General features: G+C 63.4%; 50 protein-coding genes (2 of these 50 cut by a window edge). 16 read left to right on the top strand and 34 right to left on the bottom strand.

The window, feature by feature from the left end; genetic code table 11:
- The 3 genes in view from KW842_RS17655 to KW842_RS17645 are tightly spaced (at most 32 nt apart) and all read right to left on the bottom strand, a layout consistent with a single transcriptional unit that may run on beyond the window.
- On the bottom strand, positions 1-1340 hold the 5' portion of the coding sequence (locus KW842_RS17655) for a TonB-dependent siderophore receptor (protein WP_229223769.1). It extends 1048 nt beyond the left edge of the window; the window shows 1340 of its 2388 coding nt (coding positions 1-1340); the start codon lies at positions 1338-1340; its stop codon lies beyond the left edge, outside the window.
- A gap of 26 nt (positions 1341-1366) precedes the next feature.
- Positions 1367-1828, bottom strand: a complete 462-nt coding sequence (locus KW842_RS17650) for a Rid family hydrolase (protein ID WP_218305418.1) — start codon at positions 1826-1828, stop codon at positions 1367-1369.
- A gap of 32 nt (positions 1829-1860) precedes the next feature.
- Positions 1861-3426: a flavin monoamine oxidase family protein gene (locus KW842_RS17645; protein ID WP_229223768.1), complete on the bottom strand. Its 1566-nt coding sequence runs from the start codon at positions 3424-3426 to the stop codon at positions 1861-1863.
- A gap of 209 nt (positions 3427-3635) precedes the next feature.
- Between KW842_RS17645 and KW842_RS17640 the strand changes: the two genes are divergently transcribed.
- Together KW842_RS17640 and KW842_RS17635 are read left to right on the top strand one after the other, a co-directional pair.
- On the top strand, positions 3636-4574 hold the full coding sequence (locus KW842_RS17640; RefSeq protein ID WP_218305417.1) for an aliphatic sulfonate ABC transporter substrate-binding protein: 939 nt from the start codon (positions 3636-3638) through the stop codon (positions 4572-4574).
- 61 nt (positions 4575-4635) lie between these two features.
- The gene (locus tag KW842_RS17635; protein WP_218305416.1) at positions 4636-4842 is read left to right on the top strand and encodes a hypothetical protein; all 207 of its coding nucleotides are present in this window, start codon (positions 4636-4638) and stop codon (positions 4840-4842) included.
- On the opposite strand, the gene KW842_RS17630 is transcribed toward KW842_RS17635, so the two are convergent.
- The 6 genes from KW842_RS17630 to KW842_RS17605 form a co-directional block, all read right to left on the bottom strand.
- The gene (locus KW842_RS17630) at positions 4839-5582 is read right to left on the bottom strand and encodes a Crp/Fnr family transcriptional regulator (RefSeq protein WP_218305415.1); all 744 of its coding nucleotides are present in this window, start codon (positions 5580-5582) and stop codon (positions 4839-4841) included. The two genes, KW842_RS17635 and KW842_RS17630, sit on opposite strands and share 4 nt — an antisense overlap.
- Before the next feature lie 143 nt (positions 5583-5725).
- A complete protein-coding gene (locus tag KW842_RS17625) occupies positions 5726-5971 on the bottom strand; it encodes a hypothetical protein (RefSeq protein ID WP_218305414.1) in 246 nt (81 codons plus the stop codon).
- Between the two features lie 77 nt (positions 5972-6048).
- Positions 6049-6927: an alpha/beta hydrolase gene (locus KW842_RS17620; protein WP_229223767.1), complete on the bottom strand. Its 879-nt coding sequence runs from the start codon at positions 6925-6927 to the stop codon at positions 6049-6051.
- Positions 6917-9946, bottom strand: a complete 3030-nt coding sequence (locus KW842_RS17615; RefSeq protein WP_218305413.1) for a glycosyl hydrolase family 28-related protein — start codon at positions 9944-9946, stop codon at positions 6917-6919. The genes KW842_RS17620 and KW842_RS17615 overlap by 11 nt, the downstream gene beginning before the upstream one ends.
- A 4-nt stretch (positions 9947-9950) precedes the next feature.
- Positions 9951-11312: a gluconate:H+ symporter gene (locus KW842_RS17610; protein ID WP_218305412.1), complete on the bottom strand. Its 1362-nt coding sequence runs from the start codon at positions 11310-11312 to the stop codon at positions 9951-9953.
- Between the two features lie 27 nt (positions 11313-11339).
- On the bottom strand, positions 11340-11837 hold the full coding sequence (locus KW842_RS17605; RefSeq protein WP_229223766.1) for a gluconokinase: 498 nt from the start codon (positions 11835-11837) through the stop codon (positions 11340-11342).
- 256 nt (positions 11838-12093) lie between these two features.
- On the opposite strand from KW842_RS17605, the gene KW842_RS17600 reads away from it, so the two are divergent.
- On the top strand, positions 12094-13380 hold the full coding sequence (locus KW842_RS17600; protein ID WP_218305411.1) for an MFS transporter: 1287 nt from the start codon (positions 12094-12096) through the stop codon (positions 13378-13380).
- On the opposite strand, the gene KW842_RS17595 is transcribed toward KW842_RS17600, so the two are convergent.
- Both KW842_RS17595 and KW842_RS17590 read right to left on the bottom strand, forming a co-directional pair.
- Positions 13298-14662, bottom strand: a complete 1365-nt coding sequence (locus tag KW842_RS17595) for an MFS transporter (RefSeq protein ID WP_218305410.1) — start codon at positions 14660-14662, stop codon at positions 13298-13300. The two genes, KW842_RS17600 and KW842_RS17595, sit on opposite strands and share 83 nt — an antisense overlap.
- Positions 14659-15042, bottom strand: a complete 384-nt coding sequence (locus KW842_RS17590; RefSeq protein WP_307729847.1) for a cupin domain-containing protein — start codon at positions 15040-15042, stop codon at positions 14659-14661. The genes KW842_RS17595 and KW842_RS17590 overlap by 4 nt, the downstream gene beginning before the upstream one ends.
- Positions 15043-15139: 97 nt before the next feature.
- Here KW842_RS17590 and KW842_RS17585 point away from each other — a divergent pair, with 97 nt between their 5' ends.
- The gene (locus KW842_RS17585; protein WP_218305408.1) at positions 15140-16027 is read left to right on the top strand and encodes a LysR family transcriptional regulator; all 888 of its coding nucleotides are present in this window, start codon (positions 15140-15142) and stop codon (positions 16025-16027) included.
- On the opposite strand, the gene KW842_RS17580 is transcribed toward KW842_RS17585, so the two are convergent.
- Positions 16024-16734 carry a siderophore-interacting protein gene (locus KW842_RS17580; RefSeq protein ID WP_218305407.1) on the bottom strand — a complete coding sequence of 237 codons (711 nt, stop codon included), beginning with the start codon at positions 16732-16734 and terminating at the stop codon, positions 16024-16026. The genes KW842_RS17585 and KW842_RS17580 overlap by 4 nt on opposite strands.
- A gap of 32 nt (positions 16735-16766) precedes the next feature.
- Here KW842_RS17580 and KW842_RS17575 point away from each other — a divergent pair, with 32 nt between their 5' ends.
- Positions 16767-17225 (top strand): MarR family winged helix-turn-helix transcriptional regulator, encoded by a 459-nt coding sequence (locus KW842_RS17575; RefSeq protein WP_229223765.1) that lies wholly within the window; start codon positions 16767-16769, stop codon positions 17223-17225.
- Positions 17226-17272: 47 nt separating this feature from the next.
- On the opposite strand, the gene KW842_RS17570 is transcribed toward KW842_RS17575, so the two are convergent.
- Positions 17273-19033 carry a glycoside hydrolase family 2 protein gene (locus KW842_RS17570; RefSeq protein WP_218305406.1) on the bottom strand — a complete coding sequence of 587 codons (1761 nt, stop codon included), beginning with the start codon at positions 19031-19033 and terminating at the stop codon, positions 17273-17275.
- Positions 19034-19278: 245 nt separating this feature from the next.
- Between KW842_RS17570 and KW842_RS17565 the strand changes: the two genes are divergently transcribed.
- The 6 genes from KW842_RS17565 (at position 19279) to cphA (ending at position 30195) form a co-directional block, all read left to right on the top strand.
- Positions 19279-23067, top strand: a complete 3789-nt coding sequence (locus KW842_RS17565) for an NAD(P)-binding protein (RefSeq protein WP_229223764.1) — start codon at positions 19279-19281, stop codon at positions 23065-23067.
- Between the two features lie 9 nt (positions 23068-23076).
- Positions 23077-24147 carry a UDP-glucose 4-epimerase GalE gene (galE, locus tag KW842_RS17560; protein WP_218305405.1) on the top strand — a complete coding sequence of 357 codons (1071 nt, stop codon included), beginning with the start codon at positions 23077-23079 and terminating at the stop codon, positions 24145-24147.
- Between the two features lie 145 nt (positions 24148-24292).
- On the top strand, positions 24293-25195 hold the full coding sequence (locus KW842_RS17555; RefSeq protein ID WP_218305404.1) for a manganese catalase family protein: 903 nt from the start codon (positions 24293-24295) through the stop codon (positions 25193-25195).
- Positions 25196-25303: 108 nt separating this feature from the next.
- Positions 25304-26707: an iron-containing redox enzyme family protein gene (locus KW842_RS17550; protein WP_218305403.1), complete on the top strand. Its 1404-nt coding sequence runs from the start codon at positions 25304-25306 to the stop codon at positions 26705-26707.
- Positions 26708-26732: 25 nt separating this feature from the next.
- The gene (locus KW842_RS17545) at positions 26733-27557 is read left to right on the top strand and encodes a cyanophycinase (protein WP_218305402.1); all 825 of its coding nucleotides are present in this window, start codon (positions 26733-26735) and stop codon (positions 27555-27557) included.
- Complete coding sequence (gene cphA, locus KW842_RS17540) at positions 27544-30195, top strand: cyanophycin synthetase (protein ID WP_218305401.1); 2652 nt, start codon at positions 27544-27546, stop codon at positions 30193-30195. The genes KW842_RS17545 and cphA overlap by 14 nt, the downstream gene beginning before the upstream one ends.
- A gap of 13 nt (positions 30196-30208) precedes the next feature.
- Here the strand turns inward: cphA and KW842_RS17535 are convergent, their stop codons facing one another.
- The 5 genes from KW842_RS17535 to KW842_RS17515 form a co-directional block, all read right to left on the bottom strand.
- Entirely contained in the window at positions 30209-32269 is a 2061-nt protein-coding gene (locus tag KW842_RS17535) for a Mur ligase family protein (RefSeq protein WP_229223779.1), read from the bottom strand.
- A 2-nt stretch (positions 32270-32271) separates the two neighbouring features.
- Positions 32272-33234: a class I SAM-dependent methyltransferase gene (locus KW842_RS17530; protein ID WP_373925202.1), complete on the bottom strand. Its 963-nt coding sequence runs from the start codon at positions 33232-33234 to the stop codon at positions 32272-32274.
- Between the two features lie 70 nt (positions 33235-33304).
- The gene (locus tag KW842_RS17525) at positions 33305-34819 is read right to left on the bottom strand and encodes a PAS domain-containing sensor histidine kinase (protein ID WP_218305399.1); all 1515 of its coding nucleotides are present in this window, start codon (positions 34817-34819) and stop codon (positions 33305-33307) included.
- Positions 34820-34911: 92 nt separating this feature from the next.
- The gene (locus KW842_RS17520; protein WP_218305398.1) at positions 34912-37230 is read right to left on the bottom strand and encodes a glycoside hydrolase family 31 protein; all 2319 of its coding nucleotides are present in this window, start codon (positions 37228-37230) and stop codon (positions 34912-34914) included.
- Positions 37231-37317: 87 nt separating this feature from the next.
- Complete coding sequence (locus KW842_RS17515; protein WP_218305397.1) at positions 37318-37926, bottom strand: cation transporter; 609 nt, start codon at positions 37924-37926, stop codon at positions 37318-37320.
- Positions 37927-37986: 60 nt separating this feature from the next.
- On the opposite strand from KW842_RS17515, the gene cadR reads away from it, so the two are divergent.
- Complete coding sequence (gene cadR / locus KW842_RS17510; RefSeq protein WP_218305396.1) at positions 37987-38394, top strand: Cd(II)/Pb(II)-responsive transcriptional regulator; 408 nt, start codon at positions 37987-37989, stop codon at positions 38392-38394.
- An 86-nt stretch (positions 38395-38480) separates the two neighbouring features.
- Positions 38481-39596 carry a mechanosensitive ion channel family protein gene (locus KW842_RS17505; protein ID WP_218305395.1) on the top strand — a complete coding sequence of 372 codons (1116 nt, stop codon included), beginning with the start codon at positions 38481-38483 and terminating at the stop codon, positions 39594-39596.
- On the opposite strand, the gene KW842_RS17500 is transcribed toward KW842_RS17505, so the two are convergent.
- The 3 genes from KW842_RS17500 to KW842_RS17490 all read right to left on the bottom strand — a co-directional run bounded on the left by KW842_RS17500 (position 39593) and on the right by KW842_RS17490 (position 42007).
- On the bottom strand, positions 39593-40099 hold the full coding sequence (locus KW842_RS17500) for a hypothetical protein (protein ID WP_218305394.1): 507 nt from the start codon (positions 40097-40099) through the stop codon (positions 39593-39595). The two genes, KW842_RS17505 and KW842_RS17500, sit on opposite strands and share 4 nt — an antisense overlap.
- 132 nt (positions 40100-40231) lie before the next feature.
- Complete coding sequence (locus KW842_RS17495) at positions 40232-40741, bottom strand: sigma-70 family RNA polymerase sigma factor (protein WP_218305393.1); 510 nt, start codon at positions 40739-40741, stop codon at positions 40232-40234.
- A 75-nt stretch (positions 40742-40816) separates the two neighbouring features.
- Positions 40817-42007 carry an NnrS family protein gene (locus KW842_RS17490; RefSeq protein WP_218305392.1) on the bottom strand — a complete coding sequence of 397 codons (1191 nt, stop codon included), beginning with the start codon at positions 42005-42007 and terminating at the stop codon, positions 40817-40819.
- A 170-nt stretch (positions 42008-42177) separates the two neighbouring features.
- Here KW842_RS17490 and KW842_RS17485 point away from each other — a divergent pair, with 170 nt between their 5' ends.
- Positions 42178-42435 carry a heavy-metal-associated domain-containing protein gene (locus KW842_RS17485; RefSeq protein WP_218305391.1) on the top strand — a complete coding sequence of 86 codons (258 nt, stop codon included), beginning with the start codon at positions 42178-42180 and terminating at the stop codon, positions 42433-42435.
- Positions 42436-42456: 21 nt separating this feature from the next.
- Here the strand turns inward: KW842_RS17485 and KW842_RS17480 are convergent, their stop codons facing one another.
- The 9 genes from KW842_RS17480 to KW842_RS17440 form a co-directional block, all read right to left on the bottom strand.
- Positions 42457-43113: a response regulator gene (locus KW842_RS17480; protein WP_218305390.1), complete on the bottom strand. Its 657-nt coding sequence runs from the start codon at positions 43111-43113 to the stop codon at positions 42457-42459.
- 12 nt (positions 43114-43125) lie between these two features.
- Positions 43126-45072, bottom strand: a complete 1947-nt coding sequence (locus KW842_RS17475; RefSeq protein ID WP_218305389.1) for a type IV pili methyl-accepting chemotaxis transducer N-terminal domain-containing protein — start codon at positions 45070-45072, stop codon at positions 43126-43128.
- A 42-nt stretch (positions 45073-45114) separates the two neighbouring features.
- A complete protein-coding gene (moaA, locus tag KW842_RS17470) occupies positions 45115-46089 on the bottom strand; it encodes a GTP 3',8-cyclase MoaA (protein WP_218305388.1) in 975 nt (324 codons plus the stop codon).
- Positions 46089-46835, bottom strand: a complete 747-nt coding sequence (locus KW842_RS17465; RefSeq protein WP_218305387.1) for a peptidylprolyl isomerase — start codon at positions 46833-46835, stop codon at positions 46089-46091. The genes moaA and KW842_RS17465 overlap by 1 nt, the downstream gene beginning before the upstream one ends.
- A 10-nt stretch (positions 46836-46845) precedes the next feature.
- Complete coding sequence (gene narI, locus KW842_RS17460) at positions 46846-47529, bottom strand: respiratory nitrate reductase subunit gamma (protein ID WP_218305386.1); 684 nt, start codon at positions 47527-47529, stop codon at positions 46846-46848.
- Between the two features lie 10 nt (positions 47530-47539).
- Complete coding sequence (gene narJ, locus KW842_RS17455) at positions 47540-48211, bottom strand: nitrate reductase molybdenum cofactor assembly chaperone (RefSeq protein ID WP_218305385.1); 672 nt, start codon at positions 48209-48211, stop codon at positions 47540-47542.
- A complete protein-coding gene (narH, locus tag KW842_RS17450; RefSeq protein ID WP_218305384.1) occupies positions 48204-49772 on the bottom strand; it encodes a nitrate reductase subunit beta in 1569 nt (522 codons plus the stop codon). Before narH ends, narJ begins: the two co-directional genes overlap by 8 nt.
- Positions 49769-53467 (bottom strand): nitrate reductase subunit alpha, encoded by a 3699-nt coding sequence (locus KW842_RS17445; RefSeq protein WP_218305383.1) that lies wholly within the window; start codon positions 53465-53467, stop codon positions 49769-49771. The genes narH and KW842_RS17445 overlap by 4 nt, the downstream gene beginning before the upstream one ends.
- 113 nt (positions 53468-53580) lie before the next feature.
- A complete protein-coding gene (locus tag KW842_RS17440; protein WP_218305382.1) occupies positions 53581-53931 on the bottom strand; it encodes a nitrous oxide reductase accessory protein NosL in 351 nt (116 codons plus the stop codon).
- Between the two features lie 199 nt (positions 53932-54130).
- On the opposite strand from KW842_RS17440, the gene KW842_RS17435 reads away from it, so the two are divergent.
- Positions 54131-54517: a hypothetical protein gene (locus KW842_RS17435; protein ID WP_218305381.1), complete on the top strand. Its 387-nt coding sequence runs from the start codon at positions 54131-54133 to the stop codon at positions 54515-54517.
- 11 nt (positions 54518-54528) lie between these two features.
- Entirely contained in the window at positions 54529-54795 is a 267-nt protein-coding gene (locus tag KW842_RS17430) for a DUF3079 domain-containing protein (RefSeq protein WP_218305380.1), read from the top strand.
- Here KW842_RS17430 and KW842_RS17425 read toward each other — a convergent pair.
- The 4 genes in view from KW842_RS17425 to KW842_RS17410 are tightly spaced (at most 13 nt apart) and all read right to left on the bottom strand, a layout consistent with a single transcriptional unit that may run on beyond the window.
- Positions 54686-55342 (bottom strand): carbonic anhydrase, encoded by a 657-nt coding sequence (locus tag KW842_RS17425; protein ID WP_218305379.1) that lies wholly within the window; start codon positions 55340-55342, stop codon positions 54686-54688. The genes KW842_RS17430 and KW842_RS17425 overlap by 110 nt on opposite strands.
- The gene (locus tag KW842_RS17420; RefSeq protein WP_218305378.1) at positions 55329-56012 is read right to left on the bottom strand and encodes a Crp/Fnr family transcriptional regulator; all 684 of its coding nucleotides are present in this window, start codon (positions 56010-56012) and stop codon (positions 55329-55331) included. The genes KW842_RS17425 and KW842_RS17420 overlap by 14 nt, the downstream gene beginning before the upstream one ends.
- A 7-nt stretch (positions 56013-56019) precedes the next feature.
- Positions 56020-57432, bottom strand: a complete 1413-nt coding sequence (gene hemN / locus KW842_RS17415; RefSeq protein WP_218305377.1) for an oxygen-independent coproporphyrinogen III oxidase — start codon at positions 57430-57432, stop codon at positions 56020-56022.
- A 13-nt stretch (positions 57433-57445) separates the two neighbouring features.
- Positions 57446-57671, bottom strand: partial view of a NarK family nitrate/nitrite MFS transporter gene (locus KW842_RS17410; RefSeq protein ID WP_218305376.1) — the 3' portion only. It continues 1160 nt past the right edge of the window; 226 of the gene's 1386 nt are visible here — the last part of the coding sequence; its start codon lies off the right edge, out of view; its stop codon occupies positions 57446-57448.

Below are 57671 nucleotides of genomic sequence, written 5' to 3'. Positions count from 1 at the left end.
GCGCCGATATTACGCGCATGCTTGCCGGCGCTGACCGGCGACAATCCCGGCAGGGCCTGCGCGCCGCTGCCATAGTAGGAAGCGGGATCGCCAGCGCCGATTTCATATGTCTCGCGGCGGCACTCGGCGCCTAGCGCCACGCTCAGCGCGGCCGGCAGCGCGCCGGTATCGAAGGAGCGCGCCACATCGCCATTGACGCCCTGCTGGGTGTTCTGGAATTGCGACAAGTGGAAGCTGGTCGGTGTGGCGCCGGTGGCGGCGTACAGATCGGTATTGGCGGAATCGGTCATGCCGATCTTGACGTTGTCGGTGCCGTAGGTGGCGCTGAGGTCCCAGCGCCAGCCTGCCAGGTCGGTACCGCGCACGCCGACGGTAATCCCGCCATCTGTCTCATTGCTGGTTTCCACCGGCGTAAAGCCGTTCGGATGGACTTGCGGCAGGCGCGATGGCAGGCGGTAGTTCTGGTAGCTGCCGCCGGCGCGGTGCGCCACCGTCGCAAAGGCGTACAGTTCCACATCCTTGTTGACCGAGATACCTGCGTTGGCGCCGAACGACTCTCGGCGGATATAGGGATCGCCCAGCGTCTTGTTGGCATAGGTGCCGGTGCGTTCGTCCGGGCCGCTGCGGAAACTGTGTTCATGGCGACGGTATTCTGCGCTCAGGTGCAGGAAGCCGTCTTCACCCAGCGTGATGCCGGCGTCGCCGGCGCCGCCCAGCGTAAAGCCATCGTGCTTATAGTATTCGCCACTAGTCAGCGTGACGCTGCCGCCGCTGCTGCTGTTTTTCAGGATGATGTTGATCACGCCGGCAATCGCGTCCGAGCCGTATTGGGCGGCCGCACCGTCACGCAGCACTTCGATATGGTCTACTGCGCTGACCGGTATCAGGTCGATATCAACCGGCGTGGCGCCCTGCTGCGAACCAGGATCGGCGGTGATATTGGCCGAGGTGTGGCGGCGCTTGCCGTTCACCAGCAGCAGCACGTGATTGGGACTCAGACCGCGCAGCGTCAGCGCGCTGGTCAGATTCGCCGCATCGCCGGTTTGCGCCAGCCGGCTGACCGACGGCAGCAGCTTGACCAGCGCATCGCGCAGATCGGTCTGGCCGGTGCGCTGCAAGTCCTTGGCGCTGATCACATCGATCGGGCTCAGGCTCTCGGTGGCAGAGCGCTGGGTGTCGCGGGTGCCGGTGACCACCACGTCCTGGATCGCGCCGGCAGCAGCCGGGGTGATGGCGGGTCCGGCGGCATCATCGGCGCTGGCTGGGCTGGCGAGGTACAGCAGGGAGATGGCGAGCGCCAACGGCAGGCGGCGCGGTCGTATCGTATGTGCTTGTTTCATTCGGGCTGACTCCAGTGAGGTTGGGTTTATTTTTTAACGCGGGCGGCAATCAGGTCGATCTCGACCAGCGCACCAGGCAGCGGCAGCGCGACCACTTGCAGCGCGGTGCGCGCCGGCTTATTGGGCTGTTCAGCGGCGCCGAAAAACTGGCCGAAGGAAGCGTTCAGTCCTTTGAAATCCAGCTTGTTGTCAAGTTTGGGATCGCCGACCAGGAACACCCGCAGCGACACCACATCGGCAAAGCTCAGGCCTTCATTGGCCAAGGCAGCTTTCAGGCGCGTCAGCACCGAATGGCTTTGCGCCTGCGTGTCGCCGTCCACCGTTTCTGGCAGCACGCCGCTGAAGTAGACGGTTTCCGCGCCGGCCGGCACGCTGACCGCCACGGAGATCGGAAAATTCGAATTGGGTATCGGCGTGCGCTTGATCTGTTGCGCGTTGGCGATGGAAGCGGTGAACAGCAGGCTGGCGAACAGCAAAAAGGTTTTCATGGTCTATCCTTTCGTTTGTGGGTAAGCGGAAGTTAAGCTGCAATGCGGCGGGCGATGGCGGCAACGGCGTGATGGCCGGACAGGGCCGCGCCCTCTTGCCATGCGCCGATCTGGCTCAGGTATTCGCCGGCGAAGTGCACCCGGCCTTCGGGCTGGTTGAGGCGCGTGTATTCTTTTTCGGCCGGCGTGGCCCAGTGCACCCAGGAGCCGAGGCTGTACGGCACTTTGTGCCAGGCCACGCTGACGGGATTCTTCAGCTCCGCGCCGCGCCCCGGATGGACGCGGTCAATCACGCCGCGCGAGGATGCGAACTGCGCGCTCAAAGGCTGGGCGGTGAAATCGCGGGCGTTCTGGCCGATGTTGTAGCAGCCGACCAGCACACCGTCCTTTTTGTGGAAGCCGCCGCTGGGATACCAGATCAAGGACGTCTCGTGCTTGACCACCGAAATGCCGCCATAGATCTGCGCTTCGGTCTCCCAGAAACGGCGCGACTGCCAGGCGATCTTGCTGGCGGTGTCGTAGTGGATGTTGGCGATGGCCTGCTGCACGTCCGGCGCAAAGTTGTTTTCCACCTGTGCCAGCACCGGCAGCGGGAAGGTGACGATGGCGTAATCCGCCGACAGCGTCTGCTGCTTGCCGCTGGCGCGGTCGCGCACCACCACCTGCACACCCTGGTCCTGGTTGCGGATGGATTTCACTTCCGTGTTCAGACGCGACACGTCTTTCAGGCGCTGATGAAAGGCGTGCGGAATGCGGTCCATGCCGCCCACCGGCTGCAACATGGTCGGCTGGAAGATCAGCAGTTCATCGAAGATCAGCGCCATCCACAAATCGGGATCGAGCAAGGCCTCCAGCGACAGCGGCTCGTTGCGCTCGCCAAGCTGCTCAGCCGCGCCGGGATACACCTTGTAGCCGGAACGCTCGCTGCCCTTGTACTCCGCCTGCGGCGTCAGGTCGCCATACACTTTGAGGAATTCCACCAGCTTGGCGCGGTCCTCCACGCTGAGTTCCTGGTCCAGCGCTCCCTTGCTCGTGGCGCGCGCCAGCAGCTCGGACACATGGCCGCGCGCGTCGTTGACGGCGCGGCGCAGCTGGATAGGCTTGCCGCCCTTGGCCGCATCCGGCAGGAAGTAGGCGCTGCGGCTGGTGTTGACTTCCGCCTCCAGCTCCACGCCGAACTCACGGCAGTAGCCGAGTATGGTCTGGTGATGGCTGGGCAGGCGCGCCGGGCCGGCGTTGAAATAGTGGCCCGGCTCAAACTCCGCCACCTGCGTGGTACCGTCGTTGTGTTCTATGCGGCTGCCGTTGCGGATGGTCCAGTTGCGGCCACCAACGCGGTCGCGCGCTTCGATCAGCTGCACCTGATAACCGGCCTTGCGCAATTCGTAGGCCGACACCAGTCCTGCGATGCCGGCGCCCAGCACCAGCACCTTGACGCCTTTGCCGGAGCCTGGCGCCAGCCGCAGCGGCGGATTCTGGCTGGCGGCGCTGGCGATGGTGGGGGCGCCCAAGCCCAGTGTCGTCATGGCCGCAGCCGCTGCCGTGTAGCCGCTGGTGGCGGCAAGCTGCATCAGGAAGGTCCTGCGCGTTACGCTCATAAATCGCTCCAAATGGTGAGATTGAGCCGATCTTATGCCGCGCCAACATTATGTATAAACTAATTATTTATCATATTGAAATATGAATTTTAAGAATAATGTGTTTTCGGAAGCGATATCCGCTGGCGCTATATTCAAAGCAGAAAAGATTCGTTCCTTGCCTTGTTGACCACGGCGTACCATGAAGCGATCATTTTCTGGAGCCGACCATGCAACGACGTACCCTGCTTTCCTTGCTGTCCCTGCTGCCTTTCGCCGCCTACGCGCAAAAGGCGCCGTCCACGCTGCGCATCGGCTATCAGAAATCCTCGACGCTACTGACGGTGCTCAAGGTGCGCGGGCAGCTGGAACAGGACCTGGCGCCGCTCAACGTCAAGGTGACGTGGCATGAATTTTCCAGCGGCCTGCCCTTGCTGGAAGCGTTGAACGTCGGCGGGGTCGACCTGAGCGCCGACGTGGCCGACACGGTGCCGGTATTCGCACAGGCGGCCGGCGCCAGGCTGACGTATTTCGCGCAGGAGTCGCCCTCGCCTTCCGCGCAGGCGATCGTGGTGCGCGCCGATTCGCCGATCAACAGCGTGGCCGATTTAAAGGGCAAGAAGATTGCGGTCACCAAGGCGGCCGGCAGCCACTACCTGCTGATCGCGGCGCTGGACAAGGCGGGCTTGCGCTTCAAGGATATCGAACCGGCCTACCTGACGCCGGCCGATGGCCGCGCGGCTTTTGAACGGGGCGCAGTGGCGGCCTGGGTGACCTGGGATCCTTACCTGGCCGGCGTACAGCGCCAGTCGCAGGTGCGCATCCTGGCGGATGGCCGCGGCATCGCCGACTACCAGCGCTACTACCTGGCCTCGACCGCGTATGCGGAAGCGCATCCGGAAGTGCTGCCGGTGGTGTTCGAAGCCTTGCGCAAGGCCGGCAGGTGGGTCAAGCAATCCCCCAAGGAAGCTGCTGAACTGCTGGCGCCCGCATGGGGACTGGATGCGCCGACCGTCGAACTGGCCAATGGCCGCCGCAGCTACGAGGTGCGACCGGTGCTGAAGGAAGCCTTGGGCGAACAGCAGCGCATTGCCGACGCCTTCCTCGGCGAAGGCCTGCTGCCGCGCAAGCTGGATGCCACCGCCGTGCCACTTTGGCGTTTGCGTTAGGTGGTCTCTGTAGGTGAGGCAACGTACAGCCGCCACCATCGGCGGCGAGCAAAATACGCTCATGGATACGCATACCAACATCATCAAGCCACGCAAATACCCGCCCGCCGCCTATGCAATGCACAGGCAGATGGTGGCGGTAAGGCGGACGATGTCCGCTGCGACCGTGGAAGAATCGCAAGCGGCGGCGCGCTGGGCGCAGGCGTGGTATCAACTGGTGCAGCGCAAGCTGGATCAACTCCAGCATGCACCGCGTTATTTACATTAGGCTGGGGAGTAGCAACCGCCGGCGCGGCGTTCCATGCCATGGCGGTCGATGACGGTGACGGTGCCGCGGCGGTATTCGATCAAACCTTCTTCCTGCAGCTTGCCGGCGCAGCAGGTGATGGATTCGCGGCGCACGCCCAGCATGTTGGCGATCATCTCCTGGGTCACTTTCAGTTCATTCGACAGCGAACGGTCCAGGCGTTCCAGCAGCCAGCGGCACAGGCGCTGTTCGATGCTGCCGTGACGCACGCCGGCCACCGTCTGCGCCAGCTGCGCGAACAGGGCGCTGGTGTGGCGCATCAGCTGTTGCGCCAACGCGCCGCCGCTGAAGAAAGCCTGGCGCAGTACCGAGGCCTTGATGCGGTAGCCATAGCCGGCGCTTTGCACTACAGCGCAGCAGTTGGCACGTTCATTTTCATACATCGAGACGCCGACCACGCCCTCGCGGCCCACCACCGCTACTTCGGCTGCGCCGCCCTCTTCGGTCACGTATTGCAGCGAGACGATGGCGTTGGTCGGGAAGTAGGCGTATTCCATTACCTCACCGGTGTCGAACAGGTGCTTGCCCGCTTCCAGCGGCACCAGGTCCAGGTGCACGAACAGGTCCAGCAGTTCTTCACGCGACAGTGCGCGCAGCAGTTCATTCTGCTGTGCACCGATCAGGCTGACTGCCGGCGCAGCGGTGTGCTGCATGGCGCGTGGGATGCTGGCGGAAACGGAAGTCTGGTTAGCTGCGTACATGGTGTGCCTCATCTGTTGTATGTGTTGGATGAGTCACACTATATCGCCGCTATGTTCGGCAGCTTATAGGAGCACTGACACGGCTTATGTAGGCTGGGAACATAAGCATTTGTCAGTGTGCTCCTACGCCTTAAAACATTACTCTAAGGCATGAATTTATTAAACCGGGAACTTTCTTCAGCCAGCCGCTCATCGCGCGAGCGCAGGCGGCCGGGATTGCGGCGGTGCTCAGGCTCGGAAATAACACGCTTGATAACGCTCTCCAGCACGCCGCGATGGCTGAGATATTCAGCCGCGCTCTGCGGGCCGAGCCGGTCGGCCCGCTCTATGCCGGCCTCCACCACTGCGGACGATTGATAGTCTGGGCGGAAGGTGTGACTGGTAGACATTGCTGCCTCCTGAAATGGAAAAATCCAATTCTCGGATTCTACCGCAGCGGCTGCCGTGCGCTAACACACTGTTACAACTAAGGCGCTGGCGATGGTACACCTTGCGGCGGCTGGCCCTGATGCGGAATCAGCCAGCCGCTGTCGGCCAGCCAGTCATGCAGCCGGTCCGGCCAATGGACGTCGGAAAGACGCTCCGAGCGCTGCCCCATATTGAAGGCGTGGTCGGTATCGGCATACAAGTGCAGCTCTGCCGATACGCCCGCCCCCACCAGCTGCTGATATAGCGCCAGCGCCGGCGGCATGCAGCACTTGTCATTCGAGCCAGCCACGATGAAAGCCGGCGGCGCGTTCTGCACCGCCTTGGCTGGCGAACCCAGAGGGCCGGGATAGACCAGCACCTGGAAATCCGGGCGCGCGCTGAGCTGGTCGATCGCATCCGGCTTGCCGGCGCGCGGCGGCTCCGGGTTATCCGCCACCAGCGACACCAGTTCGCCGCCGGCCGAGAAGCCCATCACACCCAGCCGGTGCGGATCGATTCCGTAGTCGGCCGCGTGCGCGCGCACCCAGCGCACGGCACGGCGCAGATCGGCCGCCGCGTCGTTCTCGACCGAATAGCCGGAGCCCTGGTCGCGCGCGAGCCGGTACTTCAGCACGAAGGCAGTCACGCCGGCACGGTTGAGCGAGCGGGCGGCCACCATGCCCTCGTTCTGAAACACCAGCATGCGGTGTCCGCCGCCCGGCACGATGATGACCGCCGCACCGTTGGCGTGGCGCGGATTGGCCTTCACCACCGTCAGCGACGGCGCATGGACATTGCTGACATAGGTATTGTCGACTTTCTCCGACTCGCTGCGGCGCGCCTCCGAACCGGGCGCGCCGTCGGGCCATAGCGCCAGCTGCTGAGCGCCAGCCTGAGCGCAACACAGCAGCAACATCACAAGCAGTTTATTGCGCATCGATGCCTCCGGTCGCATACAGCGAATGATGCGTGAGAATAAATAGCGTACGGCCATCTGAACCGCCAAAGATCAGTTGCAGCGGGCGTTCCGGCACATCGATACGGCCGATTTGCTTGCCGTCCGGCGCATAGACAAACACCTGGCCGTTGGCCACATACACATTGCCCTTCTGGTCAACCGCCGCGCTTTCGCCGCCGCGATTGGCCGCCAGCTTCAGATCCGTGATGCCGCCGCCCGCGCCGATCACGCCGCTGAAAGTGCGGTTCTCGGAGCCGTTGGTGAACACCGCGCGGCCATTGGCGCCAGCCGCCACCAGGCCGTAGCTGTCCAGTGTATCCGACCAGCGCCAGCCCAGGTGATCGTTCGGTCCCTGCTTGAAAGCGCGGTTGGCCGGCAACACCAGGCTGCCGTCCGGCGACACGTACTCGCGCTGCTTGGGCAGCGCCACATCGCGGGTGAACATCTCGGCCAGCGTGGTGAATTCATAGGTGTCGAAATTGAGCTGGTCGCGGAATTCGCCGTTCTGCCAGAAGTTCACCGGCACCACCACCCGCGCATGCGGGTTGGGCTTGACCGGCGTCGGCTTGATGACGGTCAGCGGGCCGGCCGGCTGGTCCGGATGGAAGGAATACACTGTCCCTTCCGGGCCGAACGACGACAGCACCATGATCGCGCCGCTGTTGTCGATGGCCAGGTTGACCGCATCCAATGGCGCATCGCGCACCACCGCCAGGCCGCTCTCCTTGCTCCAGCTATAAATCCGGTGGAAGCGGCGATCGACAAAATACAGCTTGCCCTTGCGGTCCACCGCCGCGCCGGCGATGGAATAGAAATCGCCCTCCAGCTTTTCCACGCTGGATTTGGCTGGCGTGCTTGTTGCGGCACGCGGCTTGGCCGGGCCGATATCCAGCACCGCAAACTCATGCTCGCGCACTTCCTGTTTGCTGGTCAGATCCTGCAGCGTATTCTCGAACGGGAATTTGCTGGCGCGCAGATAGGTGCCGCAGCCGTTTTCATCGCAGGTCGCGTAGCCGCTTTCGGCATTGACGTGCACATTGCGGAAGCGGATGTTCTCCGAATTACTCATCTTCACTGCCGATAAGGCCGGCTTGAGCGACCGCGTCACGCGGTAGGCGTGATAGTTGGCAAAGGTGATGTTGCGTGAATTGCGTATCTCCAGCGATACCGCATCCATGCCGTCGCGTACCTCCTGCTCCGTCTGCGGCGCCAGGAACTCCCAGTTTTCAACGTTATCCAGCACGATCTCGGCGCGGATATGGTGTTCGGCCGACAGCTCGTACACCTTGCCCGGCGTCTTGGTGTTGGAAACGTAGAAGCCCGCCTGCGCAAACGTGCTTGGCGACCAGCAGCCGACGAAGGTCCCACCACCGCCATCGGTCACCCAGATGCTGGGGTACTGGCGGTCCCAGTGCTGGATAGGGTCGAAGTTGGCAGTCTTCTGATACGGATCGCGGCGTTTGCCGTCATACAGCCGCGTGCCGTGGCCGCCCTGGATACGGATGTCGTCCACCAGCGAATCGGCGCCGGCCTTCCACAGCAGCGCCGTCGCGCGCGGGTTGATCTCGCCAGTCGCCAGGCCGAAGCCGGTGACGATGGCGTCGCCGCCCTTGGCGCTTTCCAGCAGCGCTTTCGGACCATCGGCGCCGGCAAACGCCGGGGTGCCGTTCGGCAGCACCAGCTGCGTTACGCCAGGGTGCAGGCCTATCAGTACCGTGTCCGGTTTCAAACGGATCGTATCCTGCACCATGTAAAAGCCCAGCGGCAGATACACCACGCGCTGGCTGTCGATGGCTTTCTGCACCGCCGCCGTATCATCGGTAACGCCGTCGCCCACTGCGCCAAAGCTGCGCACACTGGCCCAGTCTTTGGTCGATGGCAGTGTACGCATCACCGGCGCGCGCGGCGCCGGCATGGTTTTCAGCGCCTCGCCCTTGACGCTGGTGCCGAACTTGCCGACACTGCCCAGCCCCGGCAGCATCAGGCCGTAATTGAATTCGCTGACCTGGTAGGTCGAACCATAGCCGGCCACGGTCTTGCCGCTGTCGCGGAAGCGCGCAAACACTGGCACATTTTTCGCCAGCGCATTGTCGAAGCCGACCTGGGTGTAGACGTTGTCTTCATTACTGATGACGACGGCGGCCCTGGAGATATTCTCAAACCGCACATCTTTGCCCCACAACCAGTCGCCATAGCCACGGCTGATCTCAATCCCGACCGGCGTATTGCGGATAGTCGTGTTCACCAGTGTGAGCCCGGCCTCATGGCCGCGTATCGCCGCCTCGCGCTGGCCTTCAAAGGTGGAATCCATCAGCGTGTACTGCCAGGCCGGCGAAGTTTTTTCGGTCAGGATGCCATAGCGGCCGCCGTAGAACTTCAGGTCAAAGCTCTGATTGCCGACCATGTACACGCCGGCCAGCCCGGAGCCGATGTGGAAGTCCATGTGGCTCAGGTAGGAATGCTGCGCGGTGCGCAGGCGCACCGCGGCAGCGGCCGGATTGCCGTCGCCGATTTCAACGTCCACATTGCTCATCGCCGAATAGAAGGTGGCCGAATTCGCGTCGCGCACATTTTCGCTATATGGCACCGCGCTGCGGACCGGCACCGGCACCTTGCCCACCGTGTACTGGTCGCCGCCGGTGAACACCACCATATTCGCCACGCCCTTCTGGAAACCGGGCGTATTCGCGCCCAGCACCAGTACCGGCCGTGTCGGCCCCACACCATACAGCCTGACCGCCAGCGGCACCAGCAGCGAACGGGTGATGCGATAGCGGCCGGACGGCAGGAACACGATACCGCCCTCGCCCTGGTTGGCGGCGGCGTTCAGCGCCTCCTGAATCGCGGCGCTGTCGTCGGCGCGGCCATCGCCAACGGCATTGACTTTGACCGCGCGCGGATCGTCCGGCATGGTCTGGTAGGCGGAGACGGATGCCGCCTGCGCGAGCAGAGGCAGGGCCAACGCTGCGGCCGCAAACACGTTTAACAATGATTTCATCTGTTTATCCTAAAAAGGCGGAAAGAATCAGAACGAAAATGAGCCCGAATACGCCAACCAGCGTTTCCATCAGCGTCCAGGAACGGAAGGTGTCTTTCAGCGACAGCCCGAAATACTCTTTGAACATCCAGAAGCCGGAGTCGTTCACATGGCTGCACATCAGACTGCCGGCGCCGATCGCCAGCACCATCAAGGCCGGGTCAATGCCCGATGCCTGCACCACCGGCGCCACGATCCCCGCCGCCGTCAGGCCCGCCACCGTGGCGGAGCCAAGACAGATGCGGATCAGCGTCGCCACGATCCAGCCCAGCACCAGCGGCGGTACCGGCAGCTGGCTCAGTTGCGCGCCCAGCTGCGCGCTGACACCGGAATCCACCAGCACCTGCTTCAAGGCGCCCGCGCCGGCGATCACCAGCAGGATGGGCGCGATATCGCGCATGGCGTCCTGCGCGCCGGACATCAGCTGCGCCAGTTTGCGTCCGCGCGCCACACCCAGCGTGAACAGCGCCACCAGCAAGGCGATCAGCATCACGATCATGGGATTGGCCAGGAAGGACACGGTGGATTTCAGCGCCGGATCGGCGATCGGCATCGCGCTGGCGGCAGTGGCGGCGGCCAGCAGCCATACCGGCAACAACGCCGTCGCAAAGCTATTGAACACGCCGGGCAATTCCGCTTCGTCGCGCAAGCCGGCCTGGAACATTGATGCCGGCGCTGCCTGGATGCGCTTCAGCGTCTGCGCAAACAGCGGCCCGGCGATAATCAGCGTCGGCACGGCGACGATCATGCCGTATAACAGCGTGCGGCCCATGTCGGCGTGGAACTGCGCCACCAGCGCCGTCGGCGAAGGATGCGGCGGCAGGAAGCCATGCGCAATCGACAGTCCGCACAGCAGCGGTATCGCCATCGCCACCGCGGGCCGGCCGCTCTGGTAGACCAGCGAAAACACCAGCGGCACCAGCAGCACAAAGCCGACGTTGTAATACAGCGGAATTCCGGCCACGAAGCCGGTCAGCGTCAACGCCACCGGCATGCGCGCCGAACCGAATAGCTGGATCAGGTAGGCGGCGATGCGCTGTGCCGCGCCGCTGTCGGCAATCAGCTTGCCGAACACCGCGCCGAGGCAGACGATCACGATCAATGAGCCGAGCAGGTCGCCGATGCCCTTGTCGATCGACTTGGGAATACTCTCCACCGGCATGCCGAGCAGCAGCGCGGCAGCCAGCGCCGCCGCCACGAAGGCCAGCAGCGGCTGTAACTTGCCCCAGGCGATCAGCAGCGTGAGCAAGCCGACCGACAGGGCCACCGCGATCAACGCCCACGCGGACGGCGTCACACCTAGCCATGACGCCAATGGACTGGTCATGTAAGTCTCCCTATTTTTTGTAGTGTGCTACTGCTGCGCCCTGATCTGCTCCACCAGACCGGCAGGCGGTGTTTCGATACGCAAGGTGATTCCGGCTTCATCGGACTGCATGGGCTCCAGGTCGCGGAACTGGCTGTCCAGCAGCGACGGCGGCATGTAATGGCCGCTCCGCGCCTGCATGCGCGCCGCAATCACGTGCTTCGGCCCCGCCAGATGCGCAAAGCGCAGCGCCGGATCGCCCTGCCGCAGCAGGTCCCGGTAGCGCCGCTTCAGCGACGAGCAGGACACCACCAGTCCCTCGCCACGCAGCTGCGCCGCGCGTATCTGCGCCTGCAAAGCCAGCAGCCAGCCGGCGCGGTCGTCATCATCCAGGGCCTGGCCGGCCGACATCTTGGCCACGTTGGCCTCCGGGTGATACTGGTCGCCCTCAACAAAAGCCACGCCATTCGCCACTGCCAGCGCCTGCCCGACGGTACTTTTGCCGCAGCCGCTGACACCCATCACCACCCAACGAACACTCTGCATCCGGGCTCCGATTATAGATAGCGCTAACATTAACAATCCGACGATGCCGGCGCTATAGCAAGCCGTCCATCAATCAGGTATTCGGGAGGTCTACGCAACGCAAAGATAGCGTTATCATCGGCATCAACTTTAGCCTACCGGTGAAATTTGTAAAGAATTATCCATATTGCATTGCACAAGGAACCTCGCGGAGCGGCAACGGCGGCGAGGCTTTCCTGCTATGCTACGCCACCCACAATAAACAGAGACTGCGCACATGACCGTCGCCCGCCCGCTCACTGGCCAGGACTACAAAACCCTCTCCCTCGCCGCGCTTGGCGGCGCGCTTGAATTCTACGATTTCATCATCTTCGTCTTCTTCGCCAACGCTATCGGCCAGTTGTTCTTCCCGCCCGAGATGCAAGACTGGCTGCGCAGCCTGCAAACCTTCGGCATCTTCGCCGCCGGCTATGTCGTGCGTCCGCTGGGTGGCGTGGTGATGGCGCACTTCGGCGACCTGCTCGGCCGCAAGCGCATGTTCACCTTATCGATCCTGATGATGTCCGTGCCGACGCTGGCCATCGGCCTGCTGCCGACCTACGCCAGCATCGGCGTCGCCGCGCCGCTGCTGCTGCTGTTGATGCGCATGTTCCAGGGCGCTGCGGTGGGCGGCGAAGTGCCTGGCGCCTGGGTGTTCGTCTCCGAGCACGTACCTGCGCGCCATACCGGCTATGCCTGCGGCGTGCTGACTGCCGGCCTGACCTTCGGCATTCTGCTCGGTTCCCTGGTGGCGACCGGTTTGAATACCGTGTACACGCCGGATGAAGTGCTGGGCGGCGCATGGCGCTGGCCCTTCCTGCTGGGCGGCGTGTTCGGCCTGGGTTCAATGTATCTGCGCCGCTGGCTGCACGAAACGCCGGTGTTTGCCGAGATGGCACAGCGCAAGGCACTGGCCGCAGAGATGCCGCTGAAAGCGGTGCTGCGCAGCCACCGCACGGCAGTCATTATCTCCATGCTGCTGACCTGGATGCTGTCGGCCGGCATCGTGGTGGTGATCCTGATGACGCCCGCGCTGCTGCAAAAGATTTACCACATCGACGCCCGCACCTCGCTGATCGCCAACACCATTGCCACGCTGGGCCTGGCCTTCGGCTGCATCTTCTATGGCGTGCTGGCCGACCGGATCGGTTCCAGGCCAGTGCTGCTTGTTGGATCGGCGCTGCTGGCGGTGTGCACCTACCTGTTCTACACCACGTTGCGCGTGCAGCCGGAATTGCTGCTGCCGCTGTACGGCCTCACCGGTTTCTGCGTCGGCGTGGTCGGCGCGGTGCCGCGCGTGCTGGTGCAAGCCTTCCCGCCACAGGTGCGCTTCTCCGGCCTGTCGTTCTCGTACAACCTGTCCTACGCCATCTTCGGCGGGCTGACGCCGATCATCGTCACACTGATGCTGAAGAATGATCCGCTCGGCCCGGCCTACTACGTTATCGCGGTGTGCCTGATAGGCATGCTGACGGCGCTGTTCGTCCGGCCAGCACCATCAGCAGCAACGCCAGTGCCAGCATAACGCTGGATGCACTCAACGCTGTAGTCACGCGCTGCGCCAGCGGCGCCGCACCAGCCAGCGCCACCAGCGCCGCCAGGCCGAGCGAATTACCCAGCTGATGCGCGACATTCACCACGCCCGACGCGGCACCGGCATCCCGCGCCGGTACGCGGGCGATCCCGGCTGCCGTCAAGGGACTCAAGGTCATCCCCTGCCCCGCGCCGATCAGCACCATCGGCAGCGCCACCGTCAGCCAGTAGCCGCCCGCTGGGGATACACGGCTTAGTGCAGCCATGCCAATCAGGCATACCGCCAGGCCAAGCGCCAGCAGCCGCGCGTTGCCGAAGCGGCGGGTCAGCCGCGGCACCTGCAAGGCCACCGCAAAATTCACCAGCGTCATCGGCAGGAACGCCATGCCGGTCAGCGATGGCGGATAGCGCAGCACCGTTTGCAGATACTGCGTGGTGAAGAAAAAGAAGCCGATCATCGCGCCGAGGAACAGCATGCGTGCCGCATACGCCGACGTGCGCTGGCGGTCGGCAAACAGGCGCAGCGGCATGATAGGCTGCGCCGCGCCACGCTCGTTGACGACAAACGCCGCCAGCAACAGCACGCCTGCCGCCAGCGCGCCTTGCGTCAGCAGGTCGGACCAGCCGCTGCTGGCCGAACGGATGAAGGCATACACCAGCGCGCTCATGCCGGTGGTGGACGCCAGCGCCCCGCCCAGGTCGAACTGGCCACCGCCGCGCGGACTCTCGGGGATGTAGCGCAGCGCGGCCCAGATCATCGCCAGCCCGATCGGCAGGTTGATCAGAAAGCCGACCCGCCACGACATCCACTCCGCCAGCACGCCGCCCAGCACCAGCCCGACGCTGGCGGCGATGCCGGCCGTGGCGCTATACAGCGATACTGCATGCGTGCGCTCTGCACCGTCCGCAAAGGTGGTCTGCAACAGCGCCAGCGTGGAAGGCGCCAGGATCGCAGCGCCCAGTCCCTGCACGGCGCGCGCGATCACCAGCTGCACCGGCGTGGCAGCCGCGCCTATCGCCAGCGACGCCAGCGTGAACAGCGCCAGCCCTGCCACCAGCATGCGGCGGCGGCCAACGATGTCGCCAGCGCGCGCGGCCAGCAGCAGAAACCCGCCAAACGTCAGCGTGTAGGCGCTCTGCACCCACGCCAGCCCGCTGTCGCTGAAGCCCAGTTCAAGGTGGATCTTCGGCAGGCCGGTCAGGACCACCGAAGTATCCAGCACAATCATCACATAGCTGGCCAGAATGATGGCCAGGATGGCGCGCTTGTTCATACCGGCTCCATCCACTCCACCACCTGGCCGTCCAGGCTTTCGGCAATCGCGATATGCGACATGGCCACCTGCTCTGCCGCGCCATGCCAATGCTTGACGCCAGGCGGTATCCATACCGTGTCGCCCTGCCTGATCTCCTGCACCGGGCCGCCCCAATGCTGCACCCGGCCCACGCCCGCAACGACGATCAGCGTCTGTCCCAGCGGATGGGTATGCCAGGTGGTGCGCGCGCCCGGCTCAAAGCTGACAGTGGCGCCGCCCACGCGCGCGTCGCCGCTGCCCTGGAATGGCGCATCAATGCGCACCTGTCCGGTAAAGTAGTCTGCCGGCCCTGCCACCGAGGCTTGCGATCCGGCGCGGGTAATCTGTACTGGGTCCATGCTCTTGCTCCTGTTCTCGTATGCAGACAGTGTAGGCATCCATCACTACTTTGATAAGACGCTATAATCAGCATGAGCTTATGAGGAGAACTCATTAATGGACCATGAGAATTTCAACGACCTGCTGGCCTTTGTGACAGTGGCGCGCGAGGGCAGCTTCACCAAGGCGGCCGCCAAAATGGGCGTGTCGCAGTCGGCGCTGAGCCACACGATACGCGGTCTCGAGACGCGGCTCGGCATCCGCCTGCTGACGCGCACCACCCGCAGCGTCAGCCCGACCGAGGCTGGCGAACGGCTGCTGCAAACTGCAGCGCCGCGCTTCGATGAAATCACGCAGGAACTGGCCTCGCTCAGCGAATTGCGCGACAAGCCGGCCGGCACCATCCGCATCACCGCCGCCGAGCATGCGGCCAACCATGTGCTGTGGCCCAAGCTGTCGCCGGTCATGCATGACTACCCTGAGGTGAAGATCGACATCAATATCGACTACGGCCTGACCAATATCGTCACCCAGCGTTTCGACGCCGGCGTGCGGCTGGGCGACCAGGTGGAAAAAGACATGATCGCCGTGCGCATCAGCCCTGACCTGCGCATGGCGCTGGTGGCGACACCGGACTACTTCGCCCGGCGCGCCAAGCCGCGCACGCCGCACGAGCTGCAACAGCACAGCTGCATCAACCTGCGCCTGCCGACGCATAACAATCTGATGGTGTGGGAATTTGAAAAGAACGGCGAGCCGCTGAATGTGCGGGTGGACGGCCAATGGGTGTTCAACAACACCTCCTCGCGCCTGCGCGCGGCACTGGCCGGCTACGGCATCGCCTATGTGCCGGAAGATATGGTTGAGGAACACCTGAAGGAAGGCACGCTGATACGCGTGCTGCGCGACTGGTGCCCCTCATGGCCGGGCTACCACCTCTACTATCCAAGCCGCCGCCAGTCCTCGCCGGCCTTCAACGTCGTCCTCGACGCGCTGCGGGCTTAAGACAGGTCTTCGTGGTGGCCGTTGGCACCCTGCTTCCAGTAGGCCGAGATGCGGGCTGCGTCGCGCGGGTGGGCTTTGTCGACGAATACTGCATCGCGCACCTGTGCGGCGACCGAGGCCTCGCCGGCAAACCAGAAGAAGCCCTCGCCGGCCGGCAATTGCAGCGCACGGATGGCGGCCAGCAGGTCTTCGCTGCCGGCATAGCGTTGCAGCGTCACTTGCGCCTCGCTGTTGAACGGCAGCGAAGCCGCTTCCGGGCCGGCTACCAGCACCTGCACTGTCGCGTTAGCCGGCAATTCCTCCAGCCGGCGGCGGATCGCCGGCAGCGCGGTGGCGTCGCCCGCCAGCACATGCCAGTCATAATCCATCGGGATGATCATTGAGCCACGCGGGCCGCCGATGGATGCGTTCTGCCCCGGCGCAGCCTGGCGCGCCCAATCTGAAGCGGCGCCGGTGGCGTGCAAGGCGAATTCGATTGTCAGTTCGCCGGCCACATTGTCGTAGCTGCGCGGTGTGAAATCGCGGCGGTCTGCTTCATTGACGAAGAATTTCACATGGTCGTCGTAGGAAGCCGAGACGAAATCGTGTAAGGTCTCGCCTTTGAATGTTACCCTGACGTAGTCCGCTGTCAAATGATCAACCTTGACTACTTGCAGTTCGCGCAGTTTGAGCTCATGCCGCACACGTTGAATACGTCCACTCATCATCTGCTCCAAAATTAGTTGATAATGTCCACATTATGAGCAACAAAGTTAATAAAGTCAACCAATCTGACCAGGTGTTCGACGCCATCCATTCAATCATGCATCTGTACCGTGCCCGCCAGCTGCGCGGCCTGCGCGACACCGGGCATGAGGTCACGCATATGGAGTACAAGGCGCTGGGCTTCTTTGCGCGTCATCCGGGGGCGACCCAGGGCGACCTGGTGGCGCACTCCGGACGCGACAAGGCGCAGCTGGCGCGCTTGCTCAAGGGCTTGCGCGACAAGCAGTTGCTGGATGCTGCCGCCGATGAGGCGGACCGCCGTATCACCCGCCTGACGCTGAGTGCGCAGGGGGAAAAGGTCTTTCACGGCCTGAATGACCTGGGCTTGCAGGCATCCAGCGCGGCGGTGCAAGGCATGAGCGCAGAGCAGCTCAGTCAGCTGCAGGCTTTGTTGCAGCAGATACGCGGTAATCTTGAGGCCAGCGAGGACTGATGCTCAACATGGATTCCGGCTTGCGCCGGAATGACGGGGTTGCGCGTTTAGAACGGCACATTGCGGGTGGCTGCGCTGATCTGCTCCAGCGGCACCTTGGGCGAGCGGTCGGCGTTCAGCAGCCCGTTGGTTTCCTGGAAGGTGTCGGCAAACTGCGTGTAGCAAAAGCCACTGAACATCACGGTTTCGTTCACCACTTGCAGCAAGGCGCGGTAACGCTCCAGGTACGTGGCGGCGTCGCCGGCGCGCGAGTAGCCCCAGGTATGCCCTTCCGGCGCATTCGGATCGTAGGCGATGCCACCGAATTCCGTCAGCACAATCGGCTGGCCGCGATGCGGAAAGCCATCCAGCGTCAGTATCCGTCCGCCTGGACGGCGCTGGTCGAACAGCTGCCGCACCGGATCGTTGACCGCGTAGCGCTGCTCCAGCTTTTCCGGATCACCGTCGTAGTCGTGGATGCCGAGGATATCGGTGGCGGAAGCCTCCCAGCCATCGTTGCCGATCACCGGCCGCGTGCCGTCCAGCATGCGCGTCAGGTGGTACAGCGCCTCGACCGCATTGCGGTGCGCCTGCATCGAAGTCAGATTGGGCACACCCCAGGACTCGTTGAACGGCACCCACACAATCACACAGGGATGGCTGTAATCGCGCTCGATCGCCTCGGTCCACTCCCTGACCAGCCGCGTCATTGAGCGCGCACTGAACGCATACGCAGACGGCATCTCGCCCCATACCAGCAGCCCCAGTTTGTCGGCCCAGTACAGATAGCGCGGATCTTCCAGCTTCTGGTGCTTGCGCACGCCGTTGAAGCCCATCGCCTTGGTCAGCTCCACGTCGCGGCGTAACGCATCGTCCGACGGCGCGGTCATCAGCGATTCGGTCCAGTAGCCCTGGTCCAGCACCAGCCGCAGATGGTACGGCCGGCCGTTCAGCATGAACCTGTCGCGGCTGATGGCGACCGAGCGCAACGCCGTGTACGAATGCACGCGGTCCAGCACCTCATCGCCGCGGTACAGCGTCAGCTCGGCGTCCAGCAGCGTCGGCCGCTCCGGGCTCCACAGCAGATCGTTGCGCGAATCGTCGATGCCGGGATCAGACAGCACGATCTTGCGGTTGGCCTCCTGCCCCACCAGCAGATAGCGGTCGGCCGCCAGCAGCACATCGTTGTGCAGCACCCGCACTTCCACCGACAGCTCCTGCGACAGCGCGCCGCCGGCCAGCACCTCGCAGCCGATCTCGTAGTTGTCGAACATCGGCGTCCAGCGCAGCGACTGGATGTAGGTGGACGGCAGCGGCTCCAGCCATACCGTCTGCCAGATGCCGGTGGTGCGCGGATACCAGATCGAATGCGGGTGCAGCTGCCAGTCCTGCTTGCCGCGCGGCTTGGCCAGGTCGCCGGGATCGTCTTCGGCGCGCACGATCAGTGTCTGTTCGTCGCCGTCCAGCAGCGCATCGGTGATGTCGGCACGGAACGGCGTGTGGCCGCCCTCATGCTCGGCCACCAGCACGCCGTTGACCCACACCTGCGCGCGATAATCGACGGCGCCGAAATGCAGCATGGTGCGCGCGCTGCGCGACTCCAGCGTAAACACGCGGCGATACCAGCACACCGCATGAAAGCCCTGATCGCCAATACCGCTGAGCTCGCTCTCGGGCGCGAACGGCACGTCAATCTGCCGATCCCAGCTGATGCCGTCGCTGGCATGACGGTAACGGCGCCCGTCATCAAAGGTGAAATCCCATTTGCCGTTGAGTGATTGCCACGCATCGCGTTGCAGTTGCGGTCGCGGATATTCAAACTGAGCCATAGATGCCCTCGCTGATCGAAGTGTGCCGGGCATCGTAACAACCTTGCACCGGCTAAGGAAAACAGCGCTCAATTCCGCGCAGTAATCTGTTGCTGATACGCCGCGTTTCCCCATCGTACCGGACGAAGGTAAACGTGAAACCCGTCTAGCATGGATTTACATTTCTTCGTGGTACTAGCGCTGCGCGCCGGCTGTACCATCATATTGTTGAGCTGATTGGGCGCGCTTACTTCCGCAGGATATCCATGCCCCCGTCCGCTCCACGCGTTGCCCCCGCGCCGCCGTTCGCCAGCTTCTGGCAGGCCGGCTACGAAGGCGCCGATCACCTCAACCACGCCGGCCGTCCACTCGACATGAACAGCGTCACCGGCCATCTCGAACAAGCCCGCGCAGACTATGTACTGCTGCATGAGTTCGGCATCCGCACGGTGCGCGAATCGGCCGGCTGGCGGCTGTGCGAACGCAACGGCAGTTTCGATTTCAGCATCCTCGACGGCCGCCTGCGCGCGGCGCAGGAACTCGGCTTGCAAATCTGCTGGACCTTCTGCCACTACGGCTGGCCGGACGATGTGGATGTCTACGGCGAAGAATTTGTACCGCGCTTCGTGCGCTATTGCACCGAGCTGGCGAAATATTTAAAACCGTGGGCCGGCGACACGCCGGTGTACTCGCCGATCAACGAAATCTCGTTCCAGAGCTGGGGCCTGTCGGTGCATATGTTCCATTGCAAGAATATGCACGACCCGCGCGCGGCCGAGGAAGGCAAGCGCCAGCTGGTGCGCGCCACCATCGCCGGCTGCGACGCCATCTGGCAGGTCACGCCGGGCGCGCGCATCCTGCAATGCGATCCGCTGATCCATGTGATCGCACCGCCAGGCCGGCCGGACTGGGCCGCACAAGCGGCCGGCTGGACTGCCTCGCAATTCGACGCCTGGGACATGCTGTGCGGCCGGCGCGAGCCGGGACTGGGGGGCGCCGAGCGCTACCTCGACATCATCGGCGGCAACTACTACCACAGCAACCAGTGGGAAAGCGGCAGCAACCTGCGGCTGTGGTGGCACCTCGACGATCCGCGCCGCCTGCCGCTGCACCAGACGCTGCTGGAGCTGCACCAGCGTTATCAACGCCCGCTGCTGCTGGCGGAAACCAGCCACGTCGGCAGCGGCCGTGGCGTCTGGATGCGACAGATGGCCGAGCAAACCGCACTGGCCATCGAGCAAGGCGCCGATGTGCGCGGCATCTGCCTGTATCCGGTGATCGACCGGCCAGACTGGGAGCATGCCGACCATTGGCACAAAAGCGGGCTGTGGGATGTCGACCTGCACAGCACGCCACCTCTGGCGCGGCGGCCAGTGCCGGTATATGCCGCCGCGCTACACCAGGCAATTCGCCTGACCAAGCAACTATGTCAACCAACAAGGGAGAGCGCTATGCAAACCATGATCGTCTTTTGTCACCTGCGGTGGGATTTTGTTTATCAACGTCCACAACACCTGCTATCGCGCCTGGCCCAATATTATCGCGTACTGGTGGTCGAAGAACCGGTGTACGACGCCGGCCCGGCCCACTGGGAAACCTTCAATCCCGCGCCCAATCTGTCGGTGTACCGGCCGCACACGCCGGTGCAGTCCAGCGGTTTCCACGACGACCAGATCCCGCTGCTGCAAGGACTGCTGAGCGAGCTGCCCGGCATCGACAAGCAGCCGCTGGTGTGGTTCTACACGCCGATGGCGCTGCCGCTGCTGCCGCCGGATGCTGCCCTGGTCGTCTACGATTGCATGGATGAGCTGTCTGCATTCCAGAACGCCCCCAAGCAGCTGCTGCAACGCGAGGCGGTGCTGCTGAAGGTCGCCGACCTGGTCTTTACCGGCGGTCCCAGCCTGTACGAAGCCAAGCGCCAGCGCCACGCCAGCGCCCACTGCTTCGCCAGCAGCGTCGACTCGGTACACTTCCACCAGGCACTGGACCGCAGCAACAGCCATCCGCTGCACAATGACATTCCCCATCCGCGCCTGGGCTACTACGGCGTGATTGACGAGCGCTTCGACGCGGCGCTGATCGCCGCCATGGCCGACGCGCATCCGGAGTGGCAGCTGGTGCTGGTCGGGCCGGTGGTCAAGATCGATCCGGCAACGCTGCCGCAGCGGCAGAACATCCACTACCTCGGCCAGCAGTCCTACCAGGTGCTGCCGCAGTTCCTGGCCGGCTGGGATGTCTGCCTGCTGCCGTTCGCGCTGAATGAATCGACGCGCTACATCAGCCCGACCAAGGTGCTGGAATACATGGCGGCCGAGCTGCCGTCAGTCAGCACCGCCATCACCGATGTGGAAAAACCTTATGGTGACATCGTCGCCATCGGCCATGACCACGCCGAATTCATCGCCCATTGCGAGGCGGCGCTGGCATTGGACGAGCCGCAGCGCGCAGCACTGGCAGAGCGCATGCGCGCGGTGGTCGAACGCACCTCGTGGGAAAGCACCGCCGACAGCATGCGCGCATTGATGCAGCGGACACCGCCGGGCGGCAGCGCCGCCGCCGGCCTGACGCCGCCACCGGCGCCGGAAGCCAGCGTCCCGGCGCCAGACGCCGCCAACGTCAACGCCATGCGCGGGCGCGGCGCCACCAACTGCATCATTGTCGGCGGTGGGCCGACCGGCTTGTCGGCTGCCTACCACCTGGGCGCCGACACCGTGCTGCTGGAGCGTAACGCCAGCGTCGGCGGCTGGTGCCGCTCGGTCCGCGACAACGGCTTCACCTTCGACTACGCCGGCCATATCATGTTCTCCAACGATCCGTATGTACTCAAGCTGTACGACATCCTGCTGGGCGATAACCAGCACTGGCAGATGCGCGAAGCCTGGGTTTACAGCAAGCAGGTGTACACCCGCTACCCCTTCCAGGGCGCGCTGTATGGCCTGCCCCCGCAGGTGATCAAGGAGTGCATCGTCGGCGCGATCGAATCGCGCTACGGCCTTAGCGAAGCGGCGTGCCAGCCTGGCGTGGTGGAAGACTGCTGCGCCGACGGCACCGCCGATGTGGCCAACAGCGATGCCGGCGCAGCCGCAGCCCGCACGGAGAACTTCGAAGACTTCATCTACCGCGTCTGGGGCAAAGGCATTGCCAGGCACTTCGCCATCCCCTACAACAAAAAAATCTGGACCGTGCCGCTGAAGGACATGGAAACCTCGTGGCTGGGCGGACGCGTGCCGCTGCCGGACCTGGAACAGATCATCGAAGGTGCACTGGAACCGGTGGCCAAGCCCATGGGCCCCAACGCCCGCTTCGGCTATCCGCTGCGCGGCGGTTTCCAGGCGCTGATGAACGGCTTCCTGCCGCACATCCGCGGCAAAGTCGAGCTGAACGCCAATGTGGTAAAGGTGCTGCCACAGGAGCATACGGTGGTGCTGGCCGACGGCCGCCGCCTGCCCTATGCGCAGCTGATCAGCACCATGCCGCTGCCGGAGCTGGTCAAGCTGTGCGGCCAGGCCGCGCCGGAGGCAGTGCGCAGCGCGGCCGAAGGGCTGAACCATGTGTCGATCCGCTGCGTCAACATCGGCGTCAACCGCAGCAATATCACGGAAAAGCACTGGATCTACTACCCGGAAGACAGCATCTTCCACCGCATTTTCGTACAGGGCAACGCCAGCGCCGAATGCAATGCGCCGGGCGGTTTCGGCTTCACCTGCGAGATCTCCTACTCGCCATGGAAACCGCTGCCAGTCGATGGCGATGCACTGATCCAGCGCTGCATAGACGACTGCATCCGGGTCGGCTTCATCAACGCCGATGACACCGTGGTCGCCGCCAACCAGGTCGATATGCCGTATGCCTACGTGGTGTACGACCATGCGCGCGCGCACAACGTCGCCACCGTGCGCGCGTGGATGGAGCAGCACGACATCATCCTGTCCGGCCGCTACAGCGAATGGGAATACTACAACTCGGATCACGCCTTCCTGGCCGGTAAAAAAGCCGCCGAGCGCGTGCGCTCAGCGAACGGCGCCGCCACCCGCAGCGCCGAATCCAGAACCTGAGGAGGACTTATGCAAACACCCATCCTTGTGGTCGGCGGCGCCGGCTACGTCGGCTCGCACATGGTCAAGCGCTTGCGCCGTAATGGCTATATGCCGGTGGTGCTGGACAATCTGTCGCAGGGCCGGCGCGAGGCGGTCGGCGATGCGCCGCTGATCGTCGCCGACCTGCACGACCCAGGCGCGCTGGAGGTGCTGTTCCAGGCCTATCCGATCCGCGCCGTGATGCACTTCGCCAGCTTCATCCAGGTTGGCGAATCGGTGCAGCAGCCGGCGCGCTACTACGAAAACAATGTCAGCAATACGCTGGTCTTGCTGGAGACGATGGTGCGCCACGGCGTCGACCAGTTCATCTTCTCGTCCACCGCCGCCATCTTCGGCGACCCGCAGTATGTGCCGATCGACGAGCGCCACCCGACGCTGCCGATCAACCCTTACGGCAAGTCCAAGCTGATGGTGGAAGAGATGCTGGACGATTTCGCCCGGGCCTACGATTTGCGCAGCATCTGCCTGCGCTACTTCAACGCCGCCGGCGCCGATCCCGACAACGAACTGGGCGAATGCCACGAGCCGGAAACGCATCTGATTCCGCTGGTGCTGCAGGCCGCTTCGGGGCGGCGCGCCGCCATCACCATCTACGGCGAAGACTATCCGACACCGGACGGCACCTGCCTGCGCGACTACATCCATGTGCAGGATTTGTGCGATGCGCACCTGCTGGCCTTGCAGGCGCTGTCGCAAGGCGCGCCCAGCGCCCGCTACAACCTCGGCAATGGCAACGGCTATTCGATCCGCGAGGTGATCGCCGCCGCCGAACGGGTGACGGGCAGGCGGATACCCATCGCCAGCGGCCCACGCCGCGACGGCGATCCGGCCCGGCTGGTGGCCGACGCCACGCGCGCACGGCAGGAGCTGGGCTGGCAGCCGAAGTTTGGCGACCTGGATACCATCATCGCGCATGCGTGGGCGTGGGAGCAGCGGCTGCATCCTGCGCCTGCGCCGCTGCGCGCCGTGCCCGCGCCGACGCCGGTCAATCAGGAACGCCGCCAGCAGGACCGGCGCGTGGCGCACCGGGCCGCCTGATTACTGTCGAGACCACAGGTTAAGCTCGTCGATAGAGATGGTAGTCACATGCCGGTCTTGTCCGACACGCCGCAACGCCAAGCGCTGATACGCAGCGTGTCGGGCAGCGCCTACGATGGGTTTCTAACCAACCAAGGAGAAAACCATGTTCGCGCACAACAAACGTCTGCAATACACCGTCCGCGTCAGCGAGACCAATCCCGGCCTGGCCAACCTGATGCTGGAACAGTTTGGCGGACCACAAGGCGAGCTGGCGGCCGCGTGCCGCTACTTCACCCAGGCGCTGGCGGAGGATGATCCCGGCCGCAAGGATATGCTGTTCGATATCGCGACCGAGGAGCTCAGCCATCTGGAAGTCATCGGCAACATCGTCGTCATGCTCAACAAGGGCGCCAAGGGCCGGCTGGCCGAAGGCGTGGATGAGGAAGGCGAACTGTATCGCTCAATCACCGGCGCCGGCAACGACAGCCATCTGACGCAAGTGCTGTACGGCGGCGGCGCGCCGCTGGTCAACTCGGCCGGCGTACCATGGACCGCCGCCTACATCGACACCATCGGCGAACCCACCGCCGACCTGCGCTCCAACATCGCCGCCGAGGCGCGCGCCAAGATCGTCTATGAGCGGCTGATCAATCTGACCGAAGATCCGGGCGTCAAGGAAGCGCTGGGCTTTTTGATGACGCGCGAGATCGCCCACCAGAAGTCGTTTGAAAAAGCACTGTACGCCATCCAGCCCAACTTCCCGCCGGGGAAAATGCCGGGCAGTCCCGAATTCACCAGCGTCTATTTCGACATGTCGCAAGGCGGGCAGGAAGTGCGCGGTTCGTGGAACGACGGACCGAAATGGGACACCGTCAGCGACCCCGCGCAGCAGCAGGCGGTCGATGGCGGCGACGGCTCGGCGTCGGTGATCCTGGACAGCGAAGAAGAAGCGCTGCTGAGCCAGATGGCCGCGCGCACCGTGTCCGACCCAGAAGCTGATCCGCTGACCGGCGCCGAACTGGGCGAATCCATCAAGGTTGTCAAGGGCGCGATGGCTGAAAATTGACATTGCTGTCAGCGTACTCTTACACAAACACAAGAGACGCACCGATGTGGGGCAAGGCCGAGGCAATCGATAATTCTCCAACGCCCACAATTCACATTCGAGCCCCTCATGTTACAACTAGCGTATGCCGTCCCCGCCCCTGCCGCCCTGACCAGCGCGGCAGCGGTTTATCGCTCACTCAACGACGGTCCGCCGGACGCCGATGGCCTGGCCAACTCGCGCGCCTTTATGGTGCAGCGGCTACAGGCCGCTCAGCAGTTGCATGACGAACTGCCGTCCCAGCTAAGCCAGCTGGGACCGTGGATGGCCAGCCGCGCCTTCACCGTCGGCATGGAATACCAGGCCTACCTGCAAAGCCGCCGCGAAGGCGCGCCGCGCCGCTTTTTCAGCAACCAGTCGCATGCGCTGTACTTCCTCAAGCACGCCGCGCCGACCAAGCTGGTGGACGGCGCCTGGCTGTACGGCCTGCTGGCGCGCTGGGACGATCCCGACTTCCGCCCGCTGATCCAGACCTATCTGGAAGAACTGGGCGACGGCGTGCCGGAAAAGAACCATGTGCTGCTCTACAAGAAGCTGCTGGCCGCGCATGAATGCGACAACTGGCACGAGCTGCCGGACACCTATTTTGAGCAAGGCGCCATTCAGCTGGCGCTGGCCTATGACGCGGACCGCTTCCTGCCGGAGATCATCGGCTACAACCTGGGCTATGAGCAGCTGCCCTTGCACCTGCTGATCACCGCCTACGAACTCAACGAGCTGGGTATCGATCCATATTACTTCACGCTGCATATCACCGTGGACAACGGCAGCACCGGCCATGCGCAGAAGGCGGTACAGGCGCTGACCCAGCTGCTGCCGCGCTTTGGCGACAGCGCCAGCGTTTGGCAGCGGGTACGCGACGGCTATCGCCTGAACGACCTGGGCGCCTGCACCACCTCGATCATCTCCGGCTTCGACCTGGAGACGGAACTGGTGGACATCATGGCCGCCAAGGCCCACACCGGCGCCAATATGCACTCGGACTACTGCCGCCTGGCTGGCCGCAGCATCAACGAATGGCTGAGCGATCCGCAGCAAATCCCGCAGATGCTGGCCGCGCTGGAAACGGCCGGCTGGATACAGCGCGGCCAGCCGCCGGAAAACAGCCGCTTCTGGCGCCTGATCCAGAGCGAACGTGCCGAAATGTTCGGCGTCTTCAGCGCCTATGAGCAGCAGGTGCTGCGCGACTGGATCGTCACGCCGAAACGCGTGCCCAGCTTCCGCGCCCGCCAGCGTTCGCTCGATACGCTGGGCCTGCACCAAACGCCGCGCCAGGGCGCGCCGCGCGGCATCGTCCGCCATCATGCCCAGGACAACAGCACCAGTCCGCTGCGCCAGCTGGAACAGCAGGTCGCCACGCTGGGCAGCAAGCAGGCCGCCGTGCAGCTGCTGCAGACGCTGATGACACCGGCCCAGCATCATCGTCCGCTGGGCCTGATGGCCACGAGGATGTATCGTCAACTCATCAATTGAAGCTATGAACCTCAACGGAAGCTTAATGATCATCGGCGGCAAGGAAGACCGCACGGACAACAAGGAAATATTGCACAAGTTTGCCGCACTGGCGGGCGGCCTGGAACAGCCCATCATGATCGTCACGGCCGCCAGCACGGTGCCAGGGGACCTGTGGGATATGTACCGCCAGGCCTTCGATGAAATGGGTGCCACGCAGGTGACGCATGCCAGCATCACCAGCCGCGCCGAAGCGGAAGACGACATGCTGGCGCACCGCTTGGCGCAGGCGCGCGGCATTTTCATGACCGGCGGCGACCAGAAACGGCTGATGGCCTTCATCGGCGGCACCAAGGTAGAACGCGCCATGCGCAGCGCCTGGTATGACAACGGCGCCTGCATCGCCGGCACCAGCGCCGGCGCATCGGGCATGTGCACCCATATGCTGGCTGAAGGCAAGGCCGAGCTGGCGCCGGAAAAAGGCGCGGTGCACCTGAGCGCGGGTCTCGGCTTCGTCAGCCGCGTCATCATCGACCAGCATTTCTCGCAGCGCCACCGTATCCATCGCCTGCTGAGCGCCATCGCGCAAAGCCCCTTCCTGCTGGGCGCGGGTATCGACGAGGACACCGCCTTGATCGTCAAGGGCCAGGGCATTTCGGTGATCGGCAGCGGCGGCGTGACCGTGCTCGACTGCCGTCACGCCATCACCAATATCGCCGACGTATCGCGCGGCGACGTGCCGCAAATGCTGGACGTGCGCCTGCATCTGCTGCCGTCCGGCGCCAGTTTTGCCAGCCCGGCCGACGCCGGCCCGCTGGCTGATTTCATCCAATATTTAACCGACAGGACTTTAGAGCATGATCATCGTTAAACAGCACGTCTTACGTGGCCCGAATCTGTATTCCAGCCAGCCTTGCCTGCTGAGCATCATCGACTTGCAGGCGCTGCGCGACCACACCACCACCAGCATCGCCGGCTTCACCGAGCGCCTGCTGTCGCTGCTGCCGTCGCTGTATGATCACCGCTGCTCGGTCGGCCAGTACGGCGGCTTCGTGCAGGCGCTGAACAACGGCGCCAATCTGGCGCATGTGGTCGAACACGTCACCATCGCGCTGCAATGCCTGGCCGGGACGCCGACCTACACCGGCCGCACCCATGAAATCAACGGTGCGCCCGGCCAGTATCGCGTGGTCTGCTCCTACGAATCGGAGCACGTCGCCATCGACGCCTGCGACCTGGCGATGTCGCTGGTGCGCGGCCTGGCCAGCGGCGCCGACGACGTGGCGCGGCAACTGGATGAAGGCGTCGCGGCGCTGCGCGACACCGCCGAACGCCACGCCATCGGCACCAGCACCGGCGCCATCCTGCGCGCGGCGGCGCGCCAGGGGATTCCTTACCAGCGCCTGACCGAAGAAGCGAATATGTTCGCGCTGGGCTGGGGCGCGCAGCAGAAACGGCTGCAAGCGACGATCACCGGCGACACCGGCCATATCGCGGTCGGCATTGCCTGCGACAAGCAATTGACCAAGGCCTTGTTGCAGGAGGCTGGCGTGCCGGTGCCGGAAGGCGTCAGCGTGCGCACCCTGGAGCAGGCGCAGCGCGCGGCGTTGGAGCTGGGTGGCCTGGTGACCGTCAAGCCGCTGGACGGCAACCATGGGCGTGGCGTGACCACCCGCTGCGGCAAGCCGGATGAGGTCAAGCTGGCCTTTGAGCGCGCGCGCGAGCATGGCCGCACCATCATTGTCGAACGTTATATTCCCGGCGACGACTACCGCATCCTGGTGGCCGGCGAACGTGTGGTCGCGGCCGCGCTGCGCCGCCCCGCCGCTGTGGTGGGCGATGGCACATCCAGCGTGCGCCAGTTGGTCGAGCAGGAAAACCGCAATCCCGCGCGCGGCGAAGGCCACACCAACATCCTGACCCGCATCCCGCTGGACGGTCACGCTGAAACCACGCTGGCCGCGCAGGGAATGGACTTCGACAGCGTGCCGGCAGAGGGCCGCCGCGTGCTCATGCGCGGCAACGCCAACCTGTCCAGCGGCGGCACAGCGGAAGACGTGACCGGCCGCCTGCCACCGGAAACGCTGGCCATGTGCGTGCGCGCCGTGCGCAAGATCGGCCTGGACGTGGCTGGCATCGACCTGGTGTGCGACGATATCTCGGTGCCGCTGGACGGCCGCAATGGCGCTGTCATCGAAATCAATGCCGCTCCTGGCATCCGCATGCATGAATACCCGAGCGCCGGCGTGCCGCGCGACGCCGGCGCCGCCATCATCGAATCGATGTTCGGCCAGCAGGACGGCCGCATCCCGGTCATCGCCGTCACCGGCACCAATGGCAAAACCACCACCACGCTGATGATCGAGCATGTGCTGCGCCAGGCCGGCATCGGCACCGGCTGCACCACCAGCGAGGGCGTGTTCATCAACGGCCGCGAAGTCAAGAAAGGCGATTGCAGCGGCTACTGGTCGGCGCGCACCGTGCTGTCGGCGCCGGAAGTGGAATTCGCGGTGCTGGAAACGGCACGCGGCGGCATCCTCAAGCGCGGCCTGGCGTTCGACCGCTGCGACGTGTCGGTGCTGCTGAATGTCAGCGAAGACCACCTGGGGCTGGACGGTGTGGAAACGCTGGACGACCTGGCCTCGGTCAAAGCCGTGGTGGCGCAAGCCGCATCCCGCGCGGTGGTGCTGAACGCCGAAGATCCGCGCTGCTGCGCCATCGGCGCCACGCTGGACGAGAAAGTGGAACGCATCTACTTCAGCTGCGAGCCGAATCATCCGGCGCTGTTGCAGCATGTACGCGACGGCGGCCGCGCCACCTGGCTGGAAAATGGCGCGCTGATGGCCTGTGGCGCGGACGGCTTTCCGCAACGCCTGCTGGACGCCAGCGAGATGCCGTCCACGCTGGGCGGCTGCGCACGCCACAATATCGCCAACGGCCTGGCCGCCACCGCCGCGCTGATGGCCTGCGACCTGGGACTGCATGCGATTGCCGCCGGATTGTGCAGCTTTGTCTCCGACGCCCGCCACAACCCGATGCGCGCCAATCTGTACGATGTCAACGGCGTGCGGGTCATTGTCGACTTTGCGCACAACCCGGCAGCCTTCGAGGCGCTTGCCGCCACTGCACGCGCCATGACGTCCGGCCGTACCATTGCTGTAGTGACCTCGCCGGGCGACCGCCGCGAACGCGACTTCCAGCAGATCGGCCAGATTTGCGGCAGCGGCTTCGACACGGTGGTGTTTTATGAATGGGATAGCGAACATCGCGGCCGCGCGCCAGGCGAACGCGCCGCCATGATGCAGGCGTCGGCGCAAGCGGCGCGCATCAATGTGGGCAGCGCCTTGCTGGAAACCGACCCGGCCGAGGCGCTGCGTCTGGGTCTGTTGCAATGCCGTCCCGGCGATGTACTGGTATATGCCTGCGGCTCGTCGGTATCGGAACTGGTGGATGCGCTGCGTCCGGTGGACCCGGTCAGCGCAGCGCGCATCGGGGCCACGCTGGTATAAGGCTGTGTAGCCCTCAGGCGGCGGGAGCCGCCTGCTGCGCTAGCCGCTCAGCGGCTGGTGCGTCAATCGCGCGGATCGCTTCGATCAGCGTCGCCACCCCGGTGCCACAGGCGAATACCAGTACATCGCCTGGCTGGCACGCACGATATCCCGCTTGCACTGCTTCCGCATCCGTCGCGTAAACATGCACCGCCGCGCCGCCAGCCTTGCGGGCGCCGGCCGCAATTATTTCGGCCGCCTCGCCATGCTTGCGATCGCGGCTCTGCGATTCATACACGAACAACTCGTCGAAGTGGGCCGCGCAGGTAGCGCCGGTGCGGCTCAGGTCTTCGTCGCGGCGGTCACCGGGCGAGGTGATCACCGCCAGCACGCGTCCCGGCGCCTGTCCGGTCGCCTTGCTTTGCCCCTGTCCTTGCGCCAGTCCGCGCGCCAGCGTGGCCAGGGATGAATACGCGGCCGGGTTATGCGCATAATCCAGCAGCACACGTATTGTCCCCAGCTCGAACACATTGGAGCGCAAGGGATTGGTGACCGCATCCGATTCAAAGCTGGACAAGCCGGCACTGATCTGCGCCACGCTGAAACCGCTGGCCATCAGCGCCGCTGCCGCCGCCATGCTGTTGGCGATGTTGTAGCGCGCCAGCCCGCCCCAGGTGGCGGGAATATGTGTGGCCGGCATCACGCGCTGGCGCAGCTGGCGCTGGCTCAGCATCAGCACATCGTTCTCCAGCCACACCGCGTCCCCGCCCTGCTCCAGATGCCGTTGCAGCACCGGATTGTCCGGCTTCATCGAGAAATACACCACCCGCGTATCCGCCGGAAGGCGCGCCCGCGCGGCAACGCAGTGCGCATCGTCGGCGTTCAGCACTGCGACTTCGGCGGCGTTAACCACCAATGATTTCACGCGGGCCAGTTGCTCCACCGTGTCCACGCCGTCCAGGCCCAGATGATCGTCCGAGACGTTCAGCATTACGCCGACGCTGCAACGGTCATACGCCAGCCCGCGCTTCAGCAGGCCGCCACGCGCCGTTTCCAGCACCGCAAACTCCGTCTCGGGCGACGCCAGTACGCTGCGGTGCGACCAGTAGCCGGTGCAATCGCCTTCCGCGTAGACCACGCCGTCGAGCGCAATGCCCTGTGTGCTGGCGCAGCCGGTGCGGAAACCCGCCAGCTGCACCGCATGCGCGATCATCAGCGTGGTAGTGGTCTTGCCATTGGTGCCGGTGATGCCGATAACTGGAATGCGCGCCCGCTGCTTATCCATGCGCAGTTCGCGCAGCAGCATGCGCTGGTCGTGGCTCGGCGGCACGGCACCCAGCACCGCATCGACGCGGGGGACGCGTCTTCCCGGCAGCAGATCGACTTGCGCATGCGCCAGGCCCAGCGTGGCGGCGGCGCGTTCGGCGACCTGCGCCGCCTGCGCGTCGGCATGCTGGGCCGTTCCGGCGAGTACCTGCACGCGCAGGCGCTCACCCGGCTGGCGCTGTGGATTGCGGAAGTCTTCGTTCGGCACCGGCAGCTGCGCTTCGATCAGCAGCGAGCGCATCATCTGCCGGTCGTGCAGCAAGGTATTGGTCAGCAAACGATTGTCGTCGCCAGCGCCGTCGGCGTAGCGCCACTGGCGATGGCCCCAGCCCAGGCGTATCAGGCCGCCATGCTCGCTGATGCGCTGCACCGGCACGCCCATCGCAGCCGCTTCGCGCGCCACCGCCTGCGCCGTGGACGACAGCTGCATGGATGACGCCAGCGCGCGCAGTTGTTCAACTGCCGTGGCTATATCCGGCGCCTCGTCGCGCTCGGTGGCGGAGATCAGTTCGACCGCCGCCGCCAGCGCCGCCTGTCCGACATGCTCCATCGCGTACTCCACCACCACCCGCCATTGCGTGGGCTGTCCTACCACCGGTTCGGCATGCATGAAGCTCACCGGCTCGTCACAGGCCTGTTGCAGAAAGCGCGTGGTGTAAGCGGCCTGCTGGCCCGCTTCCGGCAGAGAGGATTCAAGCACTGCCATAATGCAGGACGATGGGCTATACAGATTGGCGCCGCGTAGCAGGCGCTGTTGCAGGATGCGCATGCTCACGCTTCCCTGCTGGCAACCAGCCAGACGGCGGCGATGCGGTCAATGCCGGCATAGGCTGGCGTCTCCAGTTCTTCGCCGAAGACATCCGGATCGATCTCTTCATAGCTCCACAGCAGGCCCGCCTCATCCAGCAGCGCGGTCGCCTGGCGCAAGAACGGATCATCGCCATCGCTGATGGCCACACCGGTGTACAGCCACAGCGAGCCGCCGCTGGCCAGCCGGTTGATCGCCGCCTGCACGATTTGCAGCGACAGGCCTGCCCCCAGCTCGCCGCCGCCGTGGCGGTAAGCTCTCTCGCTTGGGTCCAGCAGATACGGCGGGTTGGCGACGATCAGGTCGAACACGCCGTCCAGCTGATTCAGCAGGCAGCTGTGCCGCGTGCTTGCATTCTCCACGCCGGCCAGCCGGATATTGACCTCGGCCAGCGCCAGCGCCCGTTCATTGATATCCACCGCCAGCACTTCCGACTGCGGAAAGCGCCGCGCCAGCGTGATCGCCGCCACGCCGCTGCCGCAGCCGATATCGACGATGCGCCGCAGCGGATCGCGTACCGGCGCCATCGTCTGCTCCATGGCGCGTACAAAGCGGCAGGTATCCGGGCCAAAGAACACCGAGTCTTCCTGCATGGTGGGATAGGCCGAGTGGAACAGCCATTCGCCGGCCAGCGTGGACATGCGCACCGTACTACGGAGTAGACCGTCATATTCTTCCACCACACCAGCCGCGCGCATGCAGGCCAGTAGTTCGGCATCGATGGCCTCGGCGGTGAAGGGCCGGCTCCAGCCAAAAATGTCGCGCAGGCTGGCCGCATCCGGCTGTGCCGGGCGGTCCAGGACGCGGGCCTGCGTCGCCGGTGTCACCGTGGTGAATCGGTATTTGCGCGCGCGCAGCGCGGCGCCCAGCGCCAGCATGGCCTGCTGTTGCGCCAGTGTCAAAATTACAGTCTCATTTGTGGTCACAAGCGCTCCTTGAAACGCGTATAGTGACTTAGCTCTGACCGGCGCTGGGTGCGCCAGCGCACACTAGCGGCTACAAGGCTTTCAAGGTGCGTATCAAGTCGCTCAGGCGATAGGGTTTGGCGATCAATTCAAAGCTGGCGATGTCCGGCATATCGTCGCGCAGCGCGGTTTGCACATAGCCGGAAGCCAGCACCACTTTCAGGTTGGGGAATTCGGCGCGCGCGGCCTTGGCCAGCTCGACCCCGCCCATGCCAGGCATGACCACGTCGCTGAACAGGATGGCGATGTCGGGATCGCCGCGCAGCGTCTCCAGCGCCTGCGCACCATTGTCGGCCGCCAGCACCTCGTAGCCCAGATGGCTGAACAGGCTGATGGCGGTTTCCAGCACTTCCGGCTGATCGTCGACCAGCAGCACCTTCTGCGCGCTGGCAGCGGGCACGCTGTCGCTGGCCACCGCCGGGAAGTACAGCGACACCGAGGTGCCCTCGCCGACGCCCGAGGTCAGCGTCAGCGCGCCCTGGCATTGCTGCATCAGGCCATATACCTGGCTCAGCCCCAGGCCGGTACCCTTGCCCACTTCCTTGGTGGTGAAGAAGGGTTCAATCGCGCGCGCCATGGTTTGCGGCGACATGCCCATGCCGCTGTCCTTGACCACCGCGCGCACATAGCGGCCGGCGGGCAGGCGCTCCACCTCGCCATTCGCCAGCACCACGGACGACAGTTCCAGCAGCACATCGCCATGGCCGTTCATCGCATCGCGGGCATTCACAACAAGATTCAGCAGCGCCGATTCAAACTGCGTGGGATCGATCATCGCCTGCGGCAGCTCGCTTTCCACTTGCAAGTTCAGGCGCATATCATCCGGCAGCGCGCGCCGCAGCACGGCTTCAAACGAGCGCACCACCCGGCCGGCGTCATGCGGTTCCTGCCGCAAGGGCTGCTGGCGCGCGAAGGCCAGCAGCTGCTGCGTCAGCGAGGCGCCGCGTTGCGCTGCGCGCGACATGGTATCGATGGTTTTGCTGGTCATGGCCGGATCGCGCGACATGCGCATCAGCTCCAGGCCATTCATGATCACATTCAGCAGATTGTTGAAGTCGTGGGCGATGCCGCCGGTCAGCTTGCCGATGGCTTCCAGCTTCTGCGACTGGAACAGCTGCTCGCGCGCGCGCTCCAGCTGCTCGGCGGCAACGCGGCGTTCGGTGATGTCGCGGGTAATCTTGGCAAAGCCCAGCAGCTCGCCTTCGGGATTGACGATCGGGTCAATCACCACGCTGGCCCAGAAGCGGCTGCCATCCTTGCGCACGCGCCAGCCTTCGTCCTCAAACTTGCCGGTGGTGCGCGCCACTTCCAGCGCATGCGCCGGACGGTCCACCGCGCGGTCTTCGTCGGTGTAGAACATCGAAAAATGCTGGCCGATGATCTCGTCCGGATGATAACCCTTGAAGCGCTGCGCGCCGGCGTTCCAGGTGACCACCACACCCTGCGGCGACAGCATGTAGATGGCGTAGTCGGTCACGCCCATGATGAACTGGCGGAACCGCTCTGCTTCGATGGCGTCTACATTGGACTGGGCACTCTGCTGCATAGTGATCCTTTTCTTCGCTCTTGCGCATGGATTCTACTTCAGAGCAAAGAAAAGGGGTGAATTGTGCGCCGTAGTGCACAAACAACGGGGACTTACTTGCCGATCACCTTGACAGCTGCCGAGCCGCCGCCACTCAGCTTGCCGGCCGCATCATCCCATTTCAGCACGGTGACGGTCGACTTGCCTTTCTCATAGTCATAGCTGACGCCATCGTCGTCATACAGGCGGAACTCGCCGCTCTTGCCCGGATAGACGTGGATGGCAGCAATCGCCTGCCTGGTGGCGGTGGACTGGATCTCGGCGCCGATCGGCACCACCGAACCGGCTTTGACGAACACCGGCATCTGGTCGATCGGTGCCGCCACCTTCACCCAGCGCCCGCCGCTCAGCTTCTCGTTGGTCCAGAAGTTATACCAGTCGGCGCCCGCCGGCAGGTAGACATCTTTCGAGGTCTGTCCCTGCTCGGTCACCGGCGCCACCAGGAAGGCCGGGCCAAACATATACTGCGTGCCGATATTGGCCACGTTAGGATCATTGGCAAAGTCCATCCACAAAGGACGCATGAACGGTGCACCGGTATCGTGGGTGTACTTGGCCTGCGAGTAGATGTAAGGGATCAGCTGATAGCGCAGCGTGTTAAAGCGCGCCATCACGGCTTCCGCCTGTTTGCCGAAGGACCAGATCTCGCCTTCCTTGCGGTCGCCGTGCAGGCGCAGCGTCGGCAGGAAAGTCCCGTACTGGAACCAGCGCGTCATCAGCTCCGGATAGTCGCGGTAGTTGCCGACCACGCTGACGGCGTCCGATGGATCGAGCAGCGGATTCTGCACGTCCGACTGCACCTGCGTCAGCTTCTGCCAGCCGCCGATGTCATTGCCCCAGTAGGCGATGCCGGAAGCGGTCATGTTCAAACCGGTCGGCACCTGGCGTGCCAGTGCTTCCCAGGTCGGCTTGATGTCCGAGGACCAGAACAGCGCACCGCTGCGCTGCGAACCGAGATAGGCGGCGCGCGACAGGATCAGTACCCGCTTGTTCGGCTTCCACGCGCGCAGGTTCTCGGCCACGCCTTCCACATGCAGCAGCGGGAACAGATTGTGATACCGGTCGCCCGAGCCGATCGAATAGAAGAAGCCACTTGGCACCAGGTCCGGCTCCGTCTCGTCCAGCCATGGATAGTCGAAGCCTTGCGACAGAATGTTGTCGCGCGCCTTCTCCCAGAACCACTTGCGCGCCGCAGGATTGGTGGCATCAATCAGGCCACCGGTGCGGTCGGAACGGAATGGCAAGCCGTCTACGGTTTTGCCATCTTTGTCCTTCAGCAGATAGCCTTTGCTATCCAGCTCGTTGAAATAGCGGCCCGAGGTTTCATAGCGCGGCCAGATCGAGATGATCGATTCCATGCCCATGTCGTGCAGCTGCTTGTTCATCCCTTTCGGATCGGGGAACTGCGCCGGGTCGATATCCATCTGGCCCATGCGGGTCCAGTAGAACCAGTCCAGCACCATGATATCCAGCGGGTACTTCTTCTCGCGGTAAGTCTTCGCCACGCGCATCAGCTCCTGCTGGCTGTCGTAGCGGGCTTTCGACTGGATCAGGCCAAAGGCCGACTTGGGCGGGATCGGCGTCTTGCCGGTCACGCGCGCATAGCCGGAGTAGATTTCTTCAGGTGTCGAACCGGTAATGATGAAGAAGCTGACACGCTCGCCCACATTCGACTGGAAGCCGGTGCGGCCGTTGATCCCGGCGACAAAGCGTGTGGCGGACGGGTTGTCCCAGACGATGCCATAGCCCTTGGACGACACCATGAACGGCACGCAGACGCTCTCGCCAGCCGGCGCATCGTACCAGTGCTTGCAATCGAGCGTGCGGCCGCGCAGGTCCAGCGCGCCAAGCGATTCCTGGTTCTGCCCCATGCCATAGTAATGCTCATCGCGCGCCACCGAGAACGAGGCGCCGACCTGGTAGGTCTTTTCGGTGTTGACGGTTTGCGGCGACATCTCCCAGCCGGTCAGGCTGACGATTTTCTCGCCCTTGGCGTTGGTGACTTGCAGGCCAACCGGCGCCAGTGACGGCGCGAAATACTTTTGGCCTTGCGTCGGCACGGTCGGCGCTGGCGCCGGGTTGACGCGCACCGACATCGCGGACGAGGTGAACACATCGCCGTCCTTGCTGCCACTATGGCGGAAGGCGCTGTTGTCGGCGTTCTTCGGCAGGATACCGTAGCCAGGGCCTTTCAGCACTTCGGCCTTGTCGACCGCGATGGTGACGTGAACGACGTTGGGGCCATAGGCCTCTATCGATACGAAGGCGCCGTCGCGGTCCAGGGTGGCGATAGGCGCGGCCAGCGCGGAAGTGGAAATGGCAAAAATCGATGCGAGCGCGGTGTATACCGGCGTGTGGGCGAGCTGTCTCATAATCCTCTCTTGAAATGGAGATGTGCCGTCATTGTGCTTCTTCATTTTCAACAAGGCAATTACGAAAATCACCAAATCCGGCTATGTTTATGACGCTTTCAGCTCCATTTTTGCCTGTCCGATCACCTGCCGCGCACCACTGACCGCCAGCCCGCCCATGATCAGCGCCACCGCGAGGTCGGGCCAGGCGCTGCCCACGCCGAACACGCCCAGCGCCGCCAGCATCACCGCCAGGTTGCCGATCGCGTCATTGCGGCTGCATAGCCAGACCGAGCGCATATTCGCATCGCCCTCGCGGTAGGCGTACAGCAGCAGCGCCACGCCGCCATTCACCAGCAGCGCGGTAAAGCCGATCACGCCCATTGTCAGGGGCTGCGGCGCGCTGCCGGTAGTCGCATCCCAGGCCACCTTGGCCAGCACAAAGCCGCCATAGGCCGCCATGGTCCAGCCCTTGATCAGCGCCACACGGGCGCGCGATGATGCGGCGGAGGCCAGCACCATCAGCGACAGGCCGTAATTGCCGGCGTCCCCCAGAAAATCGACCGCATCGGCCAGCAGCGAGGCCGAATCGCCGCCCAGGCCACCACCCAGCTCTACGAAGAACATCAGTGCATTCAGCACCAGCGCAATCCACAAGATGCGCCGGTAGCGGCGATCGACCGCCGGCTTGGGCGGCGCGCAACAGCCTCCAGACATACCCCCTCCTTTACGTTATAGTCGCCATTACAAACCCTGAAGTTACTGCAAGGTCAAGCAATGAAAATCGGAGAACTGGCCGGCTGCACCGGCTACACGGTGGAGGCGATCCGCCACTACGAAAGCGCCGGCCTGATGCCCAAGCCGGCGCGCACCGCCAGCAACTATCGCCAGTACGGACCCCAGCACCTGGAGCGGCTGCAATTCATCCGCCATTGCCGCTCGCTGGACATGGCACTGGACGAAATCCGCACCCTGCTGGCGGTACGCGACGCGCCAGACCAGCGCTGTGGCGCGGTCAACGCTATGCTGGACCAGCACATCACGCAGGTCAGCCAGCGCATCGCCGAATTGCGTGCGCTGGAGCAGCAATTGAAAGACATACGCGGCCTGTGCGGGCAAAATCTTGCCGCCAGGGACTGCGCCATCCTGCAATGCCTGGGCGGAGTTGTCGAGCAGAAATCATAATCCAGCCAAGGTGTGATGCAACGAACGGAGCCGTGGGGCGTGGCGGCCTAGGATGAGGCGTTTCAGCCTTACCCAAGGAGTCCGATTTGAATATCCAACGCTATCTGGCGCCCTTTTCCAATGTGGACGGCGAGGAACTGCTGATTGCCGCAGCCGGCGCCGCCATCACCTTCTTCGCCATCTATGGCCTGCTGCGTTTGCTGCGCAGGCGCTTGTGCCGCGCCGACGCCAGCGGCCGCACCGATCATCCGGTCGCGCAATTGCTCAAGGAGACACTGAATCGCACCAGCGTGCTGGCGGTACTGGCGGTATCGCTGCTGGTTGGTCTGAAAATGCTGGAGATGCCACCGCTGTGGGAAGAACGCCTCGGCCATCTATGGTTCATCGTACTGGGCTTCCAGCTGGTGCTGTATTTCGACCGCGCCGCCACGCTGGGCGCGCGCCGCTATTTCCGTAACCATGCGGAGAATCCCGATTCGCCGACCACCGTCGCCAACACGCTGATGGTGTGGGCGCTGAAGACCACCATCTGGGTGATCTTCCTGTTGGCGGCCTTGTCCAACCTGGGTATCAATGTCACCGCGCTGGTCGCCAGCCTGGGTATTGGCGGTATCGCGGTGGCGCTGGCGGTGCAGAATGTGCTGGGCGATCTGTTTGCGTCGCTGTCGATCGCAGTCGACAAGCCGTTTGAAGTGGGCGACTCAATCGCCATCACCAACGTTTCCGGCACGGTGGAGCATGTGGGGCTGAAGACCACGCGCATCCGCTCCGACAGCGGCGAGCAAATCATCATCGGCAACTCGGAGCTGCTGAAAAACGTGGTGCGCAACTACAAGCGCATGCAGACGCGCCGGGTGCAGTTCTCGCTGAAGATCAATCCATCGACGCCGGCCGCACTGGCGGCCCAGGTGCCGGACGCGCTGAAGGCCGTCATCGACCGCCAGCCCGATGTGCGCGCCGACCGCGTGCATCTCAAATCGGTGACGCAGGATGCGCTGGAATATGAGCTGGTGTTTTATGTGCTCAATTCCGCTTACGTCAAATACATGAACGCCCAGCAGGCAGTGCTGCTGGGCGCTCTGGAAGTGTTCAGCGAACTGGGTGTGGACGCCAACGCCCCGACCCGCCGCCTGGTGTTTGAACAAGGTGAAGAAGCGGCGAACGAAGCGGTGCATCCGGAACGCCGCCTGCAATCGCATTAAGGCTTGAGTTTTTCATCCTCCGCCTGCGCTTCCTGCATGGCTTCCGGCTCCAGTTCCTCGGCCGAGCGGTTGAGGTGGACGAACAGGCCCCAGGCCGCCAGCAGGATGCCAACGCTGGACACCAGCGCGGCGACGTACAGCAGTTCGCTGGCGTCGTCGTGCACGGCGCGGAAAGTGGCGACCAGGCCTTCAATCGCCAGCGCCACGACCACCACTACAAAGAAGCGCGACAGGAAGCGGCGCACGCGGGTCGGCGCGCTGATGTCCGCGTCGCGCACGACTTCTTCCTCGACGATGGTTTCGGCGATTTGCAGCGCTACCACTGCCGCCGCCAGGATGCCGATCGCTTCGATCACCTCCTGCGCTGCGGCCAGGCCGGAATCCGCATGCACGGCATGCCAGCCCAGTTGCGCGCCGATGACGATCAGGAAGATCGCCCCGGCCGTGAATAATAAGGCGATCGTTGCGTGCACCACGCCGAACGCCAGCATCAGTTTTTTCATTGGTGATTCCCTTGAAGTGTTTGCGACGATTGTAGATCGCGCGCATGGCGCGGATTGTGCGCTAGCGAACAATAAAAATTCTTACGAATGACGCAGAGCCGGGCCGGGAAAAGAACCGCCGGGTGGAACTGGTCAAGCAGTAAGTTCGTCGTCCATCAGGGCGCGGCAGTCCTGCACTGCCGCTGCCGCATCGCGCAGCATGAAGTTGACCAGCGTCGCCGAACAGCCCAGGCGCACGGCGATATCGCGCTGCGTCAACTCATCCAGCCGATGCAGTTCGAAGGCGCGCTGGGTACGCAACGGCAGCATGGTCAGCGCCTGAGCAATTGCCGCCGCGACCCGCCGCTGATTCAATATCCGCTCCGGCGTGACGTCGCAGGCGCGCTCCAGCGCATCCACATCCAGCCCGTAGGTGCGATAGCTGGCCTCAGTGCTGCGATGGCGGAAATGGTCCATCGCTAGATTGCGCACCACCTGATAGCAGTAAAACAGCGGCTTGTGCACGCGCCCCGTCTGCGGCAGCCGCAGGTAGGCATCCTGCATGATATCGTCGGCAAAGTCGGCGGCGCGCACAATGTTCAATGCCATTTGTCGCAGCTGCGGGCGATGCGCAATAAAGACTTCGTCTAAGGTCAGTGTCATTATAATTGAATGAGAATTATTCGCATTCAATTATAAAACGAAGTTCACGCAAATTACAAAATAAACATTTTTAATTTAGCCAGGTTTTCCGTCAACCCGCGCGCGCGACAGATACGGCACGTAGACGACGGCATAGGCAATAAAGGCCGCCGTCCACAGCCCCGCGCTGACCATCAACAGCAGGCCTTGCGGCGTGTCCAGCCCCAGCGCAGACGCGACACGGGTAAAGGCGCTCAACTGGATCAGGCTGAACATCAGCCGTTCGGCACGCCCTGCTTTCAGCGGACGGCCGGTGTGGCCCAGCGTGGTGCGCGTGATCATGCCCAGTATCAGGCCAGCCATCGAACCCACCGTCAGCGCGTGGAAGCCGGCATTGGCGCTGACCAGATTCCAGCGCGACAGCACCAGCAGCACGAAACCGGCGGCAATCCACGCATACGACAAATGCATAATCCACAGCAGCGGCACCGACAGCGTGCGCAATGCCTGCCAGCGGTATAGGCGTACCAGCACCAGCGCGGCGGCGGCCAGCGCCACCGGCGCGAACAGCCACTTCGGCGCATGCGCCACCCAGCACAGCACCGACGCGGCCAGCAGGCCGAGCGAAGCGCGGTCCACTTTCGGCTGCACCAGCGGCGTGGTGCCAGGCGCGCCGTTACGCGTGAACATGGGGATGATGCGCGTGCCGATGGCCGCTTCCATCATCACGATGACCAGGATCGCCGCCTGCACCGGCTCGGTCGGCGCGACCGCCAGCCAGCCCAGCGCAATCGCGTGGAACACTGCGTTGGCTATCGCCATCAGGCCCAGCAAGCCGACCAGGAAGTAGTTGCGCTTGTTGTTCGCCTTCTGCATCACGCGGAACAGCGGCCACGCGGCAAACGGCAGGAACAGCCAGTCGATGACGGCGGCAGCCAGCGGCGGCGCAATCAGCATCGCCACGCGGCCAGCCAGCCACAGCGCCACCAGCGCGGCCAGCTTGCCGCGCACCGGCGTCCAGAAGCCAGTCCAGTTATAGCCAGCCGTGTACAGAAAGCCCACCACCACGGCCGCCGCCATGCCGAACACCATCTCGTGGATGTGCCACATATAGCCGACATTGAGGCCCAGACTGTGCGGCAGCCAGCCGAAGTACTGCGCCATCCACAGCGGAATCGCCAGCGCGGCAAAGATGGACGCCACCATGTAGAACGGACGGAAGCCCAGGCGCCACAAGGGATGTCCATCTTGGGCGCGTGCTGGTTCGTCGATGCGGAGCAGTGTCATGATTCATTTCCTTTGAAAGTACATCCTCATTTTCCGCGCTCTCCGAGCACGGGTGAAGAGGCACGCCCGATATTCATAACCTGGATCAAGAAACTCGCAATTAGCTGTCGTGGCGGTGCGCATGCTGCGCTAGGCTATCACTGTTGCGACATCTATTTGAAAGGATTGCCATGCAAACCGCTGTACTGAATATCGACGGCATGAACGGCGAAGCTTGCGCCGACAAAATCACTGAACTACTGAGCAGCATGGACGGCGTCAGCGACGTGCGCGTTTCGCTGCTCGATGGCCTGGCCAGCGTGCAGCTGGACGAGTCGCGCGTCTCGCCACGCATGCTGACCATGGGTTTGGCCGCTGCCGGCTATCCCGCTGCACCGCAAGCCGAGAAGGCTGGTGGTTGCTGCGGCGGGTGCTGCGGTGGTAACTGAGCGAGCTTAATCGACGGCGCTTCAGGCGCCGTTTTGTTTTCGGTGCTCCACCGCGAACACTGCCGCCTGTACGCGGCTGCTGAGCTTCAGCTTCTTCAATACGCTTTGCACGTGAATCTTCACCGTGCTCTCGGCCAGGTCCAATATGCGCGCAATACCCTTGTTACTCTCGCCACGCGCCAGGCAGTCCAGAATCTCGCGTTCACGCGGCGTCAGCCTGTCCAGTTCGGACGCCGCTGGCGGCACGCTGCCGCTTTGCAGTTGGGCGACCAGCTTGGCCGTCATCGCTTCCGCCACCACGGTTTCGCCGGCGGCGGCGCGGCGAATGGCGCGGGTCAGGTAGTCGGTGTCGATATTCTTCAACAGATAGCCGCTGGCGCCGGCTTTCAGCGCCGTGCTCAGGTCTTCGGCGTCCTCTGACACGGTCAGCATCACGATCGCGCTTTCCGGGCAGTCCTGGCGCAGCAGTTGCAGCGTTTCCACGCCCGACATGCCAGGCATGTTCAGGTCCAGCAGAATCACTTGCGGCTTGAGTTGCTGCGCGCGTTTCACGCCTTCAAAACCGTCGGCCGCCTCGCCCACCACGGAGAATTCCGGATTACGCTGCAACAGCGAACGTATGCCGCTGCGGAACAGCGTGTGATCGTCAACCAGCAGGACCGTGATCGTGTCTTCCATATGTTTTCCTTTCTATGCGGCGCGGCGTTGCGCGCGCGGCAGGTGCAGTACCACTTCGGTGCCTGCACCCGGCTGTGATTTCAATTCCAGTTGCGCCTCGATGCGCTGCGCCCGTTCGCGCATGATGTTGACGCCGACGTGGCCTTCGCCCAGCGTTTCCAGCTTCTGCACTTCGAAGCCGTGGCCGTTGTCCTTGATGCTGAGCGTGAAATCCTGATCGTCGGCGAGGCGTATCTGCACCTGGCTGGCCGAGGCGTGCTTGCGTACATTCGACAAGGCCTCCTGCACGATGAACAGCAGTTGTAGCTGATGCTCGCGCGGGAATGGCGCGCCGTCGCTGTCCGCATCGAAGTCCACCGCGATGCCGCTCTGGCGGCGGAATTTGTCCACCACCGTTTCCAGCGACGACACCAGCGTGCCCTCTTGCAGCCGGGTGCGGAAGTTGTGCAGCAGCTCGCGCACGTCCTGATAACTTTCATCGACGCCCGCACGCAGCATCGGCACGATGCTTTCCACTTCATCGATGCGCTGCTGCTTGAGCGATTGTTCCAGCATCTGCACTTGCAAATTCAGGAAGTTGAGACCCTGCGCGATGCTGTCGTGCAGGCCTTGCGCCACCAGGTTGCGTTCTTCGGAAATGGCCAGCTCGCGCTCGCGCACTTGCAGGCGCTGGTTCTCGATGGCGGTTCCCAGCAATTGCCCCAGCGTCTCCAGCAGCGCCGTTTGCGCCGGCGTGAACACGGTGATCTTGCGGAAGTGCAGATTGAAGAAGCCCAGGTACTGGCGCTGCGCGAAGATGTGGAAGATCGAAATCGTCGAAAATCCTTCGCGGTGGCATTTCAGATTGTGCGTATCGGCGCGGCGGCGCAGGTCGTGGATCACCGCCAGCTTGCTGACCACCGCTTCGCCGCACAGGCAATCGCCCACTTTAAGGCAACGCTCGGACTCCACCAGCTCTTCCGATATGCCACGATGCACCAGCATGTGGATGTTGTTGCGGTTGGGGTCGAGCACACGCACCGAACCGCCGTCGGCGCCGAAGTAATCGCTGATGCGTTGCAGGAATCCCTTGCACATCGCTTCCGCCGACTGCGGCTGCTGCAGGAAAGCCGCGCTGTCATACAGCAGCGCCAGTTCCTTGTTTTGCTGTTCCAGTTCACCGGTCTTGGTCTGCACACGCTGCTCAAGCTGGGCGTATGAGTCTTTCAGCTTGTCGGCCATCTGGTTGAAACCGTGCGCCAGCATGCCGAATTCGTCATTGCTGTTGACTGGCAACCGCACGCTGAAGTCCTGCTCGCGCATACGTTCCAGGCCGCCTTGCAAGCGTGTCACCGGCACCACGATCATGTCAAACAGCAGATAGATAATGCTGACCGTGCCGACCAGCGCAAGCCCCAGCAACGTCAGTTGCGAAGCGCGCAGCCAGAAGGTGCGGTTCTCACTGTCGCGTTCTATGCGCTGCACCAGATGATCGACGCGCAGCACAAAGCGCTCGGCAAGCTGCTGCACCGTATGCGAGGCGGAAGCCGGCGCGCTGGCCGGTGCTTCCGGCGCCAGCAGCGCCTCAACTTGCGGCACCAGCTCGGCGCGCCACTCGCGCTGCACTTCGCCGTAGACGGTGCGGATCGCCGACGTGGGCGGCAGGAACAAGGGCCGTTGCGGGTCGCCCTGGCGCAGCAACTCCAGTGTGCTGTCGATGCGCTGTATCTGCGAGCGCATGCCATTCACGGCCTTGGCGTGGTCGGAGCCGTCGGACAGCCGCCCGGCCAGCATCGCCAGCTTGTAGCTTTCCATGCGCAGGCTGCCGGCCACATTGATGGCGGCAGCGCTGCCTTCCAGTTGCCATGACAGCAGCAGCGTCGAGCTTATCACCAGCAAGGCGATCGCCAGAAAACTGAGGAACACCCCGACGATGCGTGTCGACAGTTTTTGCCAGCTCGCGAACAGGGTCGGTTTCAATGCATTTCTCCGTAGGTGTACCACACTAGTATACACGCAGGCTCAGCCACCCGTTTGCGACATGAAGCGGATAATCTTGTCCGGCTTGCGGTTAAAGTCGTGCTCCTGCGGCTTCAGCTCGATCGCTTCGCGGATCGCCAGCTCCAGCTCTGCATCGCTGGCGCCGCCGCGCAGCAAGGGCCGCAGCGGGAACTGCTGTTCCTGGCCAAGGCACAGATAGAGCGTGCCATCCACCGACAGCCGCACGCGGTTGCAGGTGGCGCAGAAGTGCTGCGACATGGGGGTAATATAGCCGATGCTGGCCTTGCCGTCCTCGGTGCCCCAATAGCGGGCCGGCCCGCCGCCCAGTTCCAGCGCTTGCGGCTTGAGCTTAAATTTTTCGGCCAGGCGCGCCTGTACCGGGGCCAGATTCAGGTACGAGGTATTCTGCCCTGTCTCGCCCATCGGCATCACTTCAATCAGGCGCAGCATGAATTCCTGCTCGATGCAGAAGGCAGCCATGGCGTCAATTTCTGCGTCGTTCACGCCGCGCATCGCCACCATATTAATCTTGACCGGCGCCAGGCCAGCCGCTTTCGCCGCTTGCAGGCCTTGCAGCACGACTGGCAGGCAGTCGCGCCCCGTGATGTTGGCCATGCAGTCGCGGTCCAGTGTGTCCAGGCTGACATTGACGCGGGTGACGCCGGCCGCCTTCAGCGCGTCGGCATAACGCGCCAGCCGCGTACCATTGGTGGACAGCGACAGATCGCTGATGCCCGGCAGTGAAGAAAGGCGCGATGCCAGCTGCGGAATGTTACGCCGGGTCAGCGGCTCGCCGCCGGTGAGCCGCACACGCGAGGTGCCCATGCGGGCGAAGGCGGCGACCACGCGTTCGATCTCGCCGAAGGTCAGCCAGTCCGGCGGGTCTTCATAGCCCTTGAAATCCTTGGGCATGCAGTAGGTGCAGCGCAGATCGCAGCGATCCGTCACCGACACCCGCAGATAGTCGATCGAACGACCAAAGCGATCGCTTAACATTACTGCACCAGCGGGGTGTCTGCGCCTTCCAGCTCCACGCCTTCGATATCGGCACGGCCCACCAGAATGTGCAGGTACTGGTGCAGCGCGCGCTGCCAGGACTGGCGTTGCAGCTCGTCCGCGATCTGCGCCTTCACGGTTGCGAAGGGAATCACCTCCCCCGCCACGCGCCGCTGCGCCTGCACGATATGCAAGCCGAAGCGGGTTTCCAGCAGGCGCCCGGACAATTCGCCCGGCTGCAGGCGGAACAGCAACTCATCGAACTCCGGCACGCACTGGCCGCGCGCCAGCTGTCCCAGGCTGCCACCAACCGCGCCGGATGGGCAGTTGGAATACTGGCCGGCCAGTTCGGCGAAGCGCTCGGGCTGTGCCTGCAGCTCGGCCAGGATGGCTTCCGCTGTCTGCCGCAGCAGGTCCAGCGGCGCGGACGGCGTTACCTGGAACAGGATATGGCGCGCTTCCACCAAGTCACCGCTGCGGAAGCGGTCAGCCTGGCTCAGATAGTAGCGCAGACAGGCCTCTTCATCCGCCTCCGGTACTGTGACCTCCTGGGCAAACAATGCTTCGATGCGCTCATCATCGCTGTCGCCGGCGATCTCCAGCCGCTGCGCCTCGTCCAGCAGCACGCGGCGCAGCACCACTTCGTGCACCGCTTCGCGCAGCGGGTTCCTGGCCTCCTGGTGGTGTGCGATTTCCGCTTCGATGGCGCTGTCGTTGATGTCCACGCCGTTGACTGCGATACCCATGATCTGCTCCTTAGCGCGAACGCACCAGTTGATAAGCGCGGGCCAGATAGGTGACCGCACCGAAGCCGCTCCAGATGTGCACCAGGCGGGTGAACGGGAAGATGACGAACAGCGACATGCCCATGAACAGGTGCAGCTTGAAGATCAGCGGCGCCGTTTCGATGAAGCCCGCCGCGTCGCCACGGAAGGTGACGATATGCTGTGCCCAGGTCATCAGCAGCACCATCATGTGGCCGTCCATGTGGCCGGCCGAGACGAAGATCGACGACAGGCCAAGCAGCAGCGTCGCCAGTATCCACAGCAGCACGATCTTGTCCTTGAAGGTGGTGCGGGCACGCACGCGCTCATTGCTGAAACGGCGGGCCAGCAGCATCAGGAGTCCCAGCAGGCACATGGAACCCATGATGCCGCCGGCGGTCATCGCCACCAGCTGCTTGACGGTGTGGCTGACGCCCAGCGTATCCCACACCCACACAGGGGTCAGCAGGCCGGCCGCGTGGCCGAAGAACAGGCCAAGGATACCGACATGGAACAGCGGACTGCCCAGACGCAGCATGCCAGTGTTGAGGGTCTGGCTGGATTCCGACTTCCAGGTGTACTGTTCGCGGTCGAAGCGGATCAGGCTCCCCAGGAAGAAGATCGCCAGCGCGAGGTACGGGTAGATCCCGAACAGGAATTGATTCAGGTAGTTCATGGCCTCTCCTTCAGTGATGCTGCGGCGCTGCCGCCTTGGGGTAAAAATTGATCGGATGCGCGCCGCCAGCCAACGGACCGACGCCAGGCTTGAGCAGCGGCTCGATGCCATCGGCGCCAGGGCCGAAGGTTTCCAGCGCCTCATCCATGTCGCGTACCGGCGGGCCGCTCAGCTCCTCGGCCTGCACGGCCGTCAGCGTTTGCAGCAGCTCGAACACGCAAGCGTACGGGCTGCCGCTGCTGCGCAGCTTGCGGCCGATGTGCGCCAGTACATGGATCGCGTCGCCCAGCAGGCGCTCGGCTTCCGCTTCGTCCTGTTGCGACAGGAACTCCAGGAACAGCGGCACGTAGTCCGGCAGATCGTCGCCGACCATTTGCAGGCCGTGGCGGCTGTATTCCGCCAGCAGGTCCACCATGGCCTGGCCACGGTCGCGCGATTCGCCGTGTATGTGCTCGAAAAGGTGCAGCGAATGGCCGGGACTGCGGTCGAAGGTCGCCACATACTCCTGCTGCAAATCGATCAGCGGGGTGCCGCCGATGTGGGCGAACAAGCCTTGCAGCGGCGCGTGCCACGCCGGCAGCTGCTCCAGCAGCAGCTGGTTCAGCTCCGCCTGCGCCGCCACCAGCTCGGCCTCGGGATATTGCAGCAGTGCGGAGAGCACTTTGTAGCCAGGATTAGACATCTGCGTTCTCCTCGCTGCTGGCTTTTTTCTTACGTGACTTCGGCATCATCATGAAGATTTCCGAACCGTGCTTACGCTTGCCGAACAGGCTGGCGTCGCTGACGCCGTCCGAGCAACCGTTGCCGAAGCTGAAGCCGCAGCTGCCTTTTTCATTGAAGCTGTCCTCGGCCATCTCTTTGTGGCTGCTTGGGATAACGAAGCGGTCTTCATAATTGGCGATGGCCATGATGTGATACATGTCCTCGACCGTTTCCGCATCCAGGCCGACCTGTTTGAGCACTTCCAGATCCGGCACCCCTTCCACGCTCTTGCTGCGCATATAGGCGCGCATCGCCAGCATGCGGTCCAGCGCCTTGATAACGGGCGGCTGATCGCCGGCGGTCAGCAGGTTGGCCAGGTACTGCACTGGAATGCGCAGGCTTTGCGTATCCGGCAGGATGCCGTTCTTGCCCATCAGGCCAGATTCGGCGGCAGCCTGGATCGGCGACAGCGGTGGGATGTACCACACCATCGGCAGCGTACGGTACTCAGGATGCAGCGGGAATGCCACCTTCCACTCGACTGCCATCTTGTACACCGGCGAACGCTTGGCCGATTCCAGCCAGCTGTCCGGGATGCCCTGACGGCGTGCTTCCTCGATCACTTCCGGATCGTGTGGATCGAGGAACAGGCCCAGTTGCGACGGGTACAGATCGCGCGGATCGGCCACCGAGGCAGCGGCTTCGATCTTGTCCGCGTCGTACAGCAGCACACCGAGGTAGCGGATGCGGCCGACGCAAGTTTCCGAGCACACGGTAGGCTGGCCGGCTTCGATACGCGGGTAGCAGAAGGTGCACTTCTCCGCCTTGCCCGACGACCAATTGTAATAAATCTTTTTGTACGGGCAACCGGAGATGCACATGCGCCAGCCACGGCACTTGTCCTGGTCGATCAGCACGATGCCGTCGTCTTCGCGCTTGTACACCGAGCCGGATGGGCAAGAGGCGACACAAGCGGGATTCAGGCAATGCTCGCAAAGGCGCGGCAGATACATCATGAAGGTGTTTTCAAACGTACCGTACATTTCCTTCTGCACGTTTTCAAACAGCGTGTCCTTGCTGCGCTGCGCGAACTCGCCACCCAGATCGTCCTCCCAATTCGGACCCCACTCGATCTTGTCCATCTTCTTGCCGGTGATGACCGAGATCGGGCGCGCGGTTGGCGGGGTTTCCACCAGCGGCGCGTTTTGCAGGCGCTCGTAGTCGTAAGTGAACGGCTCGTAGTACTCGTCGATGTTCGGCAGGTTAGGATTGGCAAAGATCTGCGCCAGGATCTTCAGGCGGCTACCCTGACGCGGCTCGATCTTGCCCGCGTCGGTACGGCGCCAGCCGCCGTTCCATTTGTTCTGGTCTTCCCAGTGTTTCGGGTAGCCGATGCCTGGCTTGGTTTCGACGTTGTTGAACCACGCGTATTCGACGCCGTCGCGGCTGGTCCACACGTTTTTGCAGGTGACCGAGCAGGTGTGGCAACCGATACATTTGTCCAGGTTCAGCACCATGCCGATTTGCGCTCTGATCTTCATTCTTTTACTCCTTGCAGTGGGCCTTCCAGCCAGTCGATCTTGTTCATCTTGCGCACCAACACAAATTCATCGCGGTTGGAGCCCACGGTGCCGTAGTAGTTAAAGCCCCACGACAGCTGCGCATAACCACCGATCATGTGGGTCGGCTTGGTGACAGCGCGCGTCACCGAGTTGTGGATGCCGCCGCGCTTGCCCGACTGCTCCGAACCAGGCACGTTGATGATTTTTTCCTGTGCGTGGTACATCAGCGTCATCCCTTCCGGTACCCGCTGGCTCACGATGGCGCGGGCAGTCAGCGTGCCGTTGACGTTGAAGACTTCGATCCAGTCGTTGTCCACAATGCCCGCCGCTTGCGCATCAATCTCCGACAGCCACACGTGAGGACCGCCGCGCGACAGCGTCAGCATGCGCAGGTTGTCCGAGTAAGTGGAGTGGATACCCCACTTCTGGTGCGGCGTGATGAAGTTCAGCGCGATTTCCTTATTGCCGTTTGGTTTGGCGCCCAGCATCGCGGTCGTGGTCTTGGTGTTGATCGCCGGCTTGTACACGCACAAGCCTTCACCGAAATCGCGCATCCAGCGGTGATCCTGGTAGAACTGCTGGCGGCCGGTGATGGTGCGCCATGGAATCAGTTCATGCACGTTGGTATAGCAGGCGTTGTAGCTGACTTCTTCCGACTCCAGGCCCGACCAGGTCGGCGACGAGATAATTTTGCGCGGCTGCGCCTGCACGTCGCGGAAGCGGATGCTGTCATGCTCGCGCGGCAGCGCCAGGTGGGTATGGTCGCGGCCCGTGATCTTGGACAGCGCATCCCAGGCTTTCACCGCGACGTGGCCGTTGGTTTCCGGCGCCAGCGACAGGATCATCTCGGCCGCATCGATCGCGGTGTCCAGGCGTGGCTGGCCTTGGGCGATGCCGTCTGCGATCACTGTGCGGTTGATGCCGCGCAGGACTTCGACTTCATGGCCGGTCTTCCAGCTGATGCCCTTGCCGCCGTTGCCGATCGATTCCAGCAGCGGGCCGATCGAGGTGAATTTCTGGTGAATCTTGCTGTAATCGCGTTCGATCACCGTGAAGTTAGGCATGGTCTTGCCCGGAATCGGCTCGCACTCGCCGGCGCGCCAGTCTTTCGGATCGAACGGCTGGCCCAGCTCTCCGGGGGTATCGTGCATCAGCGGAGTCAGGACGATGTCCTGCTGCGTGCCAAGATAAGCGCCGCCGATTTCTTCAAACTTCTTGGCGATGCCTTTGTAGATTTCCCAGTCCGAGCGCGACTGCCACAGCGGCTGCACGGCTTCCGACAGCGGGTGGATGAACGGGTGCATGTCCGAGGTATTCAGGTCATCCTTCTCGTACCAGGTGGCGGTCGGCAGCACAATGTCGCCATACAGGCAGGTGGTCGACATGCGGAAGTCCAGCACCACCAGCAAATCCAGCTTGCCTTCGGCAGCGGGACGTACTTTCACGTCGCGTGGCTTGATGCAGTTCGATTCGTCGCTCATCAGCGCGTTCTGGGTGCCCAGCAGGTACTTCAGGAAGTACTCATGGCCCTTGCCCGAGCTGCCCAGGATATTCGAGCGCCAGACAAACATATTGCGCGGGAAGTTGGCCGGATTGTCCGGATCGTCGCAGGAGAATTCCAGTTTGCCCTGTTTGATCTGATCGACTGCGTAATCGACTGGCTTGACGCCTGCGGCAGCGGCGGCGCGCGTCACTTCCAGCGGATTGGTTTGCAGCTGCGGCGCCGATGGCAGCCAGCCCAGGCGTTCCGCCTTGGCGTTATAGTCCAGCAGCGTCATTGGCGCGACATCGTCACCTGCCAGCGGCGAGGCAATTTCCTCGGTGTGCAGCTTCTCGTGACGCCATTGGCTGGTGTGGTTGTAGAAGAACGAGGTGCCGTTCATCTGGCGCATCGGACGATTCCAGTCCTGTGCGAAGGCCAGCGGGGTCCAGCCGGTTTGCGGACGCAGCTTCTCCTGGCCCACATAGTGCGCCCAGCCGCCGCCGGATTGACCGATACAGCCGCACATCATCAGCATATTGATGATGCCGCGATAGGTCATGTCCATGTGATACCAGTGGTTCAGCGCCGCACCGACGATGACCATGCTCTTGCCACGGGTCTTGTCGGCGTTCTCGGCGAACTGGCGGGCGACGGTGATCACGTCTGCTGCTTTCACGCCGGTGTGCTTCTCCTGCCATGCCGGGGTGTATGGAATGTCGTCTTCATAGCTGGTCGCGACATTACCGCCACCCAGGCCACGGTCCACGCCGTAGTTGGCCATGGTCAGGTCGAACACGGTGGCGACCAGCGCGCTGCTGCCGTCGGCCAGCGTCAGGCGCTTGACCGGCACATTCCGCATCAGCATATCGCTGGCGTCCTTGCCGCCGAAGTAAGGGAAAGCGACCGGCTGCACTTCATCACCACTGCCCAGCAGCGACAGTTGCGGATCGACCGGCGCGCCATTGCCGCCCTCTTTCATCTCCAGATTCCATTTGCCCGACTCGCCCCAGCGGAAGCCGATCGAACCGGCCGGCGCGACGATGCGGCCAGTGGCTTCATCGATGACCAGGGTTTTCCATTCCGGATTATTGGTTTCGTCCAGATTGTTATCCAGGTGCGAAGCGCGCAGGAAGTACTCGGGCGCCAGCACGCCGTTCTGCTCTTTCAGCAGCACCAGCATCGGGAAGTCGGTGTACTGCTTGGCGTATTCCTTGAAGTATTGCGACTGCTGCGCGCTGTGGTACTCCTTCAGGATGACGTGGCCCATGGCCATCGCCAGCGCAGCATCAGTACCTTGTTTAGGCGCCAGCCAGATGTCGCCGAACTTGGCCATCTCGCCGAAGTCGGACGATACGGCGACCGTCTTGGTGCCTTTGTAGCGCACTTCGGTGTAGAAGTGCGCGTCCGGGGTACGGGTCATCGGCACGTTCGAGCCCCACACCATCAGATAGGTGGAGTTGTACCAATCTGCCGATTCCGGCACGTCGGTCTGCTCGCCCCAGACTTGCGGGCTGGCTGGCGGCAAATCGCAGTACCAGTCATAGAAGCTCAGCGCCACGCCGCCAATCAGCGACAGGTAACGCGTGCCAGCTGCGTAGCTGACCATCGACATCGCGGGAATCGGCGAGAAGCCGACGATGCGGTCAGGGCCATACTTCTTGATGGTCAGCGCATTGGCGGCGGCGATCATCTCGTTGGTTTCCTCCCAGGTGGCGCGCACAAAGCCGCCCAGGCCGCGCACCGACTTGTATTTGGCGGCGCGTTCAGGGTCCTGGCTGACATAGTCCCAGGCGGTGACCGGGTCCATGGTTTTACGCGCGTCCCGCCACATGTCCATCAGGCGGCCGCGCACCATGGGGTATTTCACGCGCTGCGCCGAGTACACATACCAGGAGTAGCTGGCGCCGCGAGGGCAGCCGCGTGGCTCGTGGTTCGGCAGGTCCGGACGGGTGCGCGGATAATCCGTTTGCTGGGTTTCCCAGGTAATCAGGCCATTCTTCACATACACCTTCCAGCTGCAGGAGCCGGTGCAGTTGACGCCGTGCGTCGAACGCACGATCTTGTCATGCTGCCAGCGTTGGCGGTAGGCGTTTTCCCAGGTACGGTCTTCATTGACGACGGCGCCGTGGCCGTCGGAGAAAGTCGACGTGGTTTTGTTGAAGAACTTCAGGCGATCCAGAAAATGACTCATGCTACCTCCTCACTCTACGATGAGATCAGTCTACGGAGCGCGGCGGCCTGTGGGAATCGGCAAGAAGGCCGCGCGGCGCAGTGAGAAGGAGTAGTCGGTCTAGTCCTTTGTGACTAGTTGCACCCCGCGCGGGCGCATGTTTGCAGCATTTCCTGATAATTCGGCAGTTTTCGGGCATCCGACCAGCGGCCGTCCGCATCCAGCACCAGCGCGGCGCGCACCAGGCCGGGCTGCTCCTGCGCGACCAGCTGGGAGAACATGGCGTTGACGCTGCAATACAGCAGCGTGCGGCCGTTGTCGTAGCGGATTTGCGCGCGCACACCCTCCTCGCCGCAGCGTGATGCCATCGGCGGCACGGCACGCGCCGGGTTATAGCCTTCGTACAGCAGCACCCACAGAGTCAGCGCGGCCAAGATCCAGGCCAGGCGGCGCATGCCGATACGGTGTAGTTGATTCCACATCATGAAGATCCTTTCATAGCGCAGCCATTGTCCATGGCCGGTGCGCTAAAAATCCTTGATGCAGGTCAGATTTCACCGAACTATTTCACGGCAAAAGAACTAGGCCATCTAGTCCTTCATGAGCATGGGCAGCGGCCGCGCGGCGCGTTATACATACGCTTGGGCCGCCGCATCGCGCGCGCCACCAAGCAAGGAGCTAGTCATGAACATCGCCACTTTTGAAGAATTGCTGATCGCCGCCGCTGTCCAGCCGGAGCAACAGCGCCTGCTGCTGACCTTTGCCGTCGCAGAGCCGGAGTCCGACGTGAGGCCCGGTCTGCGCGCCCGCACCACGCTGGTGCCGGTGATGTGCGTCGATAAGCAGGTCGCGGAACTGGACACCTTCGACAACCTGGCCGAAGAAGCCAAACGCATGGGACAGGAATGGGATGTGCTGCTGGTGACCACGCTGTCCGGCACCGCCAGCCAGCTACCGAACAGCGAACAGACCGACGCCGCGCTGCGCAAGATGATCAAAGCCATCCGCCATGGCCAGATGGAGCGCCTGCTGGCCTTCGACCGCAGCGGCGATCTGCTGCAATACGCCTGAGCGGGGCCGGCATGGCCAAGCATTTTCCAATTCGCCCGGCACGGCCGGAGCTGATCTGCTGGGGCTGCGACAAATACTGCGCCCACGACGCCATGGTCTGCGGGAATGGCGCCGACCGTACCCAGCACCCGATCGAAACCTTCGGCGAGGGCTGGGATACCTTCGGGCTTAACGCGCCGAAGTCAGAGGACACACCAGCGGAAGGAACTGCTGCTGGCGAGCCGAATACGCCATCAGCGCCCCACTCTCCAGATCAAAATACCAACCGTGAATCTTGAGTTTTCCTTCGTCGACGCGGCGCTTCAGCCACGGATAGGTCAGCAGATTGTCCAGTGACTGCAAAATGCTGGCGAGCTCGCAGGCGTGGTGCTGTTCGGCGTGATCCCGGTGCGCCAGCTCGCGCTTGACGCGCGCCGCCACCGGCTCCGCAATCCGCATCCATTGGCCGACAAAGTCGGTCTCACGCTCCACTACGCGTGGCGCCGGCGACATCAGCGCACGGATGCCACCGCAGCGCGCATGCCCCAGCACGATGATGCGATCCACTTCCAGGTCGCAGACGGCAAACTCGATGGCCGAGCTGACGCCCGGCGGTGCGCTGGGCGTACACGGCGGCACCAGGTTGGCGATATTCCGCACGATGAACATATCGCCCGGATTGCTACCGGTCAGCAGCAAGGGATCGACACGCGAGTCGCAGCAGCCAATCAGCAGCGTATGCGGATGCTGGCCGGTGCGCAGATTGCCGTACAGGTCAGGATTCTCGTTGAAATACTGCTGCTGGAAGCGGTTAAAGCCGCTGATGAATTTTTCAATATCCTGCATGATTGCGCAAAGCCTCTGTATTGATGATATTGATCTTGCGGCCTTTGAAGGTGATCAGGTTGAGCGCGCTCAGCTCCGCCAGAATGCGCGAAAAATGCTCCGGCGTCAGATTCAGGCGCGAGGCTAGCACCGCCTTGGTGACCGGCAGCGTGACTTGCGTAGCATCGGCGTCGGGCAGTTCCTTCAACAGATAGCCGATCACGCGCTGGGTGCCGGTACGCAGCGCATACGACTCCATATCGCACATCAGCGAGTGCATGCGCTGGCTCAGGCCCGCCAGCATCTTGCAGGCGAATTCCGCATCGTGATGAATCTCGCGGTAGATCACCGGCTTGGAGACGTGCAGCAGCAGCGTATCTTCGGTGGCGGTGGCCGACACGATGTACGGGCTGCCCATGAACATCAGCGCCTCGCCGAAGCTGTGGCCCGGCCCGATCAGTTCAATCACTTTCTCAATGCCGCTGATCGAGGTGAACGACAGCTTGACCTGGCCGTACAGCACCTGGTGAAAGCCGACACAGGGATCACCGCGCTGAAAAATCTGCTGGCCGCGTTCTGCCCGGACCTCGGTGGTGCCAAGCGCGATGCGGTTCAGCTCTTCAGGTCCCATCGAGTTAAACAGGGGCACCCTGGCCAGAAAGTCTTGTACCTTGATCTTGTTCTTGTCCATAACCGCCTCAAATGGTTTTCGAATAACGCGCGGGCTGCGGCCCTTCCTGCTTGGGCGCATGCAAATACTGGTCGAAAGCCATGCAGATATTCCGTATCAGCAGGCGGCCGCGCATGCTGACCTTGATGCCCTTGTCGTCCAAACTCAGCAGCCCCTCTTCTTCCAGCGCCTGCAGGCGCTCCAGCTCTTCGGCGAAATAAGCCTGCGGAGCGGCGCCTTGCGGCAGCACCAGCCCTGCGTAATCCAGCTCGAAGTCGCACATCAGGCGGCCGATCACGGTCCGGCGCAGCACATCGTCCTCATGCAGCGTGATGCCGCGCGCGATCGGCAGTTCGCCAGCGTCCAGCCGTTGGTAGTAAGCGCTCAGCACCTTTTCGTTCTGGCTGTAGCTGGCGCCGACCGCACTGATGGCCGACACGCCCAGCGCCACCATCGGCGCATCCGCGTGCGTGGAATAACCCTGGAAGTTACGTTGCAGCCGGCCTTCGCGCTGGCTGCGCGCCAGGTCGTCTTCCGGCAGCGCGAAATGGTCCATGCCGATGTAGACATAGCCGGCCGCCGTCAGCCGCTCGATACACAGGCCGAGCATGGCCAGCTTGGCTTCCGGATCCGGCAGTTCTTCGGCCTTGATCAGCCGCTGCGCCTTGAACAGCTGCGGCATGTGGGCGTAGTTGTAGACGGCGATGCGGTCGGGCCGCGCGGCCACCACCTTGTCCAAGGTAGGGCCGAAGCTCTCCACGCTTTGCAGCGGCAGGCCGTAGATCAGGTCTACGCTGATCGAGCGAAAGCCGCTGCTGCGGGCCGCCTTCAGCACATCGATGGTCTGCTCGTAGGACTGGATGCGGTTGACCGCTTTCTGCACCGCCGGATCGAAGTCCTGGATGCCCAGGCTGATGCGGTTGAAGCCCTGGCGGCGCAGCGTGGCGATGCGCTCCGGCGTCACCGTGCGCGGATCGACTTCGATGGAGAATTCGCCCGCCTCGTCCGGCGCAAAATCGAAATAGGCGCGCAGTTGGCCCAGCAAGCCGTCCATCTGCGCATCGCTCAGGTAGGTCGGCGTGCCACCGCCGAAGTGCAGCTGGTCGACCTTGCGGCGCTCGCCCAGCACCTCGGCCTGCAGGGCCATTTCACGCGACAGGTAGCTCAGGTACTCGGCAGACTTGGTCTTGTCCTGCGTGATGATCTTGTTGCAGCCGCAGTAGTAGCACAGCGATTCACAGAACGGGATGTGCACATACAGCGACAATGGCACCCTTTCCCCGACCGTGTCCAGCCTTTCGACGGCGGCGCGGTACTGCGTCGCGCCGAACTCGCCGGTAAAGCGGTCAGCGGTGGGGTACGAGGTATAGCGCGGCCCCATCTTGTTTAATTTACGCACCAGCGCGGCGTCAAATTCGACGGATGGGATCAGCGGTATCATGATATTTCTCCGGTTAGCAAGGCATGGCTGCGTTTTTGCGGGCGTAGCACCACCAGGTGATGGCAATACAGCTAGCGTAGAAAGCGATGAAGCCCCACAGCGCGGCGTCCACGCTGCCGGTCAGCGCAATCGAGGTGCCGTAGCTTTTCGGGATGAAGAAGGCGCCATACGCCGCCACCGCCGAAGTAAAGCCCAGCACGGCGGCGCTTTCCTTGTTCGCATCGACAATCGCTTGTTGC

The sequence above is a fragment of the Duganella sp. sic0402 genome (assembly GCF_019219065.1).
Lineage (GTDB): Bacteria > Pseudomonadota > Gammaproteobacteria > Burkholderiales > Burkholderiaceae_D > Rugamonas.
Note: the sequence above shows the minus strand (reverse complement) of the source record. Positions and strands in the feature narration are given on the sequence as shown.

Excerpts from the sequence above, each read along its gene's own strand:
- KW842_RS17605 (WP_229223766.1), bottom strand. The coding sequence starts at position 11,837 with ATGCAGAGTGTTCGTTGGGTGGTGATGGGTGTCAGCGGCTGCGGCAAA.
- KW842_RS17620 (WP_229223767.1), bottom strand. The coding sequence starts at position 6,927 with ATGCGCAATAAACTGCTTGTGATGTTGCTGCTGTGTTGCGCTCAGGCT.
- KW842_RS17550 (WP_218305403.1), top strand. The coding sequence starts at position 25,304 with ATGTTACAACTAGCGTATGCCGTCCCCGCCCCTGCCGCCCTGACCAGC.
- narH (WP_218305384.1), bottom strand. The coding sequence starts at position 49,772 with ATGAAGATCAGAGCGCAAATCGGCATGGTGCTGAACCTGGACAAATGT.
- KW842_RS17555 (WP_218305404.1), top strand. The coding sequence starts at position 24,293 with ATGTTCGCGCACAACAAACGTCTGCAATACACCGTCCGCGTCAGCGAG.
- KW842_RS17535 (WP_229223779.1), bottom strand. The coding sequence starts at position 32,269 with ATGCGCATCCTGCAACAGCGCCTGCTACGCGGCGCCAATCTGTATAGC.
- galE (WP_218305405.1), top strand. The coding sequence starts at position 23,077 with ATGCAAACACCCATCCTTGTGGTCGGCGGCGCCGGCTACGTCGGCTCG.
- KW842_RS17480 (WP_218305390.1), bottom strand. The coding sequence starts at position 43,113 with ATGGAAGACACGATCACGGTCCTGCTGGTTGACGATCACACGCTGTTC.
- hemN (WP_218305377.1), bottom strand. The coding sequence starts at position 57,432 with ATGATACCGCTGATCCCATCCGTCGAATTTGACGCCGCGCTGGTGCGT.
- KW842_RS17590 (WP_307729847.1), bottom strand. The coding sequence starts at position 15,042 with ATGGACCCAGTACAGATTACCCGCGCCGGATCGCAAGCCTCGGTGGCA.
- KW842_RS17600 (WP_218305411.1), top strand. The coding sequence starts at position 12,094 with ATGACCGTCGCCCGCCCGCTCACTGGCCAGGACTACAAAACCCTCTCC.
- KW842_RS17615 (WP_218305413.1), bottom strand. The coding sequence starts at position 9,946 with ATGAAATCATTGTTAAACGTGTTTGCGGCCGCAGCGTTGGCCCTGCCT.
- narI (WP_218305386.1), bottom strand. The coding sequence starts at position 47,529 with ATGAACTACCTGAATCAATTCCTGTTCGGGATCTACCCGTACCTCGCG.
- KW842_RS17595 (WP_218305410.1), bottom strand. The coding sequence starts at position 14,662 with ATGAACAAGCGCGCCATCCTGGCCATCATTCTGGCCAGCTATGTGATG.
- KW842_RS17440 (WP_218305382.1), bottom strand. The coding sequence starts at position 53,931 with ATGATGTGGAATCAACTACACCGTATCGGCATGCGCCGCCTGGCCTGG.
- KW842_RS17630 (WP_218305415.1), bottom strand. The coding sequence starts at position 5,582 with ATGTACGCAGCTAACCAGACTTCCGTTTCCGCCAGCATCCCACGCGCC.
- moaA (WP_218305388.1), bottom strand. The coding sequence starts at position 46,089 with ATGTTAAGCGATCGCTTTGGTCGTTCGATCGACTATCTGCGGGTGTCG.
- KW842_RS17435 (WP_218305381.1), top strand. The coding sequence starts at position 54,131 with ATGAACATCGCCACTTTTGAAGAATTGCTGATCGCCGCCGCTGTCCAG.
- KW842_RS17585 (WP_218305408.1), top strand. The coding sequence starts at position 15,140 with ATGGACCATGAGAATTTCAACGACCTGCTGGCCTTTGTGACAGTGGCG.
- KW842_RS17490 (WP_218305392.1), bottom strand. The coding sequence starts at position 42,007 with ATGACACTGCTCCGCATCGACGAACCAGCACGCGCCCAAGATGGACAT.
- KW842_RS17425 (WP_218305379.1), bottom strand. The coding sequence starts at position 55,342 with ATGCAGGATATTGAAAAATTCATCAGCGGCTTTAACCGCTTCCAGCAG.
- KW842_RS17465 (WP_218305387.1), bottom strand. The coding sequence starts at position 46,835 with ATGGGTATCGCAGTCAACGGCGTGGACATCAACGACAGCGCCATCGAA.
- KW842_RS17650 (WP_218305418.1), bottom strand. The coding sequence starts at position 1,828 with ATGAAAACCTTTTTGCTGTTCGCCAGCCTGCTGTTCACCGCTTCCATC.
- KW842_RS17640 (WP_218305417.1), top strand. The coding sequence starts at position 3,636 with ATGCAACGACGTACCCTGCTTTCCTTGCTGTCCCTGCTGCCTTTCGCC.
- KW842_RS17625 (WP_218305414.1), bottom strand. The coding sequence starts at position 5,971 with ATGTCTACCAGTCACACCTTCCGCCCAGACTATCAATCGTCCGCAGTG.
- KW842_RS17525 (WP_218305399.1), bottom strand. The coding sequence starts at position 34,819 with ATGCAGCAGAGTGCCCAGTCCAATGTAGACGCCATCGAAGCAGAGCGG.
- cadR (WP_218305396.1), top strand. The coding sequence starts at position 37,987 with ATGAAAATCGGAGAACTGGCCGGCTGCACCGGCTACACGGTGGAGGCG.
- KW842_RS17565 (WP_229223764.1), top strand. The coding sequence starts at position 19,279 with ATGCCCCCGTCCGCTCCACGCGTTGCCCCCGCGCCGCCGTTCGCCAGC.
- KW842_RS17500 (WP_218305394.1), bottom strand. The coding sequence starts at position 40,099 with ATGAAAAAACTGATGCTGGCGTTCGGCGTGGTGCACGCAACGATCGCC.
- KW842_RS17485 (WP_218305391.1), top strand. The coding sequence starts at position 42,178 with ATGCAAACCGCTGTACTGAATATCGACGGCATGAACGGCGAAGCTTGC.
- KW842_RS17445 (WP_218305383.1), bottom strand. The coding sequence starts at position 53,467 with ATGAGTCATTTTCTGGATCGCCTGAAGTTCTTCAACAAAACCACGTCG.
- cphA (WP_218305401.1), top strand. The coding sequence starts at position 27,544 with ATGATCATCGTTAAACAGCACGTCTTACGTGGCCCGAATCTGTATTCC.
- KW842_RS17430 (WP_218305380.1), top strand. The coding sequence starts at position 54,529 with ATGGCCAAGCATTTTCCAATTCGCCCGGCACGGCCGGAGCTGATCTGC.
- KW842_RS17610 (WP_218305412.1), bottom strand. The coding sequence starts at position 11,312 with ATGACCAGTCCATTGGCGTCATGGCTAGGTGTGACGCCGTCCGCGTGG.
- KW842_RS17515 (WP_218305397.1), bottom strand. The coding sequence starts at position 37,926 with ATGTCTGGAGGCTGTTGCGCGCCGCCCAAGCCGGCGGTCGATCGCCGC.
- KW842_RS17580 (WP_218305407.1), bottom strand. The coding sequence starts at position 16,734 with ATGATGAGTGGACGTATTCAACGTGTGCGGCATGAGCTCAAACTGCGC.
- KW842_RS17575 (WP_229223765.1), top strand. The coding sequence starts at position 16,767 with ATGAGCAACAAAGTTAATAAAGTCAACCAATCTGACCAGGTGTTCGAC.
- KW842_RS17635 (WP_218305416.1), top strand. The coding sequence starts at position 4,636 with ATGGATACGCATACCAACATCATCAAGCCACGCAAATACCCGCCCGCC.
- KW842_RS17520 (WP_218305398.1), bottom strand. The coding sequence starts at position 37,230 with ATGAGACAGCTCGCCCACACGCCGGTATACACCGCGCTCGCATCGATT.
- KW842_RS17495 (WP_218305393.1), bottom strand. The coding sequence starts at position 40,741 with ATGACACTGACCTTAGACGAAGTCTTTATTGCGCATCGCCCGCAGCTG.
- KW842_RS17570 (WP_218305406.1), bottom strand. The coding sequence starts at position 19,033 with ATGGCTCAGTTTGAATATCCGCGACCGCAACTGCAACGCGATGCGTGG.
- KW842_RS17545 (WP_218305402.1), top strand. The coding sequence starts at position 26,733 with ATGATCATCGGCGGCAAGGAAGACCGCACGGACAACAAGGAAATATTG.
- narJ (WP_218305385.1), bottom strand. The coding sequence starts at position 48,211 with ATGTCTAATCCTGGCTACAAAGTGCTCTCCGCACTGCTGCAATATCCC.
- KW842_RS17420 (WP_218305378.1), bottom strand. The coding sequence starts at position 56,012 with ATGGACAAGAACAAGATCAAGGTACAAGACTTTCTGGCCAGGGTGCCC.
- KW842_RS17645 (WP_229223768.1), bottom strand. The coding sequence starts at position 3,426 with ATGAGCGTAACGCGCAGGACCTTCCTGATGCAGCTTGCCGCCACCAGC.